The 55,235-nt window shown below is 69.1% G+C and carries 62 protein-coding genes and 1 tRNA gene (1 of these 63 running past the window's edge); 40 read left to right on the top strand and 23 right to left on the bottom strand.

Annotated elements, in window-relative coordinates; translation table 11 throughout:
• From HF999_RS14080 to HF999_RS14005, 16 genes are all read left to right on the top strand, one after another.
• Positions 1-580: the final stretch of a hypothetical protein gene (locus tag HF999_RS14080; protein WP_168546488.1), read on the top strand. Its footprint begins 932 nt before the window's first position; 580 of the gene's 1,512 nt are visible here — the last part of the coding sequence; its start codon lies off the left edge, out of view; the stop codon is at positions 578-580.
• Positions 581-614: 34 nt separating this feature from the next.
• Positions 615-2,093, top strand: coding sequence for an SCO6880 family protein (locus HF999_RS14075; protein WP_168546487.1), 1,479 nt, complete (start codon positions 615-617; stop codon positions 2,091-2,093).
• A gap of 141 nt (positions 2,094-2,234) precedes the next feature.
• Positions 2,235-3,041, top strand: a complete 807-nt coding sequence (locus tag HF999_RS14070; protein WP_168546486.1) for an SCO6880 family protein — start codon at positions 2,235-2,237, stop codon at positions 3,039-3,041.
• Entirely contained in the window at positions 3,038-4,864 is a 1,827-nt protein-coding gene (locus tag HF999_RS14065) for a putative type IV secretion/conjugal transfer ATPase (protein WP_168546485.1), read from the top strand. Before HF999_RS14070 ends, HF999_RS14065 begins: the two co-directional genes overlap by 4 nt.
• Positions 4,865-4,872: 8 nt before the next feature.
• Positions 4,873-5,148, top strand: coding sequence for a hypothetical protein (locus tag HF999_RS14060; protein WP_168546484.1), 276 nt, complete (start codon positions 4,873-4,875; stop codon positions 5,146-5,148).
• Between the two features lie 111 nt (positions 5,149-5,259).
• Positions 5,260-7,032: a M23 family metallopeptidase gene (locus tag HF999_RS22835; RefSeq protein ID WP_168546483.1), complete on the top strand. Its 1,773-nt coding sequence runs from the start codon at positions 5,260-5,262 to the stop codon at positions 7,030-7,032.
• A 35-nt stretch (positions 7,033-7,067) separates the two neighbouring features.
• A complete protein-coding gene (locus HF999_RS14050; RefSeq protein ID WP_168546482.1) occupies positions 7,068-7,625 on the top strand; it encodes a hypothetical protein in 558 nt (185 codons plus the stop codon).
• 29 nt (positions 7,626-7,654) lie between these two features.
• A complete protein-coding gene (locus tag HF999_RS14045; protein ID WP_168546481.1) occupies positions 7,655-9,397 on the top strand; it encodes a type IV secretory system conjugative DNA transfer family protein in 1,743 nt (580 codons plus the stop codon).
• Positions 9,398-9,473: 76 nt separating this feature from the next.
• The gene (locus HF999_RS14040) at positions 9,474-9,941 is read left to right on the top strand and encodes a DUF4913 domain-containing protein (RefSeq protein WP_168546480.1); all 468 of its coding nucleotides are present in this window, start codon (positions 9,474-9,476) and stop codon (positions 9,939-9,941) included.
• On the top strand, positions 9,941-10,807 hold the full coding sequence (locus tag HF999_RS14035; protein ID WP_168546479.1) for a hypothetical protein: 867 nt from the start codon (positions 9,941-9,943) through the stop codon (positions 10,805-10,807). The genes HF999_RS14040 and HF999_RS14035 overlap by 1 nt, the downstream gene beginning before the upstream one ends.
• A 58-nt stretch (positions 10,808-10,865) precedes the next feature.
• Complete coding sequence (locus HF999_RS14030) at positions 10,866-11,618, top strand: hypothetical protein (protein ID WP_168546478.1); 753 nt, start codon at positions 10,866-10,868, stop codon at positions 11,616-11,618.
• Positions 11,615-12,583: a hypothetical protein gene (locus tag HF999_RS14025; protein ID WP_168546477.1), complete on the top strand. Its 969-nt coding sequence runs from the start codon at positions 11,615-11,617 to the stop codon at positions 12,581-12,583. The genes HF999_RS14030 and HF999_RS14025 overlap by 4 nt, the downstream gene beginning before the upstream one ends.
• Before the next feature lie 39 nt (positions 12,584-12,622).
• Positions 12,623-13,021 carry a glutaredoxin domain-containing protein gene (locus HF999_RS23020; protein WP_168546476.1) on the top strand — a complete coding sequence of 133 codons (399 nt, stop codon included), beginning with the start codon at positions 12,623-12,625 and terminating at the stop codon, positions 13,019-13,021.
• The gene (locus HF999_RS14015; RefSeq protein WP_168546475.1) at positions 13,018-13,260 is read left to right on the top strand and encodes a hypothetical protein; all 243 of its coding nucleotides are present in this window, start codon (positions 13,018-13,020) and stop codon (positions 13,258-13,260) included. The genes HF999_RS23020 and HF999_RS14015 overlap by 4 nt, the downstream gene beginning before the upstream one ends.
• Before the next feature lie 3 nt (positions 13,261-13,263).
• The gene (locus tag HF999_RS14010) at positions 13,264-13,839 is read left to right on the top strand and encodes a hypothetical protein (RefSeq protein WP_168546474.1); all 576 of its coding nucleotides are present in this window, start codon (positions 13,264-13,266) and stop codon (positions 13,837-13,839) included.
• 171 nt (positions 13,840-14,010) lie between these two features.
• Positions 14,011-15,222: a hypothetical protein gene (locus HF999_RS14005; protein ID WP_168546473.1), complete on the top strand. Its 1,212-nt coding sequence runs from the start codon at positions 14,011-14,013 to the stop codon at positions 15,220-15,222.
• On the opposite strand, the gene HF999_RS14000 is transcribed toward HF999_RS14005, so the two are convergent.
• From HF999_RS14000 to HF999_RS13990, 3 genes are read right to left on the bottom strand one after another with little or no spacing between them, the layout of a single operon-like run.
• Entirely contained in the window at positions 15,160-16,041 is an 882-nt protein-coding gene (locus HF999_RS14000; protein WP_168546472.1) for a CPBP family intramembrane glutamic endopeptidase, read from the bottom strand. The two genes, HF999_RS14005 and HF999_RS14000, sit on opposite strands and share 63 nt — an antisense overlap.
• Entirely contained in the window at positions 16,038-17,780 is a 1,743-nt protein-coding gene (locus HF999_RS13995) for a relaxase/mobilization nuclease domain-containing protein (protein WP_168546471.1), read from the bottom strand. The genes HF999_RS14000 and HF999_RS13995 overlap by 4 nt, the downstream gene beginning before the upstream one ends.
• Positions 17,777-18,193, bottom strand: coding sequence for a MobC family plasmid mobilization relaxosome protein (locus HF999_RS13990; protein WP_168546470.1), 417 nt, complete (start codon positions 18,191-18,193; stop codon positions 17,777-17,779). Before HF999_RS13990 ends, HF999_RS13995 begins: the two co-directional genes overlap by 4 nt.
• A gap of 597 nt (positions 18,194-18,790) precedes the next feature.
• Between HF999_RS13990 and HF999_RS13985 the strand changes: the two genes are divergently transcribed.
• From HF999_RS13985 to HF999_RS13965, 5 genes are all read left to right on the top strand, one after another.
• Positions 18,791-20,335 carry a hypothetical protein gene (locus HF999_RS13985; protein WP_168546469.1) on the top strand — a complete coding sequence of 515 codons (1,545 nt, stop codon included), beginning with the start codon at positions 18,791-18,793 and terminating at the stop codon, positions 20,333-20,335.
• A complete protein-coding gene (locus tag HF999_RS13980; RefSeq protein WP_168546468.1) occupies positions 20,332-20,643 on the top strand; it encodes a hypothetical protein in 312 nt (103 codons plus the stop codon). Before HF999_RS13985 ends, HF999_RS13980 begins: the two co-directional genes overlap by 4 nt.
• Positions 20,644-20,817: 174 nt before the next feature.
• Positions 20,818-21,591, top strand: a complete 774-nt coding sequence (locus tag HF999_RS13975; protein ID WP_168546467.1) for a hypothetical protein — start codon at positions 20,818-20,820, stop codon at positions 21,589-21,591.
• Between the two features lie 86 nt (positions 21,592-21,677).
• A complete protein-coding gene (locus HF999_RS13970; protein WP_168546429.1) occupies positions 21,678-22,073 on the top strand; it encodes a hypothetical protein in 396 nt (131 codons plus the stop codon).
• Positions 22,073-23,377: a pentapeptide repeat-containing protein gene (locus HF999_RS13965; protein WP_168546466.1), complete on the top strand. Its 1,305-nt coding sequence runs from the start codon at positions 22,073-22,075 to the stop codon at positions 23,375-23,377. The genes HF999_RS13970 and HF999_RS13965 overlap by 1 nt, the downstream gene beginning before the upstream one ends.
• A 167-nt stretch (positions 23,378-23,544) precedes the next feature.
• On the opposite strand, the gene HF999_RS13960 is transcribed toward HF999_RS13965, so the two are convergent.
• From HF999_RS13960 to HF999_RS13920, 9 genes are all read right to left on the bottom strand, one after another.
• A complete protein-coding gene (locus HF999_RS13960; protein WP_168546465.1) occupies positions 23,545-23,928 on the bottom strand; it encodes a hypothetical protein in 384 nt (127 codons plus the stop codon).
• The gene (locus tag HF999_RS13955; protein ID WP_168546464.1) at positions 23,925-24,578 is read right to left on the bottom strand and encodes a DUF6349 family protein; all 654 of its coding nucleotides are present in this window, start codon (positions 24,576-24,578) and stop codon (positions 23,925-23,927) included. Before HF999_RS13955 ends, HF999_RS13960 begins: the two co-directional genes overlap by 4 nt.
• Positions 24,575-24,853, bottom strand: coding sequence for a hypothetical protein (locus HF999_RS13950; RefSeq protein WP_168546463.1), 279 nt, complete (start codon positions 24,851-24,853; stop codon positions 24,575-24,577). The genes HF999_RS13955 and HF999_RS13950 overlap by 4 nt, the downstream gene beginning before the upstream one ends.
• Positions 24,854-24,949: 96 nt before the next feature.
• Positions 24,950-25,237, bottom strand: a complete 288-nt coding sequence (locus HF999_RS13945) for a hypothetical protein (RefSeq protein ID WP_168546462.1) — start codon at positions 25,235-25,237, stop codon at positions 24,950-24,952.
• A gap of 128 nt (positions 25,238-25,365) precedes the next feature.
• Positions 25,366-25,593 carry a zinc finger domain-containing protein gene (locus HF999_RS13940; RefSeq protein WP_168546461.1) on the bottom strand — a complete coding sequence of 76 codons (228 nt, stop codon included), beginning with the start codon at positions 25,591-25,593 and terminating at the stop codon, positions 25,366-25,368.
• Entirely contained in the window at positions 25,590-26,012 is a 423-nt protein-coding gene (locus tag HF999_RS13935) for a hypothetical protein (RefSeq protein ID WP_168546460.1), read from the bottom strand. The genes HF999_RS13940 and HF999_RS13935 overlap by 4 nt, the downstream gene beginning before the upstream one ends.
• Positions 26,013-26,124: 112 nt before the next feature.
• Positions 26,125-26,427: a hypothetical protein gene (locus tag HF999_RS13930; protein WP_168546459.1), complete on the bottom strand. Its 303-nt coding sequence runs from the start codon at positions 26,425-26,427 to the stop codon at positions 26,125-26,127.
• Positions 26,428-26,435: 8 nt separating this feature from the next.
• Positions 26,436-26,693: a hypothetical protein gene (locus HF999_RS13925; protein ID WP_168546458.1), complete on the bottom strand. Its 258-nt coding sequence runs from the start codon at positions 26,691-26,693 to the stop codon at positions 26,436-26,438.
• Positions 26,694-26,759: 66 nt separating this feature from the next.
• Positions 26,760-27,503 carry a DUF2786 domain-containing protein gene (locus HF999_RS13920; RefSeq protein WP_168546457.1) on the bottom strand — a complete coding sequence of 248 codons (744 nt, stop codon included), beginning with the start codon at positions 27,501-27,503 and terminating at the stop codon, positions 26,760-26,762.
• A gap of 100 nt (positions 27,504-27,603) precedes the next feature.
• On the opposite strand from HF999_RS13920, the gene HF999_RS13915 reads away from it, so the two are divergent.
• Positions 27,604-27,837 carry a MerR family transcriptional regulator gene (locus tag HF999_RS13915; RefSeq protein ID WP_210733810.1) on the top strand — a complete coding sequence of 78 codons (234 nt, stop codon included), beginning with the start codon at positions 27,604-27,606 and terminating at the stop codon, positions 27,835-27,837.
• A gap of 55 nt (positions 27,838-27,892) precedes the next feature.
• Here the strand turns inward: HF999_RS13915 and HF999_RS23015 are convergent, their stop codons facing one another.
• From HF999_RS23015 to HF999_RS13880, 7 genes are all read right to left on the bottom strand, one after another.
• Positions 27,893-33,784 carry a helicase-like domain-containing protein gene (locus HF999_RS23015; RefSeq protein WP_168546456.1) on the bottom strand — a complete coding sequence of 1,964 codons (5,892 nt, stop codon included), beginning with the start codon at positions 33,782-33,784 and terminating at the stop codon, positions 27,893-27,895.
• A gap of 74 nt (positions 33,785-33,858) precedes the next feature.
• On the bottom strand, positions 33,859-34,449 hold the full coding sequence (locus HF999_RS13905; RefSeq protein WP_168546455.1) for a hypothetical protein: 591 nt from the start codon (positions 34,447-34,449) through the stop codon (positions 33,859-33,861).
• An 808-nt stretch (positions 34,450-35,257) separates the two neighbouring features.
• Complete coding sequence (locus HF999_RS13900) at positions 35,258-35,566, bottom strand: hypothetical protein (protein ID WP_168546454.1); 309 nt, start codon at positions 35,564-35,566, stop codon at positions 35,258-35,260.
• Positions 35,567-35,570: 4 nt separating this feature from the next.
• Positions 35,571-36,122, bottom strand: coding sequence for a hypothetical protein (locus HF999_RS13895; protein ID WP_168546453.1), 552 nt, complete (start codon positions 36,120-36,122; stop codon positions 35,571-35,573).
• Positions 36,123-36,181: 59 nt separating this feature from the next.
• Positions 36,182-37,162: a hypothetical protein gene (locus HF999_RS13890; protein WP_168546452.1), complete on the bottom strand. Its 981-nt coding sequence runs from the start codon at positions 37,160-37,162 to the stop codon at positions 36,182-36,184.
• Between the two features lie 20 nt (positions 37,163-37,182).
• Complete coding sequence (locus HF999_RS13885; RefSeq protein WP_246207832.1) at positions 37,183-37,374, bottom strand: hypothetical protein; 192 nt, start codon at positions 37,372-37,374, stop codon at positions 37,183-37,185.
• Positions 37,371-37,658 carry a hypothetical protein gene (locus HF999_RS13880; protein ID WP_168546450.1) on the bottom strand — a complete coding sequence of 96 codons (288 nt, stop codon included), beginning with the start codon at positions 37,656-37,658 and terminating at the stop codon, positions 37,371-37,373. Before HF999_RS13880 ends, HF999_RS13885 begins: the two co-directional genes overlap by 4 nt.
• A 111-nt stretch (positions 37,659-37,769) precedes the next feature.
• Here HF999_RS13880 and HF999_RS13875 point away from each other — a divergent pair, with 111 nt between their 5' ends.
• Positions 37,770-38,165: a hypothetical protein gene (locus HF999_RS13875; protein WP_168546449.1), complete on the top strand. Its 396-nt coding sequence runs from the start codon at positions 37,770-37,772 to the stop codon at positions 38,163-38,165.
• A gap of 5 nt (positions 38,166-38,170) precedes the next feature.
• Here HF999_RS13875 and HF999_RS13870 read toward each other — a convergent pair whose 3' ends face one another.
• Positions 38,171-38,620: a hypothetical protein gene (locus tag HF999_RS13870; protein WP_168546448.1), complete on the bottom strand. Its 450-nt coding sequence runs from the start codon at positions 38,618-38,620 to the stop codon at positions 38,171-38,173.
• A gap of 66 nt (positions 38,621-38,686) precedes the next feature.
• On the opposite strand from HF999_RS13870, the gene HF999_RS13865 reads away from it, so the two are divergent.
• The 13 genes from HF999_RS13865 (at position 38,687) to HF999_RS13805 (ending at position 51,684) form a co-directional block, all read left to right on the top strand.
• Entirely contained in the window at positions 38,687-38,980 is a 294-nt protein-coding gene (locus HF999_RS13865; protein ID WP_168546447.1) for a hypothetical protein, read from the top strand.
• Between the two features lie 436 nt (positions 38,981-39,416).
• A complete protein-coding gene (locus tag HF999_RS13860) occupies positions 39,417-40,976 on the top strand; it encodes a hypothetical protein (protein ID WP_168546446.1) in 1,560 nt (519 codons plus the stop codon).
• Positions 40,977-41,019: 43 nt separating this feature from the next.
• Complete coding sequence (locus HF999_RS13855) at positions 41,020-42,168, top strand: cutinase family protein (protein WP_168546445.1); 1,149 nt, start codon at positions 41,020-41,022, stop codon at positions 42,166-42,168.
• Between the two features lie 124 nt (positions 42,169-42,292).
• The gene (locus HF999_RS13850; protein ID WP_168546444.1) at positions 42,293-42,958 is read left to right on the top strand and encodes an LGFP repeat-containing protein; all 666 of its coding nucleotides are present in this window, start codon (positions 42,293-42,295) and stop codon (positions 42,956-42,958) included.
• Positions 42,959-43,022: 64 nt separating this feature from the next.
• Positions 43,023-43,523, top strand: a complete 501-nt coding sequence (locus tag HF999_RS13845; RefSeq protein ID WP_168546443.1) for a hypothetical protein — start codon at positions 43,023-43,025, stop codon at positions 43,521-43,523.
• 125 nt (positions 43,524-43,648) lie between these two features.
• Positions 43,649-43,960 carry a hypothetical protein gene (locus HF999_RS13840; protein WP_168546442.1) on the top strand — a complete coding sequence of 104 codons (312 nt, stop codon included), beginning with the start codon at positions 43,649-43,651 and terminating at the stop codon, positions 43,958-43,960.
• 108 nt (positions 43,961-44,068) lie between these two features.
• Positions 44,069-44,974, top strand: coding sequence for a hypothetical protein (locus tag HF999_RS13835; RefSeq protein WP_168546441.1), 906 nt, complete (start codon positions 44,069-44,071; stop codon positions 44,972-44,974).
• 11 nt (positions 44,975-44,985) lie between these two features.
• Positions 44,986-45,228 (top strand): hypothetical protein, encoded by a 243-nt coding sequence (locus tag HF999_RS13830; RefSeq protein WP_168546440.1) that lies wholly within the window; start codon positions 44,986-44,988, stop codon positions 45,226-45,228.
• 184 nt (positions 45,229-45,412) lie between these two features.
• A complete protein-coding gene (locus HF999_RS13825; protein WP_168546439.1) occupies positions 45,413-46,201 on the top strand; it encodes a hypothetical protein in 789 nt (262 codons plus the stop codon).
• 61 nt (positions 46,202-46,262) lie between these two features.
• Positions 46,263-47,525: a helix-turn-helix domain-containing protein gene (locus HF999_RS13820; RefSeq protein ID WP_168546438.1), complete on the top strand. Its 1,263-nt coding sequence runs from the start codon at positions 46,263-46,265 to the stop codon at positions 47,523-47,525.
• A 34-nt stretch (positions 47,526-47,559) separates the two neighbouring features.
• Positions 47,560-48,807: a tyrosine-type recombinase/integrase gene (locus HF999_RS13815; RefSeq protein ID WP_168546437.1), complete on the top strand. Its 1,248-nt coding sequence runs from the start codon at positions 47,560-47,562 to the stop codon at positions 48,805-48,807.
• Positions 48,800-51,268, top strand: a complete 2,469-nt coding sequence (locus HF999_RS22570; protein WP_246207826.1) for a tyrosine-type recombinase/integrase — start codon at positions 48,800-48,802, stop codon at positions 51,266-51,268. Before HF999_RS13815 ends, HF999_RS22570 begins: the two co-directional genes overlap by 8 nt.
• Positions 51,265-51,684, top strand: a complete 420-nt coding sequence (locus HF999_RS13805; RefSeq protein ID WP_168546436.1) for a DUF6262 family protein — start codon at positions 51,265-51,267, stop codon at positions 51,682-51,684. Before HF999_RS22570 ends, HF999_RS13805 begins: the two co-directional genes overlap by 4 nt.
• 32 nt (positions 51,685-51,716) lie before the next feature.
• On the opposite strand, the gene HF999_RS13800 is transcribed toward HF999_RS13805, so the two are convergent.
• Positions 51,717-52,139: a hypothetical protein gene (locus HF999_RS13800; protein WP_168546435.1), complete on the bottom strand. Its 423-nt coding sequence runs from the start codon at positions 52,137-52,139 to the stop codon at positions 51,717-51,719.
• 77 nt (positions 52,140-52,216) lie between these two features.
• Here HF999_RS13800 and HF999_RS13795 point away from each other — a divergent pair, with 77 nt between their 5' ends.
• The gene (locus tag HF999_RS13795) at positions 52,217-52,558 is read left to right on the top strand and encodes a hypothetical protein (RefSeq protein ID WP_168546434.1); all 342 of its coding nucleotides are present in this window, start codon (positions 52,217-52,219) and stop codon (positions 52,556-52,558) included.
• A 24-nt stretch (positions 52,559-52,582) separates the two neighbouring features.
• Here the strand turns inward: HF999_RS13795 and HF999_RS13790 are convergent, their stop codons facing one another.
• The gene (locus tag HF999_RS13790) at positions 52,583-52,969 is read right to left on the bottom strand and encodes a hypothetical protein (RefSeq protein ID WP_168546433.1); all 387 of its coding nucleotides are present in this window, start codon (positions 52,967-52,969) and stop codon (positions 52,583-52,585) included.
• A 197-nt stretch (positions 52,970-53,166) separates the two neighbouring features.
• Between HF999_RS13790 and HF999_RS13785 the strand changes: the two genes are divergently transcribed.
• Together HF999_RS13785 and HF999_RS13780 are read left to right on the top strand one after the other, a co-directional pair.
• A complete protein-coding gene (locus HF999_RS13785; protein WP_168546432.1) occupies positions 53,167-54,414 on the top strand; it encodes an APC family permease in 1,248 nt (415 codons plus the stop codon).
• A gap of 30 nt (positions 54,415-54,444) precedes the next feature.
• Complete coding sequence (locus HF999_RS13780) at positions 54,445-54,777, top strand: Rv3488 family transcriptional regulator (protein ID WP_168546431.1); 333 nt, start codon at positions 54,445-54,447, stop codon at positions 54,775-54,777.
• A 42-nt stretch (positions 54,778-54,819) separates the two neighbouring features.
• Here HF999_RS13780 and HF999_RS13775 read toward each other — a convergent pair whose 3' ends face one another.
• Positions 54,820-54,960, bottom strand: a complete 141-nt coding sequence (locus HF999_RS13775) for a hypothetical protein (RefSeq protein ID WP_168546430.1) — start codon at positions 54,958-54,960, stop codon at positions 54,820-54,822.
• Between the two features lie 66 nt (positions 54,961-55,026).
• Between HF999_RS13775 and HF999_RS13770 the strand changes: the two genes are divergently transcribed.
• Positions 55,027-55,084: transfer RNA gene (locus tag HF999_RS13770), tRNA-Ala, on the top strand.
• Positions 55,085-55,235: the final 151 nt, after the last annotated feature.

Below are 55,235 nucleotides of genomic sequence, written 5' to 3'. Positions count from 1 at the left end.
CGACTTCCAGATGAAGCTCCTCGGCATGATCCTGCTGGCGATGGTCGCGCTCGTGCTGCCGTCGTTGATGCGGCTGGTCGCTCCCGCGGTGGCGTCGATGGGCGGCGGCGGTAGCGGTATGGCGGCGGCGGGCATGGCGGTCGGCGCGGCGATGGCCGGTGCGAAGGTCGCGGGCATGGTGGCCACCGGCGGCGGGTCGGCGGCCGCGACGGCCGGCGCATCGCCGGTCGCGTCCCGCGCGGCGACGCCGGGGGCGACCGCCGCGATGAATTCCGGTGGCGGGGATGACGGTGGCGGCGAGCAGCCGGGGCCGACGTCATCGCCCGGAGGACCTCCGCCCGGCGGCGGCGGAGGTGACTCCGGTGGGGGCGGCGATCCCTCCAGCGGTGCCGGCCCGGACGAAGCGCTCAACGGAGCGAGCCCGCCCAGCGGTGGCGGCAGCGGTGGCGGCGCTGGTGAGCAGATCAACCAGCAGGTCGGCAACGAGACCTCAGCCGGTGAGGGCGCCACGAAACCGCCACCGTCGCTGGAACGTCCGGAACTTGCTTCCGGACACGGCGAACACGCGATGAAGGGCTAGGACCGATGACAATCACGAAGAGGAAGGACTGCTGATGGCCACGTCAGGAGAACCCCGTCTGCTGTACTACGGATGGACGCAGCCGCGGTCGTCGGGAATGTTCGGGTCGACGTCGACCGCAACGTATGTGGCGCTGGGCGTGGCCATCGTCAACCTCACGCTGTTCATGCCCTCCCTACCGGGCTGGGTGCGGCTGCTGCAGTTCCTGATCTCGGGCGCGATCCTGGTCCCGCTGGTCGTGTCGTCGGGCGGCAAGAGCTGGTGGGAAATCATCCTCGCGACGAAGGATCGGGGCAAGCAGAAGAGCGCCGGCGAGAACGAATACCGCTCCGGTTCCGGCACGAAGATCCCCTCGACGCTCCTTCCGGGGATCATGGCGGGGTCGAAGGTGACCGAGCACAGGACGAGCAACAACAAGACCTTCGCGTTGATCCGCGTCGGCCGGTTCTACACCGTGGTGATCCGCGTTTTCCCGCAGGGCTCGGAGTGGGTGGATCAGGGGCGGTTCGATTCGTGGGTGGCCTCGTTCGGCCAGCTCACCACGACCATCGGTCAGGCGCCCGACGTGGAGGCCATCACGGCCGTTCTGGCTTCGGTGCCCGAGTCCGCGCAGCGGCTGGCGAGCCAGTACGAGCGCCAGGTCGATCCGAAGGCCAACGCAATCGCCCGGGAGATTCTGTGGCAGGCCGCATTCGAGGTGCGCTGCGCAGAGGTGCGGAACGAAGGCTGGATCTCGATCACCTTCGACTCAGATCAGGGGATGCGCCGACGCGATACGCAGGAGCAGTCACAGGAGATCGCGCGTCGCCTGCCGCGGATCCTCGATGTGATCGAGTATGCAGGCCTGCCGTGCCGGCCGATGAGCAAGCGTGAGGTGACGGCGATCGCCCGCCGCTCGTACAGCCCGGCCGACGAGCTCGACATTGAGACGGCGCTGCTCACCGATGAGCCGCTCGGCTTTGATTGGTCTGACGCCGGCCCGATGGCCGCTTCCGACAAGCGGGGCTACTACCTGCACGACTCGGGCAAGTCGATCAGCCACGTCATGGACAAGGCACCGGCGAGCGCGATCGACTCGAGGGTGCTCGTCGATCTCGGCCAGGCGCGCGCGGAGCTGCCGCGCAAGCGGATGACGATCGTCTACCGCCCGCACACGCCGGCCGAGAGCACGAAGATCGTCGACCAGGACTACATCGACGCGCAGAAGGCCGTCACCAGCCGCGTGGGCCGCACACCGGAGGCTGCCAAGCTCAAGGTCGCCGCTACCAAGAAGGCGCGCGAGGAGCAGGCACTCGGCGCCGGGGTCACGCGGTTCAGCACCATCGTCACCGTCACCATCCCGACCGACGGGGACCTCGCGAAGGCGGAGACGCTGCTGGGCGACCTCGGAATCGCGTCGCGGATGACGATGAAGCCCGCCACGAACCAGCAGGCCGCGGCATTTGCCGGGTCGCTGGGGCTGGGCTTGAACCTGCCCTCGCACGTCTCGGTCAGCGAACGCCTCGCCGCCTGACCACTCAGCCTGTTAAGGAGAAGGACCATGTTCGGAAAGCGCGGTACCGGAACCAAATTGCGGCTCCCGGGAACGTCTGTCACAGCTGAGCTGGACCGCGATACACGCAGTGCCGGCGGCCACATGTTCGCCCTGGTATCGGTGCCCTCCACTGCCGATCACACGGTCGTGCTCGACGTGTGGCCCATACAGTCGGGTATCGCGCCCGATGCGGCGGTGTGGTGCGATCGGTGGCGCGAGAAGATCGCCCTTGTCGAGGACGCTCCCGACGTGACCGCGATGACCTCGGTGTGGGACCGGACCGGAGAGCGGATCACCAACCGGCTGGCGGTGACGTTCCGTGCGGCCACGAAGGCGCACCGGGAGCTGGCGGAGCACGCCGTCGAGGTAGGTGTCCGCTTGCCGTGGTTGCTCAGCTCGCTCGCCGAAGTGGGCCTCGATGCCCTGCCGCTCGTGGGTGAGCAGATCACGGACTGGGTGACCGACTGCTACAGCGGTGAGCAGGTAGAGGATCCCCGCTCGTGGGGAAAGTGCGGCCCCGTGGACTCGACGCAGGCCCGGGACTGGTACTCGCACGACGGGCTGGTGTCCGCGTCGTGGATTCATCAGCCTCCGCAGACGGTTTCCCGTCCGGTCCTCGAGCACCTGATCTCGCGCACCGGCGGCGATCGCGTCCGCGTCGCCGCGACCTACCGCCCCGTCGGGGGCGAGAAGAACCTGCTCCAGCGGTACTTCCTGAGCACCACGATCACGAACAACGGCGTCGAACCCGGCGGTGGGCTGGTGCGCCAGGACCTGCCGCTTCAGGCGCGCGTTGCGGCCAGGCGGGCGTGCGACCGGCACGCCGAAGTGTTCGCGAACTCCCTGGGGATCGGAATCGTCCTTCCCGAGCACGGCTCGGTGGCCGAGCACCCGACCCGCACCTACCGAGAAGGGATCTCCGCATGACGATGACACTGGGAAAGCACTCGCGGCCGGGCGACGCCGACGAGGAGCAGATCCTTCGACTGCACGCCGGCGAACTGTCGGTCCGTGGCAAGGAGTCGGCGAAGAAGTCGGCGAAGGTCGAACCGACCGCGACGCCGCTGAGCGACTACGACCGCGACATCCTTGAGGAGCTCAGCCGCACCGGGACCGCGCTGGGGCGGATCAACGCCCGCGTGCGGCTCAACCGCGACAACGCGCTGCGCCAGCGCATCCTCGATGCGGCCAACTCGGAGATGCGCTTCGACGTTCCGATGCTCCGCGAGACCCCCACCGGCTTCCAAGGGCGCGGCGGCGGCAACATGCGGGTGATCGAGCGCGTCTCGGAGTGGCGCGGCACGACCGCTCAGGTCGCCGGCCTGTTCCCCTTCGCCGTCGGCGCGAACGCGCCGATGATCGGCACTCCGCTGGGCACGCACCTGGAGACAGGCCAGCCCGCGGGATTCGATCCGCTCTCCTGGTACGCCGCAGGCCTGCTCACCGCCCCGTCGGCGTTCGTCCTGGCCCTCAACGGCTACGGCAAGAGCACGCTCCAGCGGCGCATCGTGATCGGCGACGTCGCGCACGGAGACGTCCCGCTGATCCTCGGCGACATCAAGCCGGACTACCGCACCGCGATCGAGCACATGGGCGGCCAGATCATTGACCTCGGTTGGGGCGCGAAGTCGATGAACCCGCTCGGCGTCGGCGCCCTGGGTCAGATCCTGCACAGGGTGCCCAGGAAGGCCCAGGACGGCGTCCGGCTGGCTGTGGAGGCCCGGCAGGTGCTCGTGACCGCATCGCTGCTGGAGATGGTGCGCGGCAGCAAGATCGAGGACTACGAGGAGACGATGATCGCGGCGGGGCTGCGGGTGCTCGCCAAGAACCCGCGATTCACGCCGGAGAATCCGCCTCTACTCCAGGACCTGCTCAACGTCTTCCGCGAGGGTCCTGACGACCTGATCGAGGCATCCGGCGCGTACAGCGGCGACGCGACGGACCCGTGGGGCCAGCGTGCCCGCGATGACTACTTCGCGCTCACTCTGCGCCTGCGCCAGACCCTGACCGCCGTGATCCGCGGTCCGTTCGGGTCGATCTTCAACGCGCAGACCAGCGAGCAGCTCGATATCACCTCCGGGCGGCCGATCTGCATCGACATCTCCCGCGTGCCCGAGGGCAACGGCAAGCTCCGCGCGGCCACGCTCCTGGCGTGCTGGTCCGAGGGCTTCGCCTCGATCGAGGCGGCGAACACCCTCGCCGATCACGACCTCGGCCCGCAGCTGAACTTCCACGCGGTCATGGACGAGCTCGCCCGCGTGCTCTCCACGGGCGGCGGCGTCGTCGACCGCGTCGACGAGCTGACCCGTGTCCAGCGCACCATCGGCGTGGCCACCACGATGATCACGCACACCATCAAGGACCTCGGTGCCTTCGACTCGACGGCTGAGCGTGCGAAGGCGCTCGGCTTCATCGAGCGCGCCCGCGCGAAGGTCTACGGGCCGATCCCGCCCGACGAGGTCTCCCGGCTGGAGTCGGTCACGAAGTTCACCCGGAAGGAGGCCGGTCAGCTCTCGGAGTGGGCCTCGGGCACCAACCCGATCGACGACCCCGCCGCGCCGATCCACAACACCGCGGCGAAGTTCGAGCGGCGCCTGCCGCCCGGCATGGGCAAGTTCCTGATCAAGACCAGCGAGTCCGACCAGCAGCCCGGCATTCCGATCCAGACGTCGGTGGTGCGGCGCGAGACCGAGGTGGAGATGCACGCGACCAGCAAGCGGTTCGAGACGAAGATGGCGGCGGCCCAGTGAGCCCGATCATGCGCAGCACCGGCAACCGCGCAACCCCGGAACTGCGCGCGGCCACCTGCGCGCACGTCCAGCAGCTCCTCGACACGACCGCCATGAGCCGATGGGCCGCGGTGAAGGCCGCCGCGGAGCACATCCCGTTCTCGCCGAACGCGGTCGTGCGCTGGTGCGACGAGGCCGGCGTCGATCGCGATCCCGAATCCGTGGCAGTCCGCGAGTTGCAGGCCCGCCTCGAGGCGGCGAAGGCGTTTACTCAAGCCGTGACACAACAGGAGGTCAACTTCTAACACCTGATCTGACACCGCGGCGACCACCGAGTTCGTCTGGCCTGGGCGGCATCCCAGACCACATCCGAGGACTCACCCGGACGTCGCACCACCCTCAACCGAGGACAGCGCATGGATAGCAACGGTGGCGGCAGCAAGGCCGTCATGACCCTCATCTCGGCCGCGGTCGTGCTCTTGCTCGTGATCCTGGTGGGCTTCGTCGCGATCATCGGAGCCAGCGACGACGATTGCCTGCCGATCGGCACCGCACCGGGTGCCGCGGCCGACGGTGCCGGCACCCCGGCTGTCCCTTCATCGGAGGGCACCGTCAAGCCCATGAAGCAGGGCACGTACACGCTGACCAGTGGCTTCGGGCCGCGAGAAGGTGGCCAGCACAACGGCCAGGACCTCGCTGGCGAGCTGGGCACGCCGATCTACGCCTTCGCCGACGGTGTCGTTACCCATGCCGGCGCAGCGAACGGCTTCGGCCAGTGGATCATCGTCGAGCACAACCTCGGCGGCAAGAAGGTCTCCAGCCTGTACGGCCACATGTTCCCCGAAGGGGTGCTGGTGAAGGTCGGCCAGACGGTCAAGGCCGGCCAGCTCATCGCCAAGGAGGGCAACAACGGCCAGTCCACCGGCCCGCACCTGCACTTCGAGATCCACCCCGGCGGCTATGTCGGCACCGGCGGCAACGCTGTCGATCCGGCGCCGTGGCTCGCGCGGGCCGGGGAGCCGGGCGGGCTCCCTGCCGCGGCCGCGCCGACGCCTTCGCCGGTGGCCGACCAGGCGGGCCAGACGCCGTCGGCGCCGCGCGCTCCCCCGACCACACCCGCGCCCGCGCCCGTTGCACAGCAGGCCGGTGTACCGGGTGAATTCTCGAAGAACACCACCGCGGGCCAGAAGGACAGCACCGGCGGCCGCGTGGGCGGCTACGTCTCCTTCGGCAACATCTCGGGTGAGGGCATCACCACCGCCGGGCAGCAGCGCTCGTGGGACCTGGTCCGCACAGCCTTCCCCGAGGTCACCCTGGTCTCGGCGACCCGGACCACGCAGGTCCTCGGCCGGCCGGACAACCACAACCGCGGCCTCGCGATCGACATCGGCGGTGACCTGTCCCGCCTGCCCGCGGTCGCGGAGTGGATCGCCACCAACTTCCCCGACTCCCGCGAGCTGATCTGGGGCGTACCCCCGTTCAACCGCAACATCTCCATGGGCAAGCCCTACGGCTTCGACCCCGGTACGCTCGCCGATCACCGCGATCACGTCCACTGGACCGCGCCCGATCGCGTCCTCGGCGGCGACGTCGCCCCCGGCGCCGTCGCGGGCCCGGGCGGCGCACCGTCGCAGCAGTGCGGAGACGGCAGCGGCGGCAACTACCCCGGCGGCGGCGGAGCCGACAACCTGGGACCGGGCAAGGTCCCGCCCGCGTTCGATCCGTGGATCCGCAAGGCCGGCACGATGTGCCCGCAGATCAAGAGCTCCCTGATCGCCGCACAGCTCGAGCAGGAGAACGGCTTCCGCTGGGGCGAGAACGCCCCCGTCTCGGTGACCGGGGCCGGCGGCCCGGCGCAGTTCATGCCCGAGACGTGGAAACGGTACGGCAAGGACTGGGACGGCGACGGGAAGATCGACATCAACTCGATCGGCGACGCCGTGATGAGCCAGGGCGACTACATGTGCACCATCGCCAAAATCATCGACGGCGCAATCGCATCCGGGAAGGTCCGCCCCGGAGTCGGCGGCGCCCAGGGGCTTTACCTCGCCGGGTACAACGCCGGCGAGGCGGCCGTGCTCAACGCCGGCGGGATGCCGAGCGGCGGCGACTACTCGATCCAGACCCAGCCGTATGTCGCGCGGATTCTCTCGCGCATCCCGGCGTTCCAGGCAGGAGGCCTCTCGTAATGCGATGGATCCCAACTCTCAACGGCCCAGGTGGCGTGCCGCGCAAGATCGCCGCGCTGGTGGCCGTCATCGCCATCGCCATGGCCGTGACGGGCATCTCCGCCTGGATCATCGACGCCGTCACCGGTGACGGCGGCGGCACCTCCGAGCACGACGGCCACGATCACGGCGGCGGCGTCGCCGTCGGCGACGCCCGCCAGGTGGCCTCCTCGGTGCTGACCACGATGTACAGCTGGGAACCGGCCACCGACCGCTCCCCCGCCGATGCCGCGGTACGCGCCCTTCCGCGACTGACCGGCGAGGCGAAAGCTTCGGTCGAGAAGCGTTCCGGGCCGGTGCGTCCCATCGCGCTGTGGAGCACGTGGGCTGCGGAGAAGACGCTCGTCACCGCGACCGTCCCGGCCGACGCAATGGTCAGTGTGCCGATCACAACCAACCCGCGGACGACGACGCTCCGGGCAATCGTCACGCAGATTCTGCAACCCACCACGGGCGCACCCTCGGCGTACGCGACGTTCGCGGTCCGCGTGACTCTCGAACAAGTCGACGCCGAATGGCTCGTGTCGAACCTCACCGTCACCGACTTCGGCTGACCACCAACACCGTTCACGAAGGAGAAGACATGCCAACACCAGTCCCCGGAAAGCCGATGCAGCCCCGCGGGGGTGAAAACACCCTCCTGATTGCGGTGGGCCTGGGCATCGTCGCGGGCATTGCGACGATCGTCTGGATCGCTACGGCGGTCGGCGCATGGGTCGGCGGCCGCGCGGTGCCGGCCTCGACGCCGCTGGGCCTGCCCGGCGCGGCGATCAAGGGCACCTTGAGCTTCGGCATCGTCGAAACGATCGTGAGCGCGGTGCTCCTCGGCGGGACAATCGCCATCGGGTACGTGATCTACCAGTGGCGTTCGACCCGCTCCGTCCCGGATAAGCCCGTCGACGCCGCCCTCCCGCACCTGGCCAGCGGCAAGGAGCTGGACTCACTCTCTGAGCAAGCGGTGCGGGAGAAGGCCGCTCGCCTGCGCGTCCTCATCCCGGACAACGTCGTCCCCGGGGTGCTGCTCGGCGCCGAGGTCAAGTCCGGGCGGTTCCTGTACGGCAGCTACGAGGACCTCGTCACGGTCATCATGGGCCCGCGCCGCGGCAAGTCGACCTCACTGGTGATCCCTTGGATCATGGGCGCACCGGGCGCCGTCGTGACCACCTCGAACAAACGGGACGTGCTCGACGCGACCAGGTTGTATCGCGAGTCGCGGGGACCGGTGTGGATCTTCGACCCGCAGTCGGTCGCCGACGGTGAGCCGACCTGGTGGTGGAACCCGCTTACCTGGGTGACCGGCCGCGCGGGCGTGGAGGACGTGCGCGCCGCGAAGCTCGCCGACCGCTTCGCCAGCTCGGTCAGCGACGGCGATAAGAAGGACGCCTACTTCGAGCCCGAGGGGCAGAACCTCCTCGCCGCGATCATCCTCGGCTGCGCCCTCGCCGACTCCTGCATCACCCGCGTGTGGGACATGGTCAACTCGCCGAAGCAGTGCCGCGAGCTTCTCGATCCCCTTGCTGCGCACGGCTTCGAGAGCTACTACAAGGAGCTGCTGCAGTGGATCAACCTCACCGAGAAGCAGCGCGACGGCATCTTCGGCACGGCCAAGAAGATGTGCTCGGTGCTGAGGTTCCAGGAGATCCGCCGGTGGATCACCGACGACGGCACGGGCAAGCCGCACTTCGATCCGGACGACTTCGTCACCAGCTACGGCACGCTGTACTCGCTGTCGATGGAGGGGCCGGGTGCCGCCGGCGCCATCGTGACCGCCCTGACGGTCGCCGTGATCGAGGCCGGCGAGGAGCTGGGCGCGCGATCGCCCGGCGGTCGGCTCCGCACGCCGCTGACGGTGCCACTCGACGAGGCCGCGAACGTGGTCCGCTGGTCGGAGTTGCCCGATAAGTACAGCCACTTGGGCTCGCGCGGCATCCTCGTGCAGACGATCCTCCAGTCCTGGGCGCAGGGCGTGGCGTGCTGGGGCCCGGAGGGCATGAAGAAGCTGATCGGCGCCTCGAACTGCTTCATCTTCGGCGGCAGCAAAGAGCAGGAGACGCTCTCGTTCATCTCGGAGTTGATCGGCGACTTCGAGTACGAGCAGCGGTCGACCTCGAGCAGCAGCGGCCGCGGCGGTGGCTCCAACAGCACCAGCCGCCAGATCCAGACGCGACGCACCCTGAGCGTCCGCGACCTCGCCGCCCTCGCCTTCGGCCGGTCCGTGCTCATCACCTCGGGCAATCCCCCGACGGTCATCGCGAACGTGCCGTGGTTCGAGCAGGACTACGCGCAGAAGATCAAGGACTCCAACGACCTGTACGAGCCCGCCTGACGCTCTCCCCATCCACCACCTGAACGAAAGGTCACCACAGCATGTCCACCACGATCACCACCACGAAGGAGCAGCGATGAGCTGGGAAGACGAATTCGAGCCGCTGAGCAAGGCACAGAACCTCGACGAGTCGACAGGAGCCGAGTACGACGAGGACCTCGAGGACGAGGACGAGGAGGTCGCGCTGCAATACGAGACCGTCTTCGATTGGTTCGAGGAGGTCTTCAGCGAGCTCGTCGAGCGGCACGTCACCGACTCCTCGGACAAGAAGTGGTGCGCACACTGGCACGAACACCCCGAGGTGTTCGTCCGGATCACCGCGCTGTGGCGCTCCTGGGAGCACCTGAGTACCGACCCGGACACCGGGATGTCGGTGTGGATGCGCGATCACCTCGATCACCACCTCGCCGTCATCATCTCCCCGACCGGTCCGCTGGAGCGGTGCTCGATCGCCTCCACCGCCAACGATCACGAGATCGCCAACCGGCTGCCGTCGGAGATCACAGCGGCCGCCGCGAAGCGCGCAATGCTGGAGGTGGCATGATGACCGGCCCCGCAGAACTGGACGAGATCGGCCAGGACACCGGCAAGCTGCTGATGCGGTTCAACATGGCCTTCGGTGCGCTCGCCGAGCACGACGCTCGGCGCCGCGAGCAGAAGGCGCAGAACGCTGCCAAGCACGACAAGGCGGCCGCGGAGGCAGCGTTCGCGAAAGCGGCCGCGGCGAAGCGGGTCGCCGACGAGAAGCTGCGGGCCGTGCTCACGCCGAACTGGGCGGAGTCGGTCAAGGGCAAGGACGACCAGGTGGCCGACGCGGCCCGCGCCGCGATCTACTACCGCGGCGACATCCCCGTGGCGGCGCCCGCGCTCAAGAAGATCGAGGACCACGTCCAGAACGAGCACGGCGTACACCTCAAGGACTGGCTTCCCAAGCTGGACAAGCCGACCGCCACCGACGTCGAGGACGCGCAGCTCAACCCGCCGGCGAAGGGCACCGACTCACCCGTGCACGCGGCCGGAACCGCCGAAGCCCTCTCCCGTCAGGACCGCGCGGAAGATCGCGCCAACGTAGCTCAGGGCCAGGCGAAGCAGAGCGCGGCCGAGGCCGACAAGGCCAGCGCGGAGGCCCGCGAGGCGGAGGCCAACGCCGGGCTCTCGCGACTGCCCGCACCGGCGCCGGCAGCTGAGACGAGCCGGGCGGCCACGCCGGTCCAGACGGCGCGGACGATGAAGCTCACGCAGGGGGCCGCCGCGGCGGTGACGCCCAATTTCGCGCGTGCACTCCGCGTGGGCCGGGCCGCGTTCCCGGGTGCGGGCAAGCCCACGGTTAGCCGCGCAACGGCGCCGAAGGCACGCAAGGGCCGCGGCACCGGCCCGTCGCAGGGCCGCACCCACGGTCTCGGCATGTAGCCGCGCACCATCCCAACCCCAACGAAATACGTTCCACCACAGACAGAGAGGACCCACCATGGCAACAGCGACGAAGCAGAAGCGGCCCAGCAACGAGGACGTGGTCAAGGGCGGTGTCGCCCAGGCCGCCGACGAGCTGCGATCCCTGGCGGCCGCAGACGACGCCAAGGGCATCAGGGAGTGGCTCGACGGCCTCGCGCAGCAGAACAGCACCCAGTCGAAGTACCTGTGGAAGCCCTTCAAGCTGGAGCTGCGCAAGCGCCTTGGAATCGACTACGAGGCCGTCTCGAACCGCGCGTGGGCGCGGTTCGAGGAAGACCGCGCGCGCGCCGCGGCGGAGCTGGCCACGAAGGCGGCCGCGGCGCCGATCGTGCGGCTCTACACCGCGGGCCTCGTAGCCGAGAACGCTGAGGGCGAGACGATCGCTGGCTGGGCGATCTGCGCGGAAGACCCCTCGATCCGCGCGTACGGGACGATCAACCAGGAGCGGCAGAAGAGCTTCAACCCGGAGGACGAACACAGCGCCGACTTCGTCGCCGCCATCAAGGCCGTCGCCTGCGCGATGGACGCCGTCGACTACATCGGCGTCGACGGTGCGCTGCGCGCCGAGATCCTCACCTCCAACCCACACTTGGACGCCGGCAGCCTGGTGGCCTTCGGCACCAAGAACGGGGTGGCGGTCACGGTCGACGTCATCACCGAGGAAGACAACCCCGCCTTGGCGATCATCGAGGAGGAGACCGGGGAGAAGCCGACCAAGGAGCTGATTCCCGCCGAGCTGGTGGTCGACGAAGGTGGTGCAGAGGCATGACCGGCCCGGCGCCGGAGATCCTCGTCTACCATCTCCCTCCCTCCGGGCCGCCGCAAAGAAGCGCGGCCGCGGATCAGCTGGATGTGGCTGTTGCTCGGATCGACTTCTTCATGTTCAGCAGGGACCGGCGAGGGCCGGAAGGGGTAGAGCGCACGGAGCAGGACGCCATCAACGCCGCGAACGACGAACTGCTGGCCCTGTCGATCGGCATGACCCGCGGGGACATCGTCAATCGCACAGGGCGTGAGGTGCCCATGCCGATTCAGAGCGCGGAGAGTCTCGCACATCTCAGTCAGTGGCGGGACCAGCTCGGCGCACCGGAGACGGAACTGGATCATCGGATGGATTCGATGATCCAGTCGTTGCGGCAAGGCTTGCAGCTCAACGATGCGGCTGAGATGGAACAGACCCTGGGCCGCGTCGGCGTGGCCGCGCGCAGGGCGATTCTCGCCGAGCGTGTGGGAGAGCCATCCCCGATCGAGGTCCCAGAGCGTGTCGACCAGGATCTCGACCGCGATACGCGGCGGTGGTTCAACGACCAGATGCGTGCGATCGAAGGTGCAGGCCAGGGTGACGTCACCAAAACGATCGCGATGCTCAACCACAACCACCTCCCGCACCGCGTGGTTGACGTTCGTACCGCAGCCCCTCACGTGACCGCGAAGTTCCGCGAGCAGTCCATGCAGCCGATGGTCATCACCCCGACCGGTCACGAGTGGTACGGGTACCAGGCGGGCCGTATTCGGCAGGTGGCGACAGAGGTTCACGGACCTGATCTGTTCTCCGAGGACGGGCCTCGGCGGGCCTCGGCCACCGCGGTGGCGCAGGCCTCCTTCTCGGCGGCGCGCTTCGCCGCGCACCGCACCCGCGGTGGCGTCACGAGACTTCCCGCCAGTGCTCCGCAGGCGCGAAGCGGCCCTTCCGGGCCGACCGCTCAGGGACGACCGACGTCGTTGGGCATGTAGTACCCATCCATCCACGGAGTGAATGAAAGGACAGCGCAAATGACCACCACCACTCCGATCACCACCACCGAGCCCGAGGCGACGGTCTACCGTCTCCCCGGTTGCGTCCAGTGCGACATGACTGAGAAGCAGATGGACAAGCTCAAGATCCCGTACCGCACCGTCGATCTCAGCGAGGACGCCGAGGCCCGCGAGCGGTTCAAGGCCGAAGGCCTCCTCGGCGCGCCCGTCGTCGAGACCCGCGGCGGCGACCGCTGGACGGGGTTCCGCGTCGAGAAGATCAAGTCCCTCGGCACCAAGCAGCGCGCGACGGCTGCGGTGTCGCAGAAGTGCTTCGGCGCTGCGCGCACGGCGCCGTCCCGCCCCGCGGGGACGCCCGAAGCGCGGCGCGCCGCCTCGCCCGCGGCCGCGAGCGCCGGATCGGAGGTGTCCCGATGAGGCCTCCGCTCGCTGGGGTCGCGCAGCCGGCGCCGGTGACGAAGGAGCAGCGGGTGCCGCCGTGGGTCTTCGCCCGCGCAGTGCCGCCGCGCATCCGGCCGACCACCGACGTCCGGCATCGCCGGGCCGGCGGTGGCGCCGTCCATTCCAGCGCCCCCGTGGCGCGCCAGACCGCCGGCGCCTTCCGCGTCGTCGAGCCCGCGTCGGGCCGGGCGGGATCGCTAGAAGGGAACCAGTAGGAGATGACCGAATACCCCGCATACAGCCAGGGCTCGCCCGTCCCGCTGCCGAGCGCCGGCGGGCAGCAGACCACCGCCTACAGCGGTAGCCAGTACTACGACTACGACACGACCAACCCGGACTCGGCGCCGGTGACGAGCGCGCAGCAGCTCACGCGCAAGACCTCGGCGCCGCCGCCGCTGAACGTGGCGAAGTTCGCCGGCGGCACGCTCGGCGTGATCGCGGCCGGGGCCGCGGCCGCCGCGCTCGGGGCGTTCGTCGTCAACGGGCTCGCCGACGGTATCGGTGCGCCGTGGGCGCGGGCGACGTTCTCCCCGGGCGACGCTGCGATCATCGCCGTGTGCGCGTCGATCGTGTGCGCCGCGGCGTTCCTGTTGGTGGTGTGGATGACCAACAGCGCGGGCACGCTCCTGTCCGTCTACGGCTGGATCGCCGTGGCGGCCGCGGTGGTGGTGCCGTTCTTCCCGCTCTCGCAGATCATGTGGCCGGCGACACTCCTCACCGCGGTCGCCTACGGCCTCGTGATGGCCCTCATCACGTACCTGAGCCGACGGATCGGCATCGAGGCGCTGCGATAGGGCGGTGCACACAAACGACCGCACAGAAGGCGATTGAGCCCGGTTCCCCAGCACAGGGGGCCGGGCTCAAATCGTTCGCGGGCTAAGCCGGAATCGGCGATACGCTCAGCAGGCGATCGAGGGATCGCCGCGGGGTCGGGGGACGCGCACAAAGGCGGAGGAGGAATCCTGGTGAAGTCATATCTCGGAACGGGCGCGGCATCGCGACGATGGACCTGGTGGGTCGCGGCGGCCGCGATCGCGGTCGCGGCCCGCGGCGGGTACTCGTTGAGCACGGTGCCGCCCCGCGGGCTGCCGTACGTCACGGGTGCACTCGCACTGGCGCTGCTCGCGGTGGCCGCGGTCGCGGGGCTGCTGGCCCGTGGCGGCCCGGCGCGGGGGCTGCTCCTGTACGTCGCCGCGCTCGTGGCGGTCGGCGCGCCGTCGTTCGTCGCCATGGTGCGGCTGGTCATCTTGGACCCGGCGTGCTCGACGATGGGGGCGTTCAGTACCCGCGGCGAGCTCGTCGACCGCGGGCTGACCGTGCTCCTCGCCTCGCTGCTCTTCGGCGCGGCCGCGACCGCGCTCTACGGCGGTGCCGGAACATCCGGTGATCGAGCGACGTCGACGGTGCGCCGGCGGCTGCGTCGCGGCGTTCTGCTCGTCGGCGGTGCGATGTTCGCCTACCAGACTGCGCGCTTCGCCAGCTACTTCATCGAGGCGGCCGCGGATGCGATCCCGGGTGCGTGGACGAGCTGCGTGCGGGCGACCGCGAGCGGGATCTCCGACCTGCCGCTCACCGTCGGGATCGACCTCGTCTCGGGGTTCGAGGAGGAGATCGCGTTCACTGGCATAGCGCTCCTGGTGCTCGGCCGCGCGCCTCGCGCGCGCAGCGCCGCCCAGTTCGCTGTGGTGGGTGCGCTGCTGCGCGCGGTCATGCACTTCTACTACACGGTGGAGGCGCCCTGGTGGTCGTTCCTGTCGGTGATCGCCTGGACTCTCGCGTGGTCCGGGCTCACGCTCCTCGGGTGCTACCTCGTGCTGCGGCTCACCCAGGCCTGGACCGTCCCCGCGGTCGCAGCGGTCACCCTGGGCGCGGCGACCGCGCACAGCGTCATGAACCTCGACAACGGCTCGGTGGCCATCGCCACAGCGCTGAGCGATCAGGGGCACGCCGCGGCCGGCGGCGCGTTCATCGTGGCGCTCGCTCTCCTGATCGGGGGGCCGCCGCTCGCCGTGGTGGTCTGTGGCGTCGGGCCGCTCATCTGCTCGAGCGCCTCCCGCGAGCGTGCGATGCGCGCGCTGCGCGCCGAAGTCAGCGCACCGGCGCGACCGGCCGAACTAGGCGGCGCGATCGCGCCGCTGCCCGGCAGCGAGGACCGCGAGCCAGAGAGCGCCGGGTAGGCCGATCATCGTGGCCACGCCGGCCCACCCGCCGATCCCCAGCGCGGGCAGCAGGTAGACCCACGCGACGTTGAAGATGCCGTGCGCGACGATGAGCGCCGTGATCGAGCGCCACCGCGCGTAGACGACCACCATCGTGCCGCCCCACAGGACGGCCGCCGCCGCGTAGGGCAGGCCCTGGTAGACGTGGAAAACTCCGCGGAGCACCCCGGAACCCAGCGCCAGTATCAGGACCGCCCGGGTCGCCGGGAACCCGGCCGGCCACAGCGGCGCCGGTCCACGCTCACGGGGCGCTGGTGCCGCGTCGCCGGTCCGCGCGAAGAAGGTCAGCGCAAGGAACGGCAGCAGGACGAAGATCGGTTCCTCGGCGAGGCCGGCGGTGGCGATCCGCGCCACGTATGCGACGGCGCGCTCCCCGTGCAGGGTGCCGGTCACCGCCGTCGGGTCTGCTGGGTCGGTCGTGAGGTCGACCAGGACGGCGGTGCTCACCGCGACGGCGCTCATGATGGCCAGCGCGAACGGTGTGGCGCGCACGAACCGCCACGCGGGACGCGGCACCGCGGCGGGCAGCTCCGCCACGCGCCGGGTGAACGGCAACACGGCGAGCGCACCGAAGCCCGCGACCACGTGCTGCTTGAAGGTGTCCCAGTCCGGCGGTGCGTCCGGGTCGGGCGGCCTGTAGCCGATGTTCCCGGTGAGGTAGTCATGTGCCGCCTGAACCTCGACGCCGAGGAACCACATCAGCGCGAGCGCGGCGCCGGCGAGCGCAACGACACCGAGGGCGTGCGTGCGCATCCCGGTGAGCGTCGGTGCGCTCACCGGTCCCGTCCGCCGTCGGGTCGACGGTGCGGCATGTTCCACATGTCCTTCGCCGTCGTCGGCTTGCGGTGTGGCCGCTGCGGCTGCGCGGTCGGCGTGGTCCGCTCGGTGCCGGTCCTGGCGATCGTCTTCGTGCCCTTCACCGCACCCGGCGCCGCGACCTCGCCGCGCAGCCGCGTCTGGATGGTCTGCTCGCCGCCGAGCGCGCTCGCGGCGTGCTGGTACCGCGCGAGCGTCGTCTCCGCGGTCACGCGCAGTTCGCGTGCGCGGGCGGCGTCGACGCCGGCGGCGCGCGCGTCGGCGATCGCGCGGCAGGCGTCGGAGAGCTGCTTCATCACCAGCGCGTACATCAGCGTGGTGTTGCCGGTCTGCAAGGCCATGCCCATCAGGAGCGTCGCTTGCGCCCACGAGCCGCGGCGTTTCATGGCGGTCGGGTCGATCGCCTTCGGCACGACCGCTCCCGAGCACGCATTGAGCGCGCGGGCCGCGGCCGCGATCTGGTGATCGCCGCCCGCGCGGAGCGAGAGCTGCGAGAGCATCCCCGCCGCGGTCCGCGAGGCCTCGTACCAACCGAGGTGATCGTCGGGCGCGAGCTGTGCGACGTGATCGGAGAAGCCCTTGAGGGTGCGCTGCATGTCCAGCAGCGCGGCCGCGTTGGTCGTGATCTTCGGGGCGCTCGTGCGCGGCGACCGCCACGCCGCCAGCGCCTCGCGCTGGGTGTCGGGTGTCGATCCCCACCCGTTCCGCAACTGGGTCAGCGTCAGATCCCGGGCGAGCCGGCCGCCGGCGTGCCAGATCGCTTTGTCCCCGGCGAGCTTGGCCGACTGTCCGAGCTGGAGTCCGCCGAGGTTCTTCGTCGACGAGTGCAGTGCCACCGAGTAGCCGACGACCTCGCTCGTGCCGCCCTTGGCGTAGCGGGGGCGGATGCGCACGCCGGTGCGGCGCACCGCGGCCACGAACTCGGCCTCGTTGGTCGACGAGACCGCGGCCGCCCGCACGCGGCGGGTCAGCTCCTCGCGCTCGGTGAGCACCGCGCCCGACGCCGTGGCGCGTGCTGCCTCCGCCTTGTTCTCGCCGCGGGCGGTCAGGCCGGCCGCGCGACCCTCGGTGATCCGCAGCCCGAACTCGCGCTCGAGGTCGTAGGAGATCCGCTGCGCGCGGGTGAAGTCGCCGAGGTCCTTCTTCGCGCCCGGGTAGGGCATCCACTTCGGCACGACGGTGCCGTCCTCGCGCACACGCGACGCGACGATGTGAATGTGGTCGCCGCCCTCCTTGGTCGCGCCGTGGTGCACCGCGTACCAGCGGGCATCGGCGACGCCCTCGTTCCCGGAGAAGCCCATCCGCCGCATGAACTCCGTGGCGATCTTCGCCCACTTCTCCTCGTCGATCTGCCCCTCATCGGGGGCCAGCGCGAGCGAGCAGTGCCACACGTGCTCGTGCCGCTCGGCGAGCGCAGTGGCCTGCCTCGCCGGCCACCCTTCGCGGTCCTGCGCCTCCTTCGCGCCCTTGACCCGCCGCACCACCTCCGTGCCGAACGCGATGCGCGCCTCGTCGACCGCATCCGACAGCTCGGCCGCCACGGACTCATCGCGCACCGCGCCGGCGCCGCCGGCCTGGAAGACGAGCGGCGACGACGCCGCGAGCAGGTGCGGGCTGGTGTGCTCGTTCGCGCGGCCGGGACCGAACAGGTACGCCGTGACGCCGTGCATCTTGGCGCCCGACACGATGTTGGGCATCATCCGCCGAGCCGCCCGTAGCTGCGGTCGAAGGCCTCATCGAGCCGGCGCTGCATCGCCACGATCGCCGCCAGCGCAGGCTCCAGGTTCGGCGGCACGAACTGCTCGGCGTTCGCGTGGACGGCGATCTGGTTGATGTTGTTGCTCATCGCCGCGAGGTAGTTCTTGTGCGCAGTCAGCTCGGCGAACGCCTGTCGGCGCTCCTCCAGCGGCACCGCCGCGGCCATCGCCTGCGGCGCGTTCACCGCGTTCATGAGCATCCACTGCACCGACTTGCCTAGCTGCGCCGCACGGGCACGCAGAGCGCGGTTCTCCTCCGGGGTCGTCTTCAAGACGATCCGGTCCTCACGGGGTCCGTCCGGCGCGTTCTTGCGGCGCCGGCGGAACACCGATGCCTTCGACACTTCGCCTTCCATGGCGACCTCCGCCCTTCGACTCGGCCCAGCGCAGCGACCCCACCTCAGTGGGGACCAACACGCCAGTGTTGCCACGAAGGTACCGCGCAGCGGTACCGAAGTCCAGGTTTAGGGCACCTAAACCATAGCTTGCTCCGCCTGGGGCACGTCGCGCAGCGACGAAAAGCAGAGCGCGAGCCGTGGCGAGCTCCGCTCGTCCAGCCCGCTGCGCGGGCTCCCGCGCTCCGCGCGGCCTTCCGGTCGGCCCGGCTTCGGCGCCGGGCGGGGCGGCGGTCGATCGGGCCGGACGTCGGTGCGCAGAAGGAACGTCGGTTCGCCGTCGCGCAGGCGGCCTGCGGCGCGCTGCGGGTCGCGTCGTGCAGGCATTTACCGGGGTGGGGTGCCGGGCCGATTCGGCGGCTCGGTGCCGTCCGCCGGCGGGTCGCCCGTGGCGGGCGCGCCGCGCGACGTGGATGTGCACATCCGTGTCGGGAAGACACTGCGAAATAGTCTGTTGTCACTGATACGATCAGGACGAGGCCGGCCGGGTGAGTAGTGACCATCCGAGGTCTCCGGACAGCGCACATCGAGGCGCCGAACGACTTGAGGACAGCGCATATGACCCCCACCAACCGAGCCGACGACACCAGCTCGATCCCCGTCCGGTACGACCTTCAGACGGCCTCCGACTGGCTTCGCCGCAACCCAGGGCTACTTCAGCCGGAGCACGTAGTAGGCCTCCTCGGGTTGATGCCGGCGGCGATCGTCTATGACGCCATCGCAGCCAACGATCCAACGTACGCAGCGCGCCGCGCTCACGTCCTCGGCGCGCACGAGCAACAGCGTGAGCGTGCCGCCGAGCCGCCAGCCGGACCTCGGCGGGGTCGGCCCGACAAGCGCCACGGCCTGCCCAACTCGATCCAGATCACCGCGCCCAGCTTCGACTCATCGGTCGACGCCGTACTCCGCGCAGATCGCGCCCGCCGCGCGGAGTACGCCACCCGGCTCCGAGATCCGGACACGGCGCTGGATGCGGCATTGCAGACACGGGCAGAGAAGCTGATCGACCGTCAACATGCGCTCGCCCCCGAGCAGCGAGCCGACGATGGATGGGCGCGGTTCGCCGGCGACCGAGCCTTCACCGCCCTCTACGACGCCCAGATCCGTCCGCGCGATAGCCGCACCCGCTTCCAGGCGTCGGAGATGAAGTTCATGGGTGCCGCCGCCTGCTCAGGCGTGGCGCTGGTCTCCCTCGTATTTTTCAACGCTTCTGCCGTGCTCTGGTCGATCATCGGCGGCCTGTTCCTCGTCACGGCCGTCGCCGCATGGCTCGCGGGACGCAGCAACAAGACTGCCGCCATCGAGGAGGCCCGCAACGACCTCGTCTGGATCGAGGCGATCCGCAGATCCATCGAGCACCAATACGCCGACCGCGTCAAGGACAACGAACTCAAACGGCACCTCGCGGAACGCCGCGCGAACGAAGCACTCACCCCCGAACCTGTACCCGAAGCCGCGCACGCACCGACGCCTGTGTCGAGCGGAAGCGACGGAGCGCGCGCACAGCGCAAGGCGACCGCGGCCGAGGTGCACGAGGCCTACGCGCACCTCCAGCAGGAGTGGGGCGCGTACACCCTCGACCGCGAAGCGTTCATCCTCACCAAGCCGATGCTGCGCGTGCGCGCGATGCCCGAGACCCGCGCCTACCAAGACGCCATGACCGCCCTCGGCGACGCCCTCGACGAACTCAGCCCCGACGCACCACAGCACCAGATCGACGCCGCGGCCGCGCTCGCCGAGCGCGCCTGGCAGACCTGGCACGCCGCGAACGACGCCGCCGAAGCCCTCGGTGTCGACGACTGCACGGCCACCGAACGCGCCGCGCTCGACCGGCTCTCCAAACTCGTCGAACGGATCGCACACCCGTCGACCCCGGCGATCGAGCGCGCGAACATCGTCCGCGACATCGAGCGGTGCATGAAGCTCATCACGACCGCACCCGTCGCCTGGTCCGACCTCCGCGTGCTGCCCGAGCTAGCCGAGACACTCCCCGCCCTCCCCGCACCCGCTCCTCCGGTCGCAACCACCGGACATCAGACCGTGGGTGAGGAGCGCAGCGAGTCGCTCACGGAGCCATCGTTCACCAACAGTGCCACCTCATGAACGGAGCGCTCACCACCGTCCTGGTCATCCTCGCCGCGGTCCTCCTCATCGGTGCCGTCGCCGCGATCGCGGCCACCGGCTGGCGCGCCTACTCCGCCTCGGCCGCGTACCGCGCGCTCGCTCCCGGCACTCCGGGACGGGCCGCCGCCGCCGACCGCAACCAGCTCGCCATGCGCCGCTTCAAGCGCACACTCCTCGCCGCCGGCATCATCCTGCTCGTCGTCGCCGCCAGCCTTTTCGCGCTCGACCCGACCTCCCCCAACTTCCCTCCGACCCCCAACCCTCCGCCTCTCCCCCGTAACGCCTGACCCATGCCCTTCGGCGCGACGCGGCGGCATCCGCCCGCACCGACCACCACCACTACTCACCTCCAACCGAGGACAGCGCACAACGTGAACTCACCAAACAGCTCCATCCACAGCCTGCGGCGCCGACTACGGCCACCTCACTGGCTCACGATCAGAGTCGTCGTCAACGTCTGCGTGGCACTGCTCGCCTACGTGCTGTGGTTCAACGGACTCGGCGCCACGACGTGGACTCTGCTCCGAGCGATGACACAGACGCCGCAAAGCTTCACCACCGGGGTCTTCTTCCTCGCTTCGGTCTGGCTCGTCGTCCGCGTAGTCAGGGCGGTCCTCCTGCCGACCAGCTACAGCACCGTCGCCCTGCCGACAGCAGGCCCCGCGCACATCGCCGGCGCGGCGAGCACCTCCGCGATTCCAGACGAGCTGCGCCGCACGCTCGCTGAGCACGAAGCGGCTCACGTCGTCGCGTGCGCAGCCCGCGGGGTCGAGGTCAGCAAGGTCACCGTCCGCCGGAACTACCCGCTCCCAGGATCGTCGCTCGGCGGATCGGTCGAGACCACTAAGGCCCTGAACCTGGACACCCCAGGGATGGCATCCCCCGACAACTGGTTCGACCGGATGGTGATCCTCCTCGCCGGCCGCGCCTACGACGACCTCCACGGCCGGGACCCGTTCGGCAGCATCAGCGACTACGACCAGAGCCACTCGATCGCCGCCATGCTCCACCGCTACCGGACCATCCCCGCCGAGAGCGCCGAAGGGATCTTCGAGCGCGCCGCCGCCGCTGCCGCCGCGATCGTCACCGCCCACCGCGACCTGATCCGCACCGTCGGCGAGCAGGTGTACGCGGCCACAGCCACCGCCGACACCGTGCCCGCCGCCGAGCTGCGCGCGATCCTCAGCACCGCCGCAGCAGCGAGCCGAACTGGGGGTGAGCCCATGGACGGCTGAACCACACCCCAGCCCGGGCGCGGGCGGCATCCCGCGCACGACACAGTCCCAGTTCCCCCCCTCAACGAAGAAGGACAGCGCAAGCCATGACCGACACGATCGACAACCCGACCATCACCCACCGCGACCCGCAGCAGATCGCCAACGCACTCCTCGGCGACATCGACGAGCGGCGCCGCACCTTCGAGCAGCTCGCCCACACCGCCAACCAGACCGAAGAGCTGCACGCCAAGCTCGCCGAGACCGAGGCCGAGTACGCCCGGCTCGTCGCCGCCGCCGGCGGCTTCGGCGTCGACCACGCGCAGCTCCGCGCCGCCGGGCTCCCCGTCCCCGCGGGGACGGCGCCCAAGAAGGCACCGGCCAAGAAGGCACCCGCAGCGAAGAAGTCGATGGCGGCGAAGAAACCCGCACCCGCGCGCCCCACGGCCACGCCGTCGCCCGCCGGCATCACCGCCGATCACCACAGCTCGCAGGAGGCCTGATGTTCAACGCCAACCTCGCGCGCGCCGGGCAGCGCCGCCAGCCGCTCGTCACCTTCGCCGACGGCAGCACCTTCACCACCGAGGACTGGCCCAACAGCGCGACCGACCCATTCCCACTCGAGTGGTTCCTCGACAGAAATCTCCGCGGCGCGACTTTCCAGAACGTCTACTTCGACCCGAAGACCTACGCCGGTATCCCCGGTCACCCGCTCACCGGCGCCCGGTTCATCAACTGCACCGGGCTCCGGCTGAGCAACGCCTACCTCGACGGCACCGACTTCATCGACTGCCACATCGTCGACCTTGTCGATACCGATATGCGGTCCGCCCGCATCGAGTCCTCCGAGATCGAGTGCCTGCACAAGGTGAACCTCTCGGGCGCAGTGCTGCGCGACGTCTTCATCGACGGGACCAACTGGCGCGACCGCATCGAGGGCTCCCCGCCCGTCCAGCTCATGGGACGGTGGGCCGAGGTCGACCTCAGCGACACCATGATCGACGGCCTACGCACCAACCAGGCCTACATCGACCGCTGCGACCTGTCGAACGCCGTCATCAAGAACAGCTTCCTCACCTCGACCAAGTTCACGCCCCAGCACTTCTCCTCGCCGATCCTCGCCGACCGCAACGAGCCGCATGTGCCGTGGGAGAACACCCGCTGGCACAACGTGCGCCTCGATCGGGTCGACTTCGGGGCGGCCGAGTTCGTCAGCAACGACTTCCGCGGAGTGAACCTCGCCGCCGCGGACATCGACGACGCCCGCTTCGACTACAGCTCCTTCGATATCGACGTCGACCTGTCCACCGATCGGGCGCTCAACGTCGTACTCGCCGCGCCCGGGGTGCACCTGCGAGCGGATCCGCACGGCCCCGCGCCCGCCGACCCGGCCGCGCACATGACCGTGACGATCGACGACGCCGGCCGCTCGCCGAACGATCCGCCGGCCATCGAGTTCGAGGTGCCCGGCACGGACCTCGAGCACGCGCTCGCAGCGGCGCACCGCCGTCTCGGCCCGGACGTGCACACCGAGATCACCAGCCGCGACCGCGACAGCCTCGACGCCACGGTGAAGGACCGCGACGGCCAGACCGTCGGCACCGTGGCGATCGCGCACGACACCCCGCCGCCGCCGCTCCCCTCCAACAACCACGGCCTCGCCCGTGGCCACGAGGCGATCGCCCGCAGCTTCCCCGCACGGGCCGCCAGCGGCACCAGGACCGTGGCAGCATCGTCGACACGGCCCGCCAGCTCCACCGCGGCCACCCGCGGGCCGATCGCCACCGCCTCGCACTTCGAGCGATAACCCCGGCCACACAACAGGGGGGGCGGGAACCAGGTTGGTTCCCGCCCTCCTCTCGTATGCGATCCTGCATAGCCTGTTGCGATCGGCTAAAGCTTGCGTACGTTTCCCAAAAGCTACGGTGCCGGCATGACTCTGCACCCGCTCCTGTGAACGTCGCCGCACGCCGATCAGCGGATCGCGCGGCAGGTGTCGCACTCCCACCGGCCCGCGACTGATGTGCACGTGCGGCGCTCCGTGCACAACCAGCAGGTCTGGTTGCGCTTGCGCTCGGCCTCAGCCGGGCCACGAGGCCGGGGTGCCTCGGCCGTCGCCTGGCTCACCCGGTACGCCGCCCGTGCCGCGCTGTCGCGCGCTCGCTGCGCGGCGGCGCTGAGCGGCTCGCCTCCCGGCCGGTGCGCGAGCAGCTCGCCGAAGGCCTCCCGGCATGAGCTGCACGGCTCGCCCTGTCCGGTGACCGGATTCTGGCAGCCGGGCAGCACGCACCGCGCGAACAGCTCCAGCTCGTCGACCGGGCCGCGATCCGCCGGCACTGCGGTGTGCGGCGCGGTCATTGCTCGGCCTCCTCACCCAGCGAGACGGAGGAGACGTCGTAGCCGCCCCACGGTGAGCGGTTCGCCACCGCGCGATGCCCGACACCGGACCGGCGGGTGATGATCGGCCAGCCCCGGGGCCGCTCACCGTAGACCTCGTGCACGCGCGTCTTCCACGCCTTCGTCGCGCGATTGGTGTTCGCATCCCGCTTCGGCTCGTCCACCACGGGCGACTCGCGCCATCCCGGGTGCGCGTGATCGAGCGCGTCCAGCGCCGCCTCGGTGTCGCTGCCCCGGTCGACATCGGCCTCCCATTCGCAGGCGAGGCAGAAGCCGCGGTGGACCAGCGCGCCGACGCAGTAGCAGGGACGCCCGGCGTGATCGAGGATCGAGCACCGAAGATCGGCGTGGGCGACGATCGCCTGGCAGGTCTCGACCTCGATGTCGAGGTTGACGAACGTGTAGTCGGGGGTCCAGCCCTTGTGGACCAGGCCGTACCCGCGGCCGACGGGCTCGGACCACTGTTCCAACCACGCCGCCTTCTCCGCGCGCCGGTGGTGCAGCCCGCGGTCCGCGCCGACGTAGAGCTTCGGTATGCCGTCCGTGCGAACCTTCGCCTCGTACTCGTCGTGAGCGAGCATCGCGAACATGTCGAGCTGCTCGACGTTCATCCGATCGCTCCCGCCTCGTCGAGCGCGCGGGCCTCGACGGTGGCGGTGGAAATCCACTGCTCGCCGGTCACCTCGTCGACGTGCCCGAGGGTCGCGCGGATCTTGCCGCCCACGCGGGTGACGCAGAGGGCTCCGACGGGCTGCCCGTCGAGCTGGAACCAGATGTGGCCGTATCCCGCCGCGAGGTCGCCTGTCAGGAACTCACCCTGGCCGTTCGCCTCACCCAGGTCGATGGTGTGGGTCTGCTCGCCGATCTCGATGGTCATCGTGCTCATGTCATGCCCTCCGATGGTGCTGGTTTGCGCTGTCCTGCTTACCTTTCCAACAATACACCCGATCGGGTCCAATGTAAACCCGATCGGGTGTATTGGCTAGAAGAGTGTCGCCTGCCCAGCGACCAGGTCACCTGCGATCGCCCCGCGGGCCGCAAGGGCGGCGTAGAGGGCCGTGACGGCGGCCTCGTCCGCCTCGGCGGGGATGAGCAGCCGCGTGTCGGCGCTGCCCTCGTAGGGGAAGTCGAAGGCCAGCTCGAGCGCCGGCCCGGCGGCGGCGATGATGCGTCGCACCGCGGCGTTGTTGGCAGGATCGGCATCCCTGCGGACGCGCAACTCGGTATCGGCGGGCCGAATGTCGAAGATGGCGGCGGTTCCGTTCGTCATACCTAAACAATACACCCGATCGGGTGCATTCGCAACCCGATCGGGTGTATTCGATTCATGCACTTCCATTGCGGCCCGGTCCGTTTCCGCGCAGCGGCGGTGGCGCTCAAGCAGTGCAGCATTACTCCTTAGAGCGTCCATCCGTCGTCGATGAGCACCGCCTCATCAGGCAGGTACTCGCGGGTCAGCTGACGCGCCAGATCGCTGCGGTTCCACGCGTCGATTCGCAGGACGTGCCAGAGATTGGGTCGATCCGGATGGCAGGGCTCCCCCACCCCTGCGCGACACAGTGGCGACGGGCACGCGATCCGCACATAGAGCGCGCTCGGGTCCACTGCGCCGCGCGCGGCGCTCATCCGTACACCACCGATCCGAACAGGCCCGTCTGGACCACCTGATCGGCGATACCCGCGTCGTAGTCGCCGTCCTCCCCATTGGTCCTGTTGGCGATCACGAACCGGTGGGCGTAGCTCTTCTCGTCGGCGTCCTTCCACTGCTCGGCGAGCAGCTCCGCTCCGCGCTGGATCACCTCCGCGTCGATTCTGAGGTCGCCGGCGCGCTCCGCTGTCTCCTGATCGTGATCGCGCACGACGGCGTAGAAGTCCCGGCGATAGCTCAGACTGCGACCCGGGACCCCCTCGTCGTCGCCACAGTACTGCCACCGGTACGTGTTGACCTCGGCCCAGTAGTTGATCCCGCCCTCGATGGCGGCGGTGAAGACATCCGCCAAGAACTGCTCGCGGCCGTCCTTGATCGGTTCGATGGTGGTGGTCATGACATCCTCCGTTGATGCTGGTTTGCGCTGCCCTGCTTACCTTTTCAACAATACACCCGATCGGGCCATTTGTAAACCCGATCGGGTGTATTGATCGTGCGTGTTGTGATCGTCAGCGGTCGTCGACCCTGTCGAATACCCAGCCGAGCGCGCGGAGCGGGTAATTGCCCTCAACGTCGGGCTCGAGGAGGGTCTGGACCGTCTCGCGGTCTGCGCCGCCGTCCGTAAGAATTGCGGCGCTTCCATCCTCCGGCGCGAGGAAGTGCACGCTCATCGTGACCTCGTCACCGGCCTCAGCGGCGACCATCCGGGACAACTCGCCGCCAGTCACGACCGGCGCCGCCCATCCATTCCATGGCCTGTCGAAGCGCACGGCCTCATAGGTTCCGACGAACCCGTCGAGCGTGAACCGCATACCCGGGATCACAACGCCACCTCCTCGGTGGAGTAGAAGACGTCGCAGGGTTCGCGGTCTCGCACGGTGTCGATCAGCTCGTCGAAGCTGAGCGCCTGCGGATCGAGGCCGGGGAAGAATTCGTGGTTAGTGAAGTAGGCCCGCACCGCGGCTTCCAGGTCGGCGAGGGTGGTACGCACCTGGTGCACGAAGTGCGAGTCCTCGACGATGGTGGCGATGTGCAGCTCGACCGTGTTGGGGGCGTTGATCTTTCGTCCGTTGCTCATACCCATAACAATACACCCGATCGGGTGTCTGCGCGACCCGATCGGGTGTATTGGTCCAGCGGATTTCTATGCTCGCGCGGCGATTCCGCGTCGAGCACCACCGAGCTTGTTCTGATCGTCGAGGTCGGCTTCGAGACCTGCCTGAATGCCCTTGCGCAGAGCGTCTTCGGCGAGCGCCGGGCGGTAGCGGTCCTTCTTGAGTCGCGGGTTCGCCTTCTCCATTGCCTTCTGCGCGCGGTCCTTGTCGGAGACCAGGACGAGGGCCTGGCTCGCGCTGGAGGTCTGAGCGTCTCGCTCGTCGGCGGCGCGCTTCTCGGCCTCAGCCAGCCTGTTCTTGATGCTGTAGATGTAGCCGCTCATCCAGGAGATCCGGTACGCCCTGGTGGAGACGTCGGACCACCACGGGGCGGTCTCGCGGCCGGCCTGCGCGATCATTCGGGGGGCGAGCATGGCGAAGAGGATGCGTACTCGGCTGGTGTGCACGCGGACGCCGTAGAGCACGACCTTGCCATCTGCCGGCCAGATCACGTTCTCGCAGTGCAGCGCGGACCCGATGTGGCAGAGGAGGTCGATCTGCTGGCGCAGGTACTTGCCCTTGAGCTGGAACGTGAGGGCTTCGACGACGTTGGATCCTGCCTGCTCATCCTTCGTGCCGCGGGCCTCGGATTCGGCGATGCCGTACTCGGCGAGCAGCGCGAAGGCCTTGGCCTCGAAGGCCTCGGCCTCCTTGGTGCCGGGGACCGAGTCGGCCTGTCGCAGCAGCTTACCGATCATCGCGGTCATGTTCTCGCGCTTGGTGTCTCCGCTCATGAGCATGTTTCTCCCTTGGTGTGTTTGCGCTGTCGGGGTACGCCACCAACTATACACCCGATCGGGTTTATGTCAACCGATCGGGTGTATAGTTCTGGGCATGACGAACGAAGCAAAGGAGTCGCCGCCTCCGAAGCTGTGGACGATGGCGTCCGTGGCCGACTACAGCGGGCTGACGAAGGACACGATCAAGAGCTACTACCGCAAGCGGCTGCTGCCGCCGCAGGACTTCGAGACGGAGTCGGAACCGCCTATGCCGCTGTGGTATCCGGAGACGATCAAGGACAAGTGGGTTCGCCGCGGCCGCGGTGCGCGCACGGACCTGAACACGTAGGAGGGGCGGCCCCGTCGTGCGGGTACCGCCCCCCTCCTGGTGGTGCCGAGCTACGTCAGCGTTCGAGCCCGTCCGGGCCGTCGATGCCGCTGCCGCCGGCCTTACGTGCCTGCGGTGTGGAGCCGGGCTTGCTCGTGCGTCCGTTCGCCGGCGCGCCGGCCTGCTTGATCCAGCCGGGCAACGCGCGCTGTGCCTGCTGTTCGGCGAGGTCGCGTGCCACCTCGTCGAGCTGCTCGCGCGCGTCGGGCGCGGACAGGTCGACGGTGCGGCCGACGATCGGCGCGAACGGCGACTGCTCCGGGTTCTCGTCGATCACCGCGGTGGCGGCGGGTGCGGTGAGCGCGTATTCGCGGGCGGCCGCACGCATCGTGGCGAGCTGGTTCTGGATGTACTCGTGCTTGTTGAGCACGCCCGCCTCCTGCACCAGGGCCTCGGTCGGGTTCAGGTGCAGGCTCCACCCGGGCTCGCGGCCCGCGGCGCGTAGCCGTTCCTGGGCGGCGACTTCCGCGGCGATCGCCTCGGGGGTGTTCTTCGCCGCGTCCATGTCGAGCCGGATCTGGGTCAGCTCGATCCGGGCGGCGTTGAGCGCGTCCTGGTGCTCGAACGGGACGTCCATCCGGGGCTCCTGGATCGCGATCTCGGCGGCCCGTTCATCGAGGTCGCGCTGGATGCTGTAGGGCTTCTCCTCGATCTTCTCGTAGACGTTCTCCAGTCGCGTCAGCAGTCCGTTGGCGGCTTGGCCTTCCGATGCCGCCTTGGCGTCGGCGTCCTTGTTCGGACCGGCCGCGGACGGCCACAGCGAGCTGATCCCGACCGCGATCTCGGTGTCGGCGGAGGCGTTGTCTGGCGGCATCCGGAACTCGAGCACGAGCGAGCTCTCGGAGAACCGGCGGCGGGCCTCGACCCACACCCCCGAGGGGAAGGCGGCGACGGGCACCCGCGCTTCGGGGGTCTTCATCTGCATGTACGCCGCGCGGCAGACCTCGAGGAAGGCGCGGCCGCGGTCCTTGCGCTCGGTGAAGGCCTTGCGGTCCTTGCCGACGAGCACGGTCATGGGCTTGCCGTCCTCGACCCACTGCGGGATGCTCGCGACGATCGGCCGAAGCTGGTCGAGCCGTGTCTGGAGCCGCGGGATCGCCGCGCTGTTGGCCTTGACCACCCACCGTGCGTGCGAGCGGGAGTCTGCGTGCGCGCTGGCGAGGGCTTCGAGCTTCTTAGCCTCGTTCTCCAGCTCGGCGGCCCGCAGGAACCGCGGGTCACCGGAGGCGATCGCCTTCGCGGCGGCGGCCTCCTCGGCGAGAGTGATCTCGCCGACGTCCTCGATCTCGTCGAGCCCGGTCCCGCCGCGCTTCATCTGCGCGATGTAGCCGGCCTTGGTCTCGATCTTGCTCCACATCACCGTGTCGGTTGTGCCCTCTGTGACGTAGTTGAGGATCTCGACCTCGTCGTTCTGGTTGCCCTGCCGGATCAGGCGGCCTTCTCGCTGTTCGAGGTCCGCCGGTCGCCACGGAACGTCCATGTGGTGCTCGGCGATGAGGCGGTCCTGCACGTTCAGGCCGGTGCCCATCTTCTCGGTGCTCCCGATCAGGACCGCGATGCGGCCGGCGCGCACGTCGGCCTGCATCTTGAGCCGCTGCGAGGGCTTGATCGCTTCGTGGATGAAGGCGATCTTCTCGCGGGGCACGCCGAGCGCGACGGCAGCGTCGCGGAGGCCCTCGTAGACGCTCCAGGCGCCCTTCTTCGGGGTTCCTCGGTCGCAGAACACGATCTGCGCCGCACCCGTGATGGGGGCGATCGGCGCGTCGGGGTCGTTGCTTTCGCGGTACTGCCGGTCCTTGTTCTCGTGGTAGATCCGGGCGATCTGCGCGGCGACCGCGTCCGCGCGGGTGTTGCCCGGGTCGGGGTCGAGGTTCGCCAGCCGCGGGTCCAGGGCGACGTTGCGGCCGTCGCTGAGGACCTTGAGCTGGTTGTCGATGTCGGCGCGGCGTGGGTCGAGGTGCTCGATGCGGTAGTTGAAGTCCGCGATGAAGTCCTTGACGTCGATGCCGGGGACGGTGGTGATGACCTGCCGTTTACCGCCCTTGATCTTCGGTAGCCGCACGGGCACCTGATCGCGGGTGACGACGTCGGCGAAGATGCTGGCCATCTGCACCAGCTGGTCGGGGTTGTTGAACTTCGCGATCTTCTCGACGACCTGCAACTTGGTGCCGCTGATGTTCGGCAGGATCATCGGCTCGGTGCGGGTGAAGGTCGCCGCCCAGGCGCTCAGTTCGAGCACGCCCGCCTGGGCCAGCAGGTCCGGGCGCAGGTACCGCTGCATCACCCACATCTCGCTCATGGAGTTGGCGATCGGGGTGCCGGTGGCGAAGGTCGCCACGCGCTCGGTGCCGGGCTCGAGGTGCCTGCCTTCGGCGCGGGCCTGATCCTGCTGACGATCGCGCAACAGCTCCAGCTTGAGGGCGAGATCGTCGGCCTTCGCTGAGCCCTTCTCCAGTGCCAGCTCGTCCAGCGAGCACTGCCGGGACAGGTTCTTGTAGCCGTGCGCCTCATCGACCAGCAGGTAGTCGCAGCCCGACTCCTCGAAGTGGACGATCGCCTTGGTCTTCTTGGCATCGCTCAGGGCCGTCTCGAGCTTCGCCTTGAGGGTGTTGCGGGCCTTCTCCAGCCGCTTGATGCCCGCCGTGGTGCTCGGCTCCGCCCTCCCGAGCTCGTCGAGCTGGTTCTGGATGTAGTCGCGGCGCCTGTCCGGGTGCACCGAAATCTTCTCGAACACCGATGACGGGATGATGACGAAGTCCCAGTCGGACGCCGCGGACTGTGCGACGAACAGCTTGCGGGCCTCGTCGTTCATGCCCTTGTAGCCGACCAGGATGTTCGCCGCGGGATACCACTGCTTGGCCTCGCGGCCCATCTGCTCGATCAAGTGGGTGGGAACGACGATCCACGGCTGGCGAACCAGGCCGCGGCGCCGCAGCTCCATCGCGCCCATGAACATGCTGCCGGTCTTGCCGGCGCCGACGACGTGATCGAGCAGCACGCTCGGTTCGGAGACGATGCGCGCGACCGCGTCCCGCTGGTACGGGTGCGGCGTGAAGGCCTCGCTGACGCCGTCGAGCGTGAGGTGGGCGCCGTCGTAGGTGGTTGGGACCAGGGTGTTCAGTCGCCGGTTCCACTCGGTGACGAGCCGTTCCTTGCGATCGGGGTCCTCCCAGATCCATCGTCGGAACTCGTCCTGGATCTTGCCGGCCTGGACCTGGGCGAGCGTGGTCGCCTCCATGTCGACCGCGGGCAGCCCGTGGTCCTTCATGTCCTTGGCGGTGTTCTCGACCTTGATCGACTTCTGGTTGAGCAGCAGCTCGAACAGGTCGACCGCGGAGAGGGCCTTACGCCGGTCGGCGTTGTCGGCGCCGAACTCGGTGCGCATCTTCGGGGTGTCCCGCGACCCCATGCACTGCACCGACCAGGCTCCGCCGACGTACTCGATGTTCGACGGTGCGCCGAAGACTTCGGAGGTGAACTGCTGGTAGTCGGCCGGGCTGACCCAGGGAGCGCCGATCTTGACCTTGATGCGGGCCGCCGGGATCGTCTCGGGCACGGCAGCCTGCACCGCCGCGACGGAGCGGGCCAGGTCCTCGTTGGTCGGGTCCGCCTCGAGCTGGGCGCGGCCGCGGTCGGCCTTGGCGCGCATGTCGCCCGAGAGGAGTCGGGTCGCAAGGACCAGCTCATCGGGGTTGTCGATGTCGGTGTAGACCAGGTCGCCGAGATCCTCGCGGGCCTGCGCGGGGCCGTCGAGCCCGCGGAGCTGCGCGATGCGATCGAGGTCGATCCGGTTCGGGTTCTCCTCCAGGGCGATCGTCAGGGCCTGGTCCGGGCTGTCGGCGCGGGTTGCCTTCAACGGCGGCGCGACGACGTCGCGGGTGAAGATCGCTGCCTTGGAGACCTTCACGGTGCCGGCGTCCTCGTCGGCCTCGAAATGCTCCAACGCGAGGAGAGCGGCGATCGACGGATCGCCGCGCAGGCATTCGAGGTGAGTCTGGCGGGCCGACTTGGGCGTCGCCTCCCACGACCGCTCCAGCAGCTCGTCAGCCACCTTCTCGGGCAACTCACCCGCGTAGCTCCAGCCCTGCTCGTCCGCGTTGCGCTCGCGCCACTCAGCCTCGAACTTGGCGTAGCGCTCCTGCTGCTCGCTGTCGGTGCGCTCGCGGCCGCCCTGGAGCTTGAACCGGTTGATCGCGCCGTAGTCCTTGACGTAGCGGTCGTAGAGGGCGTTCAGGTCGCGGCGTACCTGCTCCTTCTCGGCCACGGTCGACGCGCCGTCGCGCTGGGTAGTGATCGCCTTCTCGGCCAGCTCGCGCATCTGCACCAGCTGCCGGGTCTCGGCGATCCGGCTCTTGGGTACCTTGAGCGGCTCGGCGCCGGCCAGACCGCGGCGCTCGAACACGCCGAGCGCCTCGTTGAACCACACCCGCCCGATCGGCACGTCGCCGACGTCGCGGTGCAGTTCCTGCGAAGTGGACAGGCCCGCGCTCGTGGAGACCTCGTTCGCCCGCACGGATTCGGCCGTGGCGGTCAGGCCGAGACCACGGTCCTTGGCCTCCTCGACCATCGCGCGCAGGCGTGAGCCGAGCGTCGCGGCAGTCTGCTCCGGTCCGTGCGGCGATCGCACCACCAGCTCGTCGTTCCGGTAGAGGCCGTGAGCGGCGGTCAGCTCGCCGATCACGTTCTCCGGGTGCTCCTGGAAGTACCGGTTGACCGGCAACTCGACGGTGCGGCCCTCGTCGTTCTCCACCTCGAGCAACGTGGAGTCGAGCCACGCCGGTGCCGCGGGAATCTCGGCGCCGGCCTCGCGGCGGCGGAAGATCAGGGCATCGGTGACCACGTCGGTGCCGGCGACCCGCCGGAACGCTCCGGTCGGGAGCCTCACGGCGCCGATGAGGTCCGCCTGGGCGTGCATGGCCTCCCGGGCGGCGCGCGCTTTGGGGCCGGCCGCGTCCATCGTGCCCTTGGAGGTGAGCAGCGCGACGTAGCCACCTTCGGCGGTCAGGGCGATCGACTTGTTGATGAAGTAGTTATGGATCTGGTGCCGCGCCGAATTGTGGATCGGGTCGGTGACGGTGAAATCACCGAACGGGACGTTGCCGATCGCGAGCGTGAACGCGCCGTCGGGCAGGCGGGTGACCTCGAAGCCCTCGGCGCGGATCTGCGCGGACGGGCGCAGCAGGTGCGCGATCTGCGCGGTCGTCGGATCCAGCTCGACGCCGACGGTGACCGCGGCCTTCGGTGCGAAGCCGAGGAAGTTGCCACTGCCGCAGCCGGGCTCGAGGACGCGGCCGTCCGTGAATCCCGCCTCGAGCATCGCGGACCACATGTGCCGGGCGATCGACGGGTCGGTGTAGTGCGCGTTGAGCGTCGACGCCCGGGCGGCCCGGTAGGCGCGGTCGTCGACCAGCTCGCGCAGAACAGCGCGTTCGCGAGCGAAGAACTCGTTGTCCTCGGCGAACATGCCCGGCATCGCGCCCCAGCCGCTCCATGCGGCGAGCACGTCCTGCTCCTCGGCGGTGGCGTAGCGCTCCTCCGCCTCGCAGCGCTGGACCACGCGCAGGGCCGCCAGGTTGGCCTCCACCCTCGCCCGCTGCCCGGACGGCACCGTGACCGCGCCGGTGGGCACGTAGTCGACGGGCTCGACGACGATCCGCGGCTCCTCGGGTGCCGCCTCAGCCTCGACCTGGGCCGCGGGTGCCGGGTCGGTGGGCTCGTTCTCGGGGGCGCTATAGTCGGCCGCCACGTAGGTGATCGACCCATCGGGGCGCATCGCGGGCTCCACGCGGGTGGTCGACCACTTCGACAGGGGCACGCCCATCTCGGACTGGTCGACGCGACGGTGCACGTCCTGCGCGGCGGTCTTCTTCGACGACGGCGGTAGCGGAGTGCCGCCGGGGTCGATCACGGCCGGGTCGACCGGTTCGCGGAAGTCCTCCAGGTCGAAGAGCAGTTCCTGCCCGGCTTCGAGCTGTTCTTCGACTACTCGTTCTCGTCGAGAGCGGCGGCGATTCGCTCGTCCCGCTCGCGCAGGCCCTGCCGCGTCAGCTCCAGCAGTTGGTCGGCGAGAGGATCGGCCGGCGCCGTCGGCACCGGCAGTTCGTCCTCCACCCGCGCCTGCACCAGCAGCTCCAGCGCCACGATCATCGCCGCCGGTTGCGTCGGCCAGATCTCCGCCACCAGCTGCTCGGTCGGCCGGCTCGGCTCGCTCGCCCGGTCGGTCAGCCACCGCGACATCGCCGGGGTCGCGCGGCGAATCTGCTCGTTCGTCTTCAGCTCCCGCAGCTCGGTCTCCTGGTCCGGGCCGTCGTCCGGATCCCGGTACCCCTCCCAGACCTGCGCCAGCATCATCTCGATCGCCAGCGGCCGCGCCTGCTGCTCGAACTGCGTCACCGGCGCCGGGTCCTGCGGCCGGCCCGGGTTCTCCTGCTCCCAGCGGCGCAGCATCTCCGCGGCGATCGCCTGCTCCTGCCGGATCGCTTCCTTCTCCAGGCGCGCGGCCTCGGCCGCGATCTCCTCCGAGGTCAGCTCCCCCGCCCACCGGCGCTGTACCGCGTTCGTGATCTCGCTCATCACTGGCTCTCTGATCGGCATCGCTAACAACATGATCTTGCCTCGGCTCCTGGTCGTTGATCTGGTCGGGTACGGGTACGCGGGTCAGGGGGTTCTCGTCGAGCGTGACCGGCCGCAACGTCTCGGCCATCAGTTCGCTGTCAGGGACGTCCGCGAGGACCTCGCGGAGCTGCTCGATCGACAGGGTGGTGTAGAACTCGACGAGGACCTCGGCGTCGTCGTCGGACTCCGACTCGTAGGTCTCGGAGAAGTCCACCTCCCAGCCGCGGGCGTAGAGAGCGGAGCTGAACTCCTCGACGTCGATCTCCGCCTCGCAGCGCATCGACCACACCTGCTGGGCGTCCTCGTCGAAGTCGTCGCCGGGCGCGGGGAACCGGGTGAGGTAGGGCTGCGCGGCGCCGATGCCCGTGGCCATGATCTGCACTGCGCTCGGCTGCATCGGCGAGTCGGGCAGTGCCTCTCCTGCCGGGCGGGCCGCGGCCGCCGCGGCGATCCAGGTCGCCGCGGGCTCTTGCGTGCCAGGCCACATCTCGGTCACCCAGTCCAGGTACGGGCTGAGCGGCTGCGAGGGCGATGTGCCGAAGGTCTGCGCGGCCGCGCGGGTATGCCGGTCGAGCCACTCGTCTCTGGTCGTGCTGGCGATCACCTCCCTTGCATCGCTGGAGTTTTCGGGTGCCTTAAAGGAGCCCCCCGAGGGGGCTTTCGTGTCGTCCATGGAGTTTGCGCTGTCCTTGGTCGGTGTTCAGTTGACCTTGGCAGCATTACACGCCCACCGGTGCCGCCGCTATAGCACGCCGAATGGTGTCCTCTACGTGGCGCGTTCGGCCTCGTCGCGCGCGCGCATCTTCTTCACGATCGACGCCTCGAGCGCGGCCGAGCGGAACACGATGACCGCCGAAACGATGCCGCACAGCGCCAGAAAGCCGCAGGCGATGGTTTCGTACACCGATGTGCCGACGATGATCGCCACGATGGCAAGGCCGACCGTTGCCAGCGGGAGCAGCGCGATCCATCGCGGCACGAGCTGCCTCGGCGGCCGTGTGCGCCGCTGGACGTAGATCGCGGCGACCAGCATCGCGAGCGCGGCGGAGAACATCAGCCAATTGGTGGTGGGCATGGTGTCAGGCCTTCCGATCGGTCCAGGTCGCGGTGAGCGCCGCGGCGGCGGACGGGAGATGGAGGTAGGCATCGGGCGCGGTGAACGGGCGGATGAAGGTGAACACGAAGATGGTCACCAGCACGCACGCGGCGACCGCAGCGCAGATACCGATCGCCGGCGACAGGCCCGCAGGCAGGCCTCCGCCGGCGGCGGTGAGCATCCCGGTGACGATCGCCAGGACGCCGAACGCGACCGTCCACCAGGCGGCCCGTGCTGAATAGGCGCGGCCGACCTCCCACGCAGCGGCACGGTAGACGGGCTGGAACCGCCGATCGCGCGCGATGAGTTTGAGTTCGGCGTCGACGTCGACAAGCGTGCTGGTGCCAGGCTGCGGGCTCTCCGAGACCGGGGAATCCATCACGGCGCGCACCCTGGCGGTGAGGTCCGGGTGCGCGCGGAGGATCTCGGCGTACGGGGCGATCCGGTCGGCTGCCTCGAACGACAGGCCGCGAGCCTGGAGCCATTGCACCAGGCCCTCGCGGTCGGGCGGGGGCGGGCCGGTGTAGTCACTCACGGGATCATCCTTCCGGTGCCGGCCACCACTGGGAAAGGGCTGGCGGTCGTTCATGGTGCTCATCCGCGGCTCTCGATCGCCCGCCGGTGCGTGGTGTCGAGCGCGAGTACCTTGGTGACCTTAGCGCGCACGACCGCGGTGACCTCAGCCTCCGTGCGCGGAGTGATCGACGCGAGCGTCACGGCGATCCGAGCCACGCAGCTCTCCCTCTCCGCGTTGCCAACGGCAGGGTCGAGCGCGCGGTCGAGCATCTTGCGCGCGGTCTCCAGCTTCGCGCGATCGGCGGTCGAGAGGTCGCCGAGCCCGATGCGCTCCGCGTGCCGGGAGGCAATCTCCCAGGCGGTGCGGGCTTCCGTGGCGGCCGCGAGAGCCGCAGCGACGCTCACGTCCTGCCGCGGGCGCAGGTCCAAGAACGCCTCGGTGGTGGCTCGCCAGGCGTCCAGGAACGCGATCGTCTTCGGCTCGTGCAGGTCGTCGAGCAGAGGCCGCTTCCACAGCGTGTCGGCGGGGTCGAGCAGGAAGGAGTCCCACTGTGCGCGCACGTCGTCACGGATCTTGGTCGCCTCGGCGAGCTTCCGGCGCCGGGCCTGAGCGGCTTCGGCGTGCTGGCGTTGCTTGCCGACCGCGATCACGACGAGCACAGCCGCGGCGATCACGCCGATCAGGACGCACAGACCGATCAGCACGGGTGCCCAGTTGAACGGCTCCGACGGCACACCCGGCGTCGGAGCCGGTGTAGGCGTATCGGAGGTCTCCGCGGCATCGCCGCCGGTTACCGCGCGGGCCGCGGCGGTCGCGGAGGCGATGACAACAGATCCGATGGTCATCGACAGGCCCATCTCGCGGCAGCGATGGTGGCCGCCGAGGGACCCGACCGCCACCATCAGCGTTCCACCGATGATGCCGGCCGCGGCCATGGCGTAGATCGCCCAGGACATCGTCCCCAGGAACTTGTTCAGCATTTGGTTGAAGGCGAAGTCGCTGTCGGCGGCTGGCCCCGCGAGGACTTCCACGGTGGCGGCGTGCAAGGCGGTGTTCATGATGTGTGCGTTCTTCCTGGTCAGAGGGTGAAAAGCGGGGGCTGAGCGGCGGCCGCGGCGGCGTCTGTCGCCGCGATGTAACGCTCAACGCGCCGCTGGACGTGGGCCTCGGTCTCGTCGAGCGCCGCGGCGATCGCCGGCCAGGTGAGCCGGTCGACTTCGCGGAGCTTCCAGGCTTCGCGGTCGGCGGGGTCGATCATCAGCGGGTTCATGCTGCGGCCCCGATCCATGGGCCGGTGATGCCCTTCCGGCTGGCGCCGGTGCCAGTGTGGGCGTCGAGGTGGGCGGTGACGGCGCCGACGAGGTCCCGCCCGGTGATCGGGCGGGTCCAGGCGTTGTAGGTCGCGGTGGCTTCCCATGTGGTCGCGGTCGCGATGACGGTGATGATGCCGCGACCGTGGCCGATGAGCAGCGACGGGAGCGGGGAGAGCGAGAGGTTGACCGGCAGTCCTCTGCCGACGGCCTCTGCTGCGAGGGCATGGAGTGCGGTGGTCATGGCGCCGACGCTAGCCGCGTTCGCCGGAAGTGTCAATAGTCTATTTCGTTCATACAATTGACTGTTGCGTAGAGTCCAATAGTCTGTTGCGCCTGGGGTAGAGTGGCCGCCGTGAGCGTCGAGATCCGCGTGGTGCGTGACCCGCAGTGGCCGGGCTGGTGGCTGCTAACGGTGGACGGTGCGGAGCCGGTGCAGGTGAACCTGCGGCGGGTCCGTGAGGCGATCGACGGCGCGCGCGCCACGGGCGACGATGTGCAGGTGGTGTGGCCGGAGGACCTCGACGCCAGACTGAAACGGAAAGCCGCGGCGGATCATTCGCTCGAATCCGCGCGGCGGGAGTCCGAGGAGTCCCGGCTCAGCGTGGTGGACTATCTGGTCGGTGATGGGCCGGCGCCGATGGAGAAGAATTCCGACATCGGTGCGCTGCTGGGAGTGAGCCAGCAACGTGCCGGCGTGCTGGTACGCAAGCTGATGGACCGCCGGCAGTCTGGCCCCAAGGAGGCCTGAGCGGGTCAGCGTTCGACGGCCCGTGCGGCAGACGGCTGCGGCCCGGACATGCGAGCCCGGCGATGTGGTTCGAGCGGGTGCACCGTGGCGCCGGCGGGGCGACGGGTTGTCGATCCGGCGGCTGCGCCCAGGGCCGCCTTCACGCGATGCGAGGCTCCGACGGCCCCCTTCTGTGGCGCCTCCTGCGGCGCCGCGGCGGGGGCGTCTCTGCCAGCGCTGGCGGTCTGGGTCTTCGGTTCGGCGGCGAGCCGGTCGAAGACATGGGCGTGCCGGTCGATCGTGGCGCTGTGCGCTTCGAGTCGCACGCGCGCACCGTCGCGGAACTGCATACCGAACTTGGCGATCGCGTTGTAGATGTCGTCACCGTCGGTGAGCTCCGCCACCTGGCGGGCCCGGTCGGCGAAGACGAAGGCCTCACGTCGCACCGCGGCCGCGAGCAGCCTGTGCGTATACATCGGCAGTTCCGCCGTCGTCGCATCGGTGAAAGCGACCTGTATGAGCGCGTTGCTAGCCACGTGTCGGTGGCGGCCGGGCGCGAGTTGCCGCACAAGCTCCTCCATTACGAGTGGTTCGCCGCGAGCACCGACGATGTCCGGTCGCGGCGCGGCGATGGCAGCCCGCCAGAGCGCTGCGTGCATCGGATTGTGGAAGTCCGTGTCGCGCACAAAACGTGCGACGGTGCGGGCCTCGTCCTGGCTCGCGTTGATGAAGGCGTGAAGGAACTCGTGTTCGTCGCGGAGGATGGGGTCGTCGACGCCGGTGGGTTCCGCCTCACTACTGGCGATGCCCTCCGGGTGAGCCTGATCCGCCGCTGAATTCTGGTTCATGGTCTGCGCTGTCCTCGAAGGTCAGAAATCAGTTGCGTAGCTCCAAGATACCGCGAGTGTGGGCGCGTGGGTTACCACAACTCGATCTTGTGTGGCAAACTCAGGGGTTAAGGGAATCTGGTGCGTAGTGAACACCAGGTCGCGGCGGAGTAGTGACCGGCGCGAATCCCGAGACCAACAATTGAAGGACAGCGCAGATATGAACGCACCACCGGTGCGGGATTCCGGCATTCCCGCGAACGAAACTTCCACACCTGGCAGCAAGCAGGGCGGTCGACGAGCAGTTCCTGGCCTCGTCGCCGCCCTTTTGGCTGTCCTGGTCCTGATCGGCGGTGGTGGAGCCACCGCCCTTGCCGATCCCAATCCGCCGGCCGCGACCGATCCATGTCGCGATATCGGACCGCTCAAGAGGCAGGCCGGCGGCGTGGCGCCGAAGGACTCGGGTGAGCGTCAGCTGGTCCGTGGGTCCGAGGCGTTCGGCCTGGACAACCTGCTCAAGCCGGCGGCGAAGATGCTGGGCCTGTCCAAGGACCTGCCCGAGGGCGAGCTGACCCCGAACGTGCGGCTGCTCGATCCGTCGATCCAGGGCGAGGGCGAGTACAACCAGAAAACCCAGCTCCAGAGCGGGATCGTCTGCTCGCTCGTCGACTCGTTGGTGAACAGGAAGATTCGCCGCGACCTCGCACAGAAGATCGCCGTCGGGCTCCTGGCGACCCCGACGCTGCTCGCAGGTCTAGAGGGGCCGGACGTCGCCGCGCTCATCCAGAACGGCGTGGCGTGCGGCGTGGAGCTGGCGAAGACCGCCGCGGCGGCAGCCTCGGCGAGCGGATCGGCCGGCGCCGCCGCGGCCGCCGCCGCACCGTCGGCGATCAGTGCCGGCCCGGTGTGCGTGGCCGCGGGCGGCGATGCGGCGAGGATCTTCGGCAAGGTCCTCAACGTGTGGGAACACAATCCCTACTTCCCCCAAATCGTCGAATTCGCAGCGGTTCTCGATCCCGACACCGAGATCGGCGCGGAGTGGTGGGGCAAGCTGCCCGAGGCCTTCCGATCGGCAGAGCTCAAGGGTCTGCTCAAGGCCATGTCACGTTTCAACCTCAAGCTCAGCGAGGTGTGGATCGGCAAGAGCATCGCGATCTTCGGTGACGCCGTGTCCAAGTCGGCAGCGGGCGATACCAGCGCGGTTCCCGGTGCGGCGATCGCCGCGGTCGAGCTGGGCATCCAGGTGATCAGCGCCGCGGCGTACACGCTCACGGGCAGTGATGAGATCAAGTTCGCCGGCGAGACGATCGTCGACGTCAAGATGCTCACCAACCAGATGTCGCAAGTCTACAAGGGCGGCCTGACCCGTCTGGAGGGCGAGGGCTCCGAGGTCGTCGCCGGTGGAGGCCTCGGCGGCAGCAAGGGCACCACGCAGACGCTGCACACCTACCAGGATCCCGCGACGGCCATGCAGCAGCTCCAGCAGGACTACAACGCCGACCCGAAAAAGCAGCTCGGTGGCCCCACGGGATGCCTGATGGGCTCGACGCAGAACGCCGGCAGCGGCCTCCCCCAGACCGTGGGAGCGACCGGAGCCGGTTTCCAGCAGCAGCTCAACGCCGGGTACGACACCGCGGCCCGCGGCGGCGGACCGGTGCTCATCCCGCAGAACTACTCGGGCCAGCAGTGCAACACCTCGCAGCGCGTGCAGGTCGACAAGACGCAGCTGCTCACCCAGCAGGACGTCGACTCGGTGCGCGCCGTGCCCGGCACGACCAAACCCAAGTCGCCGACCGAGGACCCGTCGGGTGCGCTGTTCGGCATCGACGGGAACAACAACCCGCTGAGCAAGATCTTCGGCGGCGGTCAGCAGCAGGGCGAGCAGAACGGCGGCAGCTCGCCGATCCCCGGTCTGCCCATCCCACAACTGCCGATCCCCGGCATCCCCCAGATTCCGGGCCTCCCCAGCGCTGCTACGGCGCCGGTCCTGGTCCCGGCGGCGTAATCGCCACTCGCACAAGATCATAACGACCAGAAAGGAACTCCCCATGACGAAGCTCCGACTTGCGGCGGCGGCGCTGCTCATGGCCTTGGCGGCCATGTTCGGCCCGCTGCTCGGGGCGGGGGTCGCATCAGCGGCACCCAGCCCCGCACCGGCCCCTGCGCCGGCGCCGCAGTTCTTCCAGAACTCGAGCAGTTGCGGTGCCACCGAGGCGATCCTCATGCCCGGCACGACGGAGACGACGCCCACCGCGAATCCGCTGGAGGCCCGCGGTGAGATGGGCAAGCTCGGGCTCCAGCTCCAGCAGAAGAAGCCCGGCACCAACGTCTGGCTGACGCCGTACAAGGCGGAGGTCGGCCCGTTCGCCGGGTCGACCCCGCTCAAGCAGTCGGTCGACGGCGGCATCGCGACCGCCACGCGGCAGATTCAGTCCCGCGCGAAGGCCTGCCCGTACACCAAGTTCGTGCTCGGCGGGTACAGCCAGGGCGCGCTCGGAATGTCGAAGATCTGCGAGAGCATCGGGCAGGGCCGGATGCCGGGCGTGAGTAGCAACCGGGTCAGCTCGTGCGAGCTGATCGGCAACCCTGCCCGCGGTGTCGCCAACAAGAACTCGAGCGGACCCCTGGCTCCCGGTGCCGGTGTTCTCGGTAACGGCCTGGACTACGGCGACCTCAAGAACTCGGTGTACGAGACCTGCCTGACCGGCGACACGTACTGCTCCTTCCTCAACCAGCAGGTCGCCAGCGGCCTCGGTGGTGGGCAGGGCAGCAACTCGCCGGGCGCGCAGATCATGAGCATCCCGAAGGTGCCGTGGGCCGGCTCGAACGGTCTACCGCAGACGCTCGCCGATTCGCTCGGGTCGCTCGCACCGCTCGCATTCGGTGCGGACAACCCGCACGTGCGCTACAGCGTCGGCCCGAACAGCCCGATCTCGCAGGTGACCGATCGCGTCGCGACCGGCCGCCAGGCGCCGACCGCGGGAGCCGGCAACGGTGGCCTGCAGATCCCGGGCCTGGTTCCGGGGCAGACCACGAGCACGCAGACGGGTGTTCCGTTCGCGCAGCCGAACCCGTCGGCCGGGCAGAAGCCGGCCGGATCGGGAATCGCGCTCCCGCAGCCGTCCGGTAGCGGGCAGCTCCAGGTCGATGGGCAGGCCGTCGGTAACACCGTCGGCACCATCTTCGGCCTCAAGTAGTTCCACCACGGCGGCCTCGGTGATGCGTGCTCGACGGGCGCACACCGGGGCCGCACCCCCTTTTCGGGCCAGGCGCGTAGTGACCGCCACGCGGCCCCCTTTCCACCAGACAGAGGACAGCGCAATGTTCACTCTCACCCGCCGCCACTGCGCGGCGCTCTTCGGCACGACGATCAGCGTCATGATCGGCGCCGTGGCCTTCGTGCCGCCAACAGCCGCGCACGCGGACCAACTCGCGGGCGGCCGCGTGGTCAAGGGGCAGATCGAGACGACGTACTTCGCACTCGGCGGGCCTGATCCGCACCGGCTCTGGGGCAGAACTCTGACCGACGAGCTCGCCGACCGCCGGGGCGGCAAGTACCAGGTCTTCGAGAACGACGCCTCAATCTACTGGAACCCCGGCGCCGACGGTGGCAACGCCCACGCGATCGGCGGCGCGATCCGCAGCGCCTGGGGCAAGACGGGCTGGGAGACCGGGCCGCTCGGGTACCCGGTCAGCGACGAGCGGCGGGTGAACACCGCCGGCGATCCCATCCTCGGGTGGGGCGCACAGGTCGCTGGCGCCTGGAACGACTTCCAGAACGGCGGGAAGATCATGTGGACGCCGCAGACCGGCGCACACCCCGTGCTCGGCGAGATCGGCAAGACCTTCGACCGCGCAGGCGGAGTCGCGAAGTACGGCTGGCCCACCGGACCGGAGCGGCTCAATGCCGCCGACGGGACGTTCACGCAGGACTTCCAGAAGGGCTCGATCACGTGGCCCGCAGCGCAGAACGGAGTGCTGCGATGATGCGGAAGACCTCGATCGCCCTCACGGCCAGCTCGTCGGCGCCGCTCTGGCCGGCGGCGGTCACGTGGCCAACGCTGAGCCTCTACGCGCCGTCCCCGCGATCCCGGAGGAGTACCGGGCGGTCCTGCCGGCCGCGGCGAAGACCTGCCCGCAGGTCGACGCGCCCCTGCTCGCCGCGTACCTCGCGGACGCCTCGGCCTTCAAGGCTGAGGCGGTCTCGGCAGCGGGAGCGGTCAGCGCAGGCCAGCTCATGCCGCGGGCGTGGGCGAAGTACGCCCTCCCCGGCGAGGTGCCCACCGATCCCGTGGCGAGTACGAACGTCTCGGCCCGCTTCCTGTGCGCCACCGCCGATCAGGTCGACAAGGCCGCCCCGGCGATCAGTGATCCCGACGCGAAGACCGCCTTCGCGCTCATCGTCGTCAACATGGGCGATGCGGTACTGCCCGAGCTGGTCGACAAGTCCGCGTTCACCAACCCCGATCGCACGGCGGCGCTCAAGGAGTCGGTGCCGTACGCCGGCCGCGTGATGACGCTGCGCAACGAGTACCGCACGCAGGGCATCTAAGCCCCATCGATCCCCCGTCGCGAGCCCTAACCTCCCAGTTCCCCTCGCGGCGGGTCGCCGGCCCGGCGGCGCTTCGTCCCGCCGCCGGGGCTGCACCCCTCCCCCGCAAGAAGATCGGAGAAATCATGAACACCAAGACCTTCCATCGCCGCACCCCGCGGCGGATCGTGCTCGGCGCGAGCATCGCCCTGGCACTGGCTCCGCTCGTCGCGGCGCCGGCCGCGCAGGCCGACACCAACTCGTGCAGCTCCGCGGGCATGATCGCCCAGTGCGGCCCGTACGCCAGCCAGGCTCAGTGCGAAGCCTCCCGTGCAGCGATGGGCGGAATCTTCCTGTGGCCGACCGCCCCTGGGTACGAACCTGCCCGCGTTCGCCTCCTGCCATGCGAACCCGCGAAGGCCGGCGGCTGGGAGACGATCGGCTCTCTGGCCGGATAGATCGACTCGTCCAACACTCTTGACGTTACACCCGATCGGGTGTAACGTCATTTGTGTGCACCGGGCAGCTCCGCCCGGACCCCCAATCACCAACCGGAAGGTGTACCAATGGATCTCTGGATGCGCGGCGACGACGGCGCGGTGTTCTGCCCCGACCACATCGCCCCCGAGGTGCGGGACGAGCTGCCCAACCGCCCGAAGCACAGCTTCGTGTGCCGCACGGACTCCGCGGGCGTGTGGACGCGGATCACGCCGACGATGGCGGTACTCGAGGATCTGTCGTGCGAGAAGTGCGGCGCGCGCCCCGAGGTCGCGGACGCCGGGTTCGGGAAGGAGTCCCCCGTGCGCCTGGACCCGCAGGTCGCCCCCGCGTGGACGCGGGTTCCGTTCCCGGAGAACTGGGTCGAGGCCAGCGCGTGGCCCTGGATCGTGCAGATCGAGGATGAGCATCCGGACCTGCACTGGCATGACGCCGAGGATGTTGTGCGGCACGAGTGGCGCGAGCAGGAGGACGGCACCGTGCTCTACCGGGGGTCCGTGTTCCGGTACCGGCTGGAGCTGATCGAGGCCCCCGGCTACGGGTGCTGGCTGCGGATTCTTCACGCGCCGGTCCTCCCGGGCCGAGCGGGGTCGATCCAGCACGAGACGGTGAAGATGTGCTTGCCCGCGCAGGGCGGCCCGGACGACGCCGCGACCATCATTCGTGGCTTCTACCACGTCGTACTCTCGATCATGTCCGTCGGATTCGAGGACGGCGCCGCCTCCCCGGTCGGCGATGCGAACCTCGCGCCGGTCGGTCCGCTCGACATCGTCAGCGTCGACGGCGAGACGCTGGCCCGCGGCCTCGGTGTCGATGACGCGACGACGATGCTCCGCGAGCTCGCCGGCCCGGAGGGCACCGTGCACGTGGTCAACGGCCACCTCAAGGCCTTCGGGGCGGTTCCAGACCCGACGGGCGCCCGCTGGCTCGATCACGGCCACGGGAAGCTCCTGGCCTTCACTACGGCGGCGTGAGGAGCACGGCGATGTTCAAGCACGGGTTCCAGGTGGGCGATCTCGTCGAGGACGTGGAGGAGGCGAAGTTCAACCCGAGCCTGTTCCGCGTCGTGCGGGTGAGCGCGCAGCGCGTCGACGTCGACCAGCTCTCCCCCGACACCACCGGGACGATCGGCGTCGGGGCCTACTACCTGCGCTCGGAGATCAAGCAGCTCGTGCCCGCTCGGGCGGCGGCCCGCGCGCTGTACGCCCAGCACCTTCCCCAGCGATAGTCCCCTTCGATCGATGGCTTATCCGTAATTGCGATGCATGACACGATAATTCATTCATATCAGAGCTGGTTTCTATCGTCCTAGACATGTAACATTAGATGCATGTCAGTGGTCGGATCTACCGTGAACAACGGCAGTGAGCGAGCCTCTTGCAAGTGGAGGGTTTCCGTGCAATTATTTCGCTATGGCACTCCATGCGGAGCTTCAGAAGACGCTCGAGAAATTCGTCGAGCAGCATCGCCCCGCGTTGGCGACGGTGCGTCTCGACCTGCCGGCGGCGATCACCGAGGTCGGGAAGATGTGGTCGGCGCGACACGCGGATCCAGCCGAGGTGTCCGGCGAGACGTTCTGCGCGGATGTGCGGCACATGATGCGCGACATCTGGAAAAAGGAACGCAACGGCAAGCCGGGGATCAATCTGCAGTGCAACCGGGGGCAGGGCGGCGGCACCGTATTCATGAACCTGGGCACAGAGTTTCGGCTGCGGAAATTCCTGTCCAGGCATGTGCAGGCGGCGGTCGACCGGGACGTCGTACTCCCGCCGGAGGTGGAGAAAGCACTCGCGAGTGGCAGTCTGCAGCCGAAACAGATGAACCTGTTCACGAACTGGGGCCTGGTCGATTCGTCCGCCGAGGACAGCGACGACGAGGCCGAGCCTGTTCACGACGGCATTTACGCGTTGTGGTCAACGAAGGACAACACCACGTTGGAGTCGCTTCACCTGGCCGTGGTGCGCGGCTTGAAGAACCCTGCCAGTGCGGAGATCTTGGCGCTGGTGGAGTTCCCGCCGGCGACGGAGTCGCCGTTCTACGGGCAGGAAAGGCCGAAGCCGGTCGGCGGCGCTCCGGCGGACGACTTCGCGCACTACGAAACGCCCGTCAAGAGCACGGGCAACTTCGGGAGCTTCGAGACGCCGGTCACTGGCCCGGGCAGCGACGACGAGCCGCCGGACCCCACGCCTACGCCTGCGTAGCCGTCACAGCAGGGGGAAACTGGTATGCAGCGGGGACCTGCAGCGTTGAATCGGATGAGCAATGAAGGCGACGGTGAACGTTTACGGACGCCGGGTGCGTCAAGCCCGGATCATGCGGAAGATGACCGCGAAGTCACTGGCAGCTGAGCTGGGATGGCCGTCGGCGGCTCGGTTGACCCGTCTGGAGAAGTCGATCACGGGCGAGATCAGTACGGCGGAGCTGGAGGCGTTGACGACGATTCTGCGGTTCCCGCCCCGGTTCTTCACTACTGAGCCTCCGATGCGAATTCATGCGTCGGACTTGCTGTTCCGTGCGCCGCAGTCGACAACGAAGACTGAGCAGGAGTATCTGGCGGACTTCGCGTCGATGGTCGGGGAGTTTCTCGACGAGCTGCACTCGCGGTGGCAGTTGCCGGCGGTGAAGATCCCGATGGTCGATCCGTCGGCGCCTGTCGCGGAAGCGGCGGCGCGGGTGCGTGAAGCGCTCGGTGTGGCCTGGGATGAGCCGATCGACTACCTCACCCACAACATCGAGCACGCGGGTGTGCCGATCGTGATGCGGCGGATGCTCGCCGCCGCCACACTGCGCGACGGTGACGGTGGAGCCGCGTCGGAGAAGCACCTGGGGTACTCGACGCGAGTTGGTGAGTTCAAGGCACGCCCGCTGATCGTGGTGCGGCAGTCGACGTCGTGGGAGCGGACACGGTGGACGCTCGCACATGAGCTGGGCCACCTGAGCTTGCATTGGAGCGGTGACGTCACCGAGGACAAGGAGGAGCAGGCCTCACGGTTCGCGTCCGAGTTGCTTGCGCCTCTCGCGCAGATCCGCAAGGAGGTCTCACCGACACCGTCGTTGATGTCGCTGGTGCCGGTCAAGCAGAAGTGGGGCATCTCGATCGGCGCACTGCTGCGGCACCTGCACACCGGTGGCATGCTCGACGACGACCGGTTCCGCAGCTTGCAGAAGCAGCTCTACCAGCGGGTGAACCCCGACACCGGTCGGACTTGGGGCCGGACTGAACCGGGCTGGGATGACCGCGCCGTGGAACGGCCCCGGTTGCTGAGCAAATGGGTCGAGCTCGGCTTTGCTGTGCCGTCCGCTCAGCTTCTGTCGACCTACGACCTGATCTTCCCCGGCGACATTCTCGGGGACTTCCTGGTCGGGCAACGCCCTGCGCCGTCGACCAGCGCATCGCCTGCGGCACCGGCCGTACCGGCCGTCGAAACGACCACCGGTTCGCGGGGCGGCGATCGCGGCGCCGGGGACGGTACCGCCGATGTGATCGACTTCCGCCGGTTCCAGCAGCGTTCCCGGCGAGCCTGACCCCAGGCGAGCCAGGGCGAGGAGGTGCGGGGCGGTGGCGAAGGTACAGCGGGTGCGGTACTCAGACCGACCCGGCACGTACGTCGTGGTCGATGACCTCGATCGGCCGATCAAGCCGGCCCGCGAGTACCTGCGGTTCCTCACGGCGAGCGCAGCGTCACCAAACACGGTCCGCGCGTACGCGGCCGGATTGGCGTTGTGGTGGACGGTGCTCGATCACAGCGGGCACCGCTGGGACGAGTTCCCCACCACCTTGTTCGGGCAGTTCCTGACATTCCTGCGGACCGGGGATCTGCCGGGAACTCGGCAGATCGGCCCGGAGGTCGTCGGCGGCTCATCGACCGCGACGGTGCAGCTACGGGCGACCGCGGTGCTCAGCTTCTACCGGTTCCAGGCCGACGCGCACCACCTACTGGGCCCGTACGAGAAGCTGTTCACCTCGCACGGGCAGTGGCGGCGCCGCTCCCGCTACATCGGGTTCCTCGACGGCGTCGGCCCGCACCAGAGCGCCGATCACCCGATCTACCGGGTCCGGCAACCCAACCGGGCCGCCACCCCGGTGCTGCTGCCCCGGGAGGTCGCCGCGATCCTCAACGCCTGCGCCACGCACGACGGCACCAGCTGGTCCGGCGGTGGCACTGGGCTGCGGAACCGGCTACTGTTCGCGGTCCTGGCTGAGACCGGCATGCGCCTGGGTGAGGCGTTGTCGTTGCGGCATCACGACTTCCACATCGGCGGCGGCGGTACCCCCTGGGTCGAAGTCGCCGGCCGCCAGGACCACCCCCACGAGGTGCGCTGCAAGACCGGGCCGCGGCGGATCTACGTCGGCGACGACCTGGCCGCGCTGTACTCGGAGTACGTGTGGGCGCTGATCGACGACGGCGCCGACCTGGAAGTGCCCAATTTCACGACGCATTTCGTGTTCGTCAACCTCACTCACGGGACACGGTTCGCGCCGATGCGCCCCGAGACGGTCTACTCGGCGGTCCGGTCGATCACCCGCCGATGCAACAGCCATGCCGCCGAGCCCGCTCACACGGAGCCCCGCTCGGCGGCGCAGGTGCTGCAGCCGGGGTGGACACCGCACTGGTTACGGCACACCCACGCCACCGCGTTACTGCTCTCCGGTGTCGCGCCTCATGTCGTGATGCGCCGTCTCGGCCACGCGGACGTGCAGACCACCCTGTCGACGTACGGATGGGTCACCGAGGACGCCGAAATGCGCTCGATCGCGCAATGGCGCAGCTACGTCGCCGGATGGAAAGGGCTGCACAATGACTGAACCCGGGCGGGCCCCGCGACTGTCCGCCGCCGCGGCCACCGCATTCACCTGGCAGGCGCAAGCAGCCCTCGTCCCGGCAGCATGGCGCGAGCCGATCTACCAGATCGACTCACCAGAGCACCGGGAGGTGTTCCGGCAGAACTCGCGGTACCTCGGCAGGCGGCTGGACTTCACCCCGGCGGACTGCCCGCCGAGGTTCGGCCGCGAGGTCGCATGGTTCGTGTGGCTGTGTGCCACCGACCAGATCGGCAAGATCGAACCGGCCTACCTGCGCTGGTGCTGCGAGGCGATCTCCCTGGCCTGCCAGAGCCACACCCGTGAGCACGGGCACGCCCCGGAGTCGATCACCGACATGAGCTCCTCGATGCTGCTGCGTCACGCCCTGCTCGCATATCAGACCCGCAACAAGCGGCTGCCGCCGCTGAACACGCGCCGCAGCATCACGCACCTGATCGAGCACCTGCACCTGTACCTGTCGGTGCGGTGCACCGACCGCAGCTGGTGGGAGCACGACATCTGGGACCTGCGGGTCGATCCGCGGATCCCCCAACGTGAGCACGAACCCAGCCACGACATGGCCGCACGCCTGGGCGGCATCGAACCGGTATGGCTGCGCGAAGGGGTGCGGTTCTGGTTGCGGGTGTCCATCACCGCCGAGCTACTGCGCTGGTCCTCGGCGGTGGAACGCTCGAGGATGGCGGCCAGGCACCTGGGGCGGTTCCTCACCGCGACCGGGCACCTGACCGATCCGGTCCTCGCCGACGATCCCGCCCAGTTGCGGATGGTCTTCACCGACTTCGCGGCGTGGCTGCGGAGCCCAGAAGCGTCAGCCCGCCCGGACCGGCGGCTGACCGGCACGGCGATCGAGGCGACCGTGTCGCAGACGCAGGTGTTCTACACCTTCATGGTCGACCACGCCGACGAGGCGGCCGCCGCCACCGGTATCGCCCGCTGGGGCGCGGTCGGGCCCGCACACACCCGGCTGTGGGGGTCGGCGTTCCGCCGCCGCGCCGCGCCGCGGAACCGGGAACTGACCTGGTACAGCACCGGGGAGCTGCAGCAGATGCTGTGCTACCTCGATGTCCTTGCCGCCGATCGCGGCCGGCACGTGACCATCACCCATCCCGACGGGGCGGTCTCGCTCATCGCCGGCCTGGGCGATCCGCAGGCGGCCCGAATCTGGCTGTTGCAAGCCCTCACCGGACGGCGGGCCTCGGAGATCCTCATGCTCGACCTCGACCCGATCGAGCCGATCCCAGGGTTCGAGCGACCTGCCGCCGGCGCCGCGCCCGGTGCCGGTACGGACAGTGGACACCCGAACGGGACAGGCGGCGGGTCCAGCAACGGGTTCGCCGACGGGGTTACCGACCGGGTCAGTGACAGGGTTACCGATGGGGTCGGCGGCGAGGTAAGTGACGGGGTCACCGAGAGGGCTGGCGGTGACGATGACGCGGTGTTCGTGGCGAAGTTGCGGTACCAGCAGACCAAGGTCGACGGCGTCATCCCGACGATCCTGATCGAGCAGGCCGTGGTCAACGTGATCGCCGAGCAGCGGGCCTGGCTCGCCGCTGAGCACCCGGACTGGTCGCCGCGGTACCTGTTCGTGCCGCTGCGCGATCACCACCAGGGCCGCCGGCACCGCCCCTACAACAGCTACCGGACGGCCCTGAGCAAGCTCGACCGGATTCACGGCATCACCGACGGCGCCGGGCGGCCCCTACGGTTCACCCAGACCCATCGACTGCGGCACACCCGCGCCACCGAGCTGCTCAACGACGGCGTGCCACTGCACGTGGTGCAGCGCTACCTCGGGCACAAGAGCCCGGAAATGACACTCCGGTACGCTGCCACGCTGGCCGCGACGTCGGAGGCGGAGTTCCTCAAACACAAGAAGATCGGCGCCAGCGGCATCGATATCGCACTCAGCCCCAGCGACATCTACGACATGACGCAGCTGTCCAAGCGCACCGACCGGATCCTGCCCAACGGTGTGTGCTTGCTGCCGCCAGTGAAGACCTGCGACAAGGGCAACGCCTGCCTGACCTGTGGGCACTTCGCCACCGACCTCTCGCACCTCGATGAGCTGCGCTCGCAGCACGCCGCCACCACGGCCCTGCTGCAGGTCCGCCGCGAGCAGTTCCACGCTCGGACCGGCCGGACGCTGACCGATGACAACATCTGGGTGCACCAGCGGCTGCGAGAGCTGCATTCCCTCGAGCAGATCATCACCCGCCTGACCGCACCGGAGGATGACGCATCGCCGGTCTCGTCCCCGGCGAGCACCGCGACGGTGACCGGCGCCGGCGCCCGCGACCGGCTACCGATCCTGCAGATCCAGACCCGCGGAACCCACGAATCGGCGCTGCGCGCCGCTTCCCCCGGGATCGACACCGATCGCGGCACCGTCAACGACGCTTGCGAGGACGGCGACGATGCCGTAGGTCAGGCGGGCAGCCTGTGACGGCCAACGAAGCCTCGCTCACCGCGCTCGCCGCCAGTGCCGCATTCCGATCTGAGGAGTCCAAGCGCAGCATCGAGAAGGCGCTCAAGCAGATGCGCCGCGACGGTGAGGCCATCAGCGTCGCGGCCGTCGCCCGGCGGGCCGGACTGGCCCGCGCCACCGTCTACCGGCATAAGAAGTTGCTCGAGAAGATCCACCGGCAACGCCGGAGCGCCGCGCCGGATCGTCCCGCTGACGGCTCAGCCGCGGCCGTGCCGCAGCCAGCGGCCGACCCCGATGCCGGGGTGATCGCAGGAATGCACCTGCGACTGCGTCACAAGGACGCCAAGATCGCCGAGCTGACCCGGCAAATCAAGCACCTCGAGGGCACCATCGCCCGGCTGCACGGTGAGATCGACGACCTCTCACCGGACTGACCGCCACCCTCCGGCACTGCCGGCCCGATCAGCTACTGCAACCAACGGGCGCAGTCCTCGGCTGCCCGGGCCAGCACCGTCTGCAGGCGATCAGCTCTCCGGGCCCGGTCGGTGAGAAAGGCGATCGCCGTCTCGCCATCGAGGTCTCGGGACGGCGCGCACATCCAGCACGCCGCGGTCCACGGATCAGCCGCACCGCGCAATGCACGCCAGACAGCGAGCAACTGCTCGTCAACCCGCCGGTCGGGGCGGAACTGCCAGGCCGGGAATACCGGCGTGCCGGCGGCGAGCGGCACCGCGATCACGTGGTCGGCGGCGACCATCGCGCTCAGTTCAGCGTCTGTGACCGTGAGGTAGCTGGTGACCCCGTCCGCGTCGTAGAAGGGCCCAACGAGCTGGTCGAGCAGAGAGCCTGCGCCGTCAGAGTCGTCGGTGTCGGTGGCGGCCTCGTTCACGCGGTCGATGATCCTTGGCGCGGCGTGGGCTTGTCCACCCCCGATCCCGGCCCCTGGGGGGGTAAATACTGACGGATATGGCCAGAAGCGACGAGGCTGCGCAGTTCGTCTCCGGCAATGACCGGTTGACCCAGATCCTGTCCGATCCGCAGCTACGGACACGTGTGGATGCGATCGTCGACGAGATGAGCCTGATCGACCGCCGCTACCGCGCGGCCGTACAGGCCCTCGACAGCGCCGTGGCCGCGACGGAACCTCTGATCGGGCCCCATGGCGGCACGTCGGCCGCCGTAGTGCTCGAGGCACTCCAGCGGCGCCTCCTGGCCGCCGGTGTGCGTGAGGTTGGCATCACGCTCACGCTCGCCGATCACGAGGTGACGGTGCCGATGCAGCGGGTCATCGGCGGCGCCGAACACTGAACCGCCGCAAAGGGGCGGTGCTCGTTAGTCGGTCGCAGCGGCGTCGGGGACGAAACCGCTCGCCGCTGCATCGGCTGCGCACAGTGTCCTGGCCCAGCTCCCGCGGTGCGAAGGCGCACCCTGCGCGCCGCACTCCTCACAGGTCCGCTCCGATCGCCGCTCGGCCGCCCGGATCAGATCGTTGAAGCCGGGCCGGGACTTGTCGGGCTCGAACTCGACGTAGTAGCGCAGGCCGCCGAACTTCTCCTTGACCTGCACCAGCTGGTAGTCGGGGTCGATGGCGCTGAGCTCGTGGTCGAGGTCGATGATCAGCTGGTACCAGCCGCTTCGGATGTCGAGCGAGGGGTACGCGCCCGGAAGAAAACGAGCGCGGATCCGCTCCAGTGCAGCCTCGGTCAGGTCCTCTGTCATGGTCTGAGCCTGCCAGCCCCGGCACACCGGCGGTCCACACCCCCGACCGCAACCCGGCCTGGCTGGATCCGGCCGAAACTGCCGCCGAGCGTGAACGCTGCATGAACACCGCATCGGCGTACCACCACCGACCTGGTATCGGATTTCGATATCGACTACCGTTCTCGAGGTTGGTAGGTCACGACTGAGGAGGATCGGTGTCCGAACAGGCTGCGCTGCAACGAAGACTCGGCGTCGGTGACGCGGTGGTCATCGGTTTGGGGTCGATGATCGGCGCGGGGATCTTCGCCGCGTTGGCGCCGGCGGCGTCCGCGGCTGGTTCAGCGTTGCTGATCGGCCTCGCTGTCGCCGCGGTGGTCGCGTACTGCAACGCGGTCTCGTCAGCGCGGTTGGCCGCGCGGTACCCGCAGTCCGGCGGTACGTACGTGTACGGGCGTGAGCGCTTGGGCGCATTCTGGGGGTATCTGGCCGGGTGGAGCTTCGTGGTCGGCAAGACCGCCTCGTGTGCGGCGATGGCCTTGACGGTCGGCGCGTACGCGTGGCCGGAGCACGCGCGTGCCGTCGCTGTCGGCGCGGTGGTGGCGTTAACGGCGGTCAACTATCGCGGGGTGCAGAAGTCGGCGTTGCTGACCCGGGTGATCGTGGCGGTGGTGCTGGCCGTGCTCGCCGCGGTGGTGGTGTCGGCGAGCGGGTCCGGATCGCTGCATGCCGAGCGGCTGGCGATCTCCTCGCCGGTGTCGGTGTACGGGGTATTGCAGGCCGCGGGCCTGTTGTTCTTCGCGTTCGCTGGGTACGCGCGGATCGCGACCCTCGGTGAGGAGGTGCGTGATCCGCAGCGCACGATCCCGCGGGCGATTCCGATCGCGTTGGCGATCACGCTCGTGGTGTACGCGGTGGTGGCGACGACGGCACTGGCGGTCCTGGGCCCGGAGCAGATGGCCGCCTCAGCGGCGCCGCTGACCGACGTCGCTCGCGTGGCCGGCGTCCCGGGGATCGTCGCGCTGGTCAGTGTCGGTGGCGCGATCGCTGCCTTGGGGTCGTTGCTGTCACTGATCCTGGGCGTGTCCCGCACCACCTTGGCGATGGCGCGCGATCGGCACCTCCCGGAAGCGCTGGCAGCCGTGCACCCGAAGTTCGGGGTGCCGCATCACGCCGAGATCGCCGTCGGCGTGGTCGTCGCCGTTCTCGCCACCACCGTGGACGTGCGTGGCGCGATCGGCTTCTCCTCGTTCGGGGTACTGGCCTACTACTGCATCGCCAACGCCTCGGCCTGGATGCTCAGCAATTCTGAAGGCCGCCCCCGTCGGCTGATCCCGATCGTCGGCGCAACCGGTTGTGTCGTGCTGGCGTTCACGCTGCCACTGCCTTCGGTGTTGACCGGCGCCGCAGTCATCGCCCTCGGCGCCCTCGTCTACGGCGCACGCCGGCAGATGCAGGCCCGGTGAACGGTCCCGGTTTCGGTATCGTCGACCGATATGGACCTGGTACGTGACCTACTCCGCGGAGTCGTTCCCGTCCACGTCCTGCACCATGCCGCCGAAAACGGTGGGGTCTACGGCGCGTGGATGACCGACGAACTCGCCCACCATGGATACCGCATCTCACCGGGCACCCTCTACCCACTGCTGCAACGGCTCGAGGACGCCGGGCTACTGACCTCGCAGGAGCAGACCGTCGATGGCCGCGTCCGCCGCGTCTACACTGCCACGACCGCAGGGATCGACGAACTGGGCAACCTCCGCCGGGTCATCGGTGAACTCTCCGGCGAGCTCCTCGATCCCAGTCCTCGCGAGGACAACTCCTGCTGACCGGGCGCAGTCGTGGTCACCGGCCAGCTCGCAGCGGCGTGCCTATCGGCTGGCCAGCTCGGCGATCAGGGCGCTGACGCGGGCGGCGATGTCGACGCGGACCAGATACATCCGGAGATTATCTATAGCTGACGGGTCCGGTGAGGGGTTGGCCAGCAGGGATGTTGTGGTGGGCATGTCCACCACACGGTCGTAGCTTGACGGTAGGACGGAGCCCGTTAGCGGGTGCGCATCCGAATACGGGGGCTCAGCTCAGTTGGTAGAGCATCGCCTTTGCAAGGCGAGGGTCAGGGGTTCGAATCCCCTAGCGTTGCGGGTTACTGACGAACGTTGACTACGCTCATTGATTCTCCCCAGTTCTGCTAACTGAATCTCCCCACTTGTGTGCACCCGCCAACGATGGGCGTGCCTCCCCGTGATGCTGGTGGTCTCTGACCACGCACCAGCCTTCGAGGGAG

This window comes from Tsukamurella spumae (assembly GCF_012396015.1).
In the GTDB taxonomy this organism is placed as follows: Bacteria; Actinomycetota; Actinomycetes; order Mycobacteriales; family Mycobacteriaceae; genus Tsukamurella; species Tsukamurella spumae.
This window is presented reverse-complemented; position numbering and strand designations above follow the sequence as displayed.

Excerpts from the sequence above, each read along its gene's own strand:
- HF999_RS14075 (WP_168546487.1), top strand. The coding sequence starts at position 615 with ATGGCCACGTCAGGAGAACCCCGTCTGCTGTACTACGGATGGACGCAG.
- HF999_RS14065 (WP_168546485.1), top strand. The coding sequence starts at position 3,038 with ATGACGATGACACTGGGAAAGCACTCGCGGCCGGGCGACGCCGACGAG.
- HF999_RS14060 (WP_168546484.1), top strand. The coding sequence starts at position 4,873 with ATGCGCAGCACCGGCAACCGCGCAACCCCGGAACTGCGCGCGGCCACC.
- HF999_RS22835 (WP_168546483.1), top strand. The coding sequence starts at position 5,260 with ATGGATAGCAACGGTGGCGGCAGCAAGGCCGTCATGACCCTCATCTCG.
- HF999_RS14045 (WP_168546481.1), top strand. The coding sequence starts at position 7,655 with ATGCCAACACCAGTCCCCGGAAAGCCGATGCAGCCCCGCGGGGGTGAA.
- HF999_RS14040 (WP_168546480.1), top strand. The coding sequence starts at position 9,474 with ATGAGCTGGGAAGACGAATTCGAGCCGCTGAGCAAGGCACAGAACCTC.
- HF999_RS14035 (WP_168546479.1), top strand. The coding sequence starts at position 9,941 with ATGACCGGCCCCGCAGAACTGGACGAGATCGGCCAGGACACCGGCAAG.
- HF999_RS14030 (WP_168546478.1), top strand. The coding sequence starts at position 10,866 with ATGGCAACAGCGACGAAGCAGAAGCGGCCCAGCAACGAGGACGTGGTC.
- HF999_RS14025 (WP_168546477.1), top strand. The coding sequence starts at position 11,615 with ATGACCGGCCCGGCGCCGGAGATCCTCGTCTACCATCTCCCTCCCTCC.
- HF999_RS23020 (WP_168546476.1), top strand. The coding sequence starts at position 12,623 with ATGACCACCACCACTCCGATCACCACCACCGAGCCCGAGGCGACGGTC.
- HF999_RS14015 (WP_168546475.1), top strand. The coding sequence starts at position 13,018 with ATGAGGCCTCCGCTCGCTGGGGTCGCGCAGCCGGCGCCGGTGACGAAG.
- HF999_RS14010 (WP_168546474.1), top strand. The coding sequence starts at position 13,264 with ATGACCGAATACCCCGCATACAGCCAGGGCTCGCCCGTCCCGCTGCCG.
- HF999_RS13995 (WP_168546471.1), bottom strand. The coding sequence starts at position 17,780 with ATGATGCCCAACATCGTGTCGGGCGCCAAGATGCACGGCGTCACGGCG.
- HF999_RS13990 (WP_168546470.1), bottom strand. The coding sequence starts at position 18,193 with ATGGAAGGCGAAGTGTCGAAGGCATCGGTGTTCCGCCGGCGCCGCAAG.
- HF999_RS13985 (WP_168546469.1), top strand. The coding sequence starts at position 18,791 with ATGACCCCCACCAACCGAGCCGACGACACCAGCTCGATCCCCGTCCGG.
- HF999_RS13980 (WP_168546468.1), top strand. The coding sequence starts at position 20,332 with ATGAACGGAGCGCTCACCACCGTCCTGGTCATCCTCGCCGCGGTCCTC.
- HF999_RS13970 (WP_168546429.1), top strand. The coding sequence starts at position 21,678 with ATGACCGACACGATCGACAACCCGACCATCACCCACCGCGACCCGCAG.
- HF999_RS13965 (WP_168546466.1), top strand. The coding sequence starts at position 22,073 with ATGTTCAACGCCAACCTCGCGCGCGCCGGGCAGCGCCGCCAGCCGCTC.
- HF999_RS13960 (WP_168546465.1), bottom strand. The coding sequence starts at position 23,928 with ATGACCGCGCCGCACACCGCAGTGCCGGCGGATCGCGGCCCGGTCGAC.
- HF999_RS13955 (WP_168546464.1), bottom strand. The coding sequence starts at position 24,578 with ATGAACGTCGAGCAGCTCGACATGTTCGCGATGCTCGCTCACGACGAG.
- HF999_RS13950 (WP_168546463.1), bottom strand. The coding sequence starts at position 24,853 with ATGAGCACGATGACCATCGAGATCGGCGAGCAGACCCACACCATCGAC.
- HF999_RS13945 (WP_168546462.1), bottom strand. The coding sequence starts at position 25,237 with ATGACGAACGGAACCGCCGCCATCTTCGACATTCGGCCCGCCGATACC.
- HF999_RS13940 (WP_168546461.1), bottom strand. The coding sequence starts at position 25,593 with ATGAGCGCCGCGCGCGGCGCAGTGGACCCGAGCGCGCTCTATGTGCGG.
- HF999_RS13935 (WP_168546460.1), bottom strand. The coding sequence starts at position 26,012 with ATGACCACCACCATCGAACCGATCAAGGACGGCCGCGAGCAGTTCTTG.
- HF999_RS13930 (WP_168546459.1), bottom strand. The coding sequence starts at position 26,427 with ATGCGGTTCACGCTCGACGGGTTCGTCGGAACCTATGAGGCCGTGCGC.
- HF999_RS13925 (WP_168546458.1), bottom strand. The coding sequence starts at position 26,693 with ATGAGCAACGGACGAAAGATCAACGCCCCCAACACGGTCGAGCTGCAC.
- HF999_RS13920 (WP_168546457.1), bottom strand. The coding sequence starts at position 27,503 with ATGAGCGGAGACACCAAGCGCGAGAACATGACCGCGATGATCGGTAAG.
- HF999_RS13915 (WP_210733810.1), top strand. The coding sequence starts at position 27,604 with ATGACGAACGAAGCAAAGGAGTCGCCGCCTCCGAAGCTGTGGACGATG.
- HF999_RS13905 (WP_168546455.1), bottom strand. The coding sequence starts at position 34,449 with ATGAGCGAGATCACGAACGCGGTACAGCGCCGGTGGGCGGGGGAGCTG.
- HF999_RS13900 (WP_168546454.1), bottom strand. The coding sequence starts at position 35,566 with ATGCCCACCACCAATTGGCTGATGTTCTCCGCCGCGCTCGCGATGCTG.
- HF999_RS13890 (WP_168546452.1), bottom strand. The coding sequence starts at position 37,162 with ATGAACACCGCCTTGCACGCCGCCACCGTGGAAGTCCTCGCGGGGCCA.
- HF999_RS13885 (WP_246207832.1), bottom strand. The coding sequence starts at position 37,374 with ATGAACCCGCTGATGATCGACCCCGCCGACCGCGAAGCCTGGAAGCTC.
- HF999_RS13880 (WP_168546450.1), bottom strand. The coding sequence starts at position 37,658 with ATGACCACCGCACTCCATGCCCTCGCAGCAGAGGCCGTCGGCAGAGGA.
- HF999_RS13870 (WP_168546448.1), bottom strand. The coding sequence starts at position 38,620 with ATGTATACGCACAGGCTGCTCGCGGCCGCGGTGCGACGTGAGGCCTTC.
- HF999_RS13855 (WP_168546445.1), top strand. The coding sequence starts at position 41,020 with ATGACGAAGCTCCGACTTGCGGCGGCGGCGCTGCTCATGGCCTTGGCG.
- HF999_RS13850 (WP_168546444.1), top strand. The coding sequence starts at position 42,293 with ATGTTCACTCTCACCCGCCGCCACTGCGCGGCGCTCTTCGGCACGACG.
- HF999_RS13840 (WP_168546442.1), top strand. The coding sequence starts at position 43,649 with ATGAACACCAAGACCTTCCATCGCCGCACCCCGCGGCGGATCGTGCTC.
- HF999_RS13835 (WP_168546441.1), top strand. The coding sequence starts at position 44,069 with ATGGATCTCTGGATGCGCGGCGACGACGGCGCGGTGTTCTGCCCCGAC.
- HF999_RS13830 (WP_168546440.1), top strand. The coding sequence starts at position 44,986 with ATGTTCAAGCACGGGTTCCAGGTGGGCGATCTCGTCGAGGACGTGGAG.
- HF999_RS13825 (WP_168546439.1), top strand. The coding sequence starts at position 45,413 with ATGGCACTCCATGCGGAGCTTCAGAAGACGCTCGAGAAATTCGTCGAG.
- HF999_RS13820 (WP_168546438.1), top strand. The coding sequence starts at position 46,263 with ATGAAGGCGACGGTGAACGTTTACGGACGCCGGGTGCGTCAAGCCCGG.
- HF999_RS22570 (WP_246207826.1), top strand. The coding sequence starts at position 48,800 with ATGACTGAACCCGGGCGGGCCCCGCGACTGTCCGCCGCCGCGGCCACC.
- HF999_RS13795 (WP_168546434.1), top strand. The coding sequence starts at position 52,217 with ATGGCCAGAAGCGACGAGGCTGCGCAGTTCGTCTCCGGCAATGACCGG.
- HF999_RS13790 (WP_168546433.1), bottom strand. The coding sequence starts at position 52,969 with ATGACAGAGGACCTGACCGAGGCTGCACTGGAGCGGATCCGCGCTCGT.
- HF999_RS13780 (WP_168546431.1), top strand. The coding sequence starts at position 54,445 with ATGGACCTGGTACGTGACCTACTCCGCGGAGTCGTTCCCGTCCACGTC.